51 protein-coding genes (2 of these 51 running past the window's edge) are annotated in these 57,201 nt (G+C 69.9%); 20 read left to right on the top strand and 31 right to left on the bottom strand.

Annotated features, from left to right (window positions below; all coding sequences use genetic code 11):
- Positions 1-351 carry the final stretch of an ABC transporter ATP-binding protein gene (locus AB663_RS02495; protein WP_232304610.1) on the top strand. 1,110 nt of this gene lie to the left of the window's left edge, so the window shows 351 of its 1,461 coding nt (coding positions 1,111-1,461); its start codon lies off the left edge, out of view; the stop codon is at positions 349-351.
- On the top strand, positions 348-1,145 hold the full coding sequence (locus tag AB663_RS02490) for an energy-coupling factor transporter transmembrane component T family protein (protein ID WP_067195469.1): 798 nt from the start codon (positions 348-350) through the stop codon (positions 1,143-1,145). Before AB663_RS02495 ends, AB663_RS02490 begins: the two co-directional genes overlap by 4 nt.
- Before the next feature lie 27 nt (positions 1,146-1,172).
- Here AB663_RS02490 and AB663_RS02485 read toward each other — a convergent pair whose 3' ends face one another.
- Positions 1,173-1,532: a DUF488 domain-containing protein gene (locus AB663_RS02485; RefSeq protein ID WP_067195466.1), complete on the bottom strand. Its 360-nt coding sequence runs from the start codon at positions 1,530-1,532 to the stop codon at positions 1,173-1,175.
- A 120-nt stretch (positions 1,533-1,652) separates the two neighbouring features.
- Between AB663_RS02485 and AB663_RS02480 the strand changes: the two genes are divergently transcribed.
- Both AB663_RS02480 and AB663_RS02475 read left to right on the top strand, forming a co-directional pair.
- Positions 1,653-2,414, top strand: a complete 762-nt coding sequence (locus AB663_RS02480; RefSeq protein WP_067195462.1) for an SDR family NAD(P)-dependent oxidoreductase — start codon at positions 1,653-1,655, stop codon at positions 2,412-2,414.
- A 108-nt stretch (positions 2,415-2,522) separates the two neighbouring features.
- Positions 2,523-3,353, top strand: a complete 831-nt coding sequence (locus AB663_RS02475) for an SDR family oxidoreductase (RefSeq protein WP_067195458.1) — start codon at positions 2,523-2,525, stop codon at positions 3,351-3,353.
- A 30-nt stretch (positions 3,354-3,383) separates the two neighbouring features.
- On the opposite strand, the gene AB663_RS02470 is transcribed toward AB663_RS02475, so the two are convergent.
- Positions 3,384-3,917, bottom strand: a complete 534-nt coding sequence (locus AB663_RS02470; protein ID WP_067195455.1) for a ribosomal protein L7/L12 — start codon at positions 3,915-3,917, stop codon at positions 3,384-3,386.
- A 72-nt stretch (positions 3,918-3,989) separates the two neighbouring features.
- Between AB663_RS02470 and rlmN the strand changes: the two genes are divergently transcribed.
- The gene (gene rlmN, locus AB663_RS02465; RefSeq protein WP_067195452.1) at positions 3,990-5,270 is read left to right on the top strand and encodes a 23S rRNA (adenine(2503)-C(2))-methyltransferase RlmN; all 1,281 of its coding nucleotides are present in this window, start codon (positions 3,990-3,992) and stop codon (positions 5,268-5,270) included.
- A gap of 125 nt (positions 5,271-5,395) precedes the next feature.
- On the opposite strand, the gene AB663_RS02460 is transcribed toward rlmN, so the two are convergent.
- Positions 5,396-5,878, bottom strand: a complete 483-nt coding sequence (locus tag AB663_RS02460) for a SixA phosphatase family protein (RefSeq protein WP_067195449.1) — start codon at positions 5,876-5,878, stop codon at positions 5,396-5,398.
- Between the two features lie 103 nt (positions 5,879-5,981).
- On the opposite strand from AB663_RS02460, the gene AB663_RS02455 reads away from it, so the two are divergent.
- Entirely contained in the window at positions 5,982-7,490 is a 1,509-nt protein-coding gene (locus AB663_RS02455) for a DUF4407 domain-containing protein (protein WP_067195446.1), read from the top strand.
- Positions 7,491-7,635: 145 nt separating this feature from the next.
- Positions 7,636-8,649: an aldo/keto reductase family protein gene (locus AB663_RS02450; RefSeq protein ID WP_067195444.1), complete on the top strand. Its 1,014-nt coding sequence runs from the start codon at positions 7,636-7,638 to the stop codon at positions 8,647-8,649.
- A 160-nt stretch (positions 8,650-8,809) separates the two neighbouring features.
- Here AB663_RS02450 and AB663_RS02445 read toward each other — a convergent pair whose 3' ends face one another.
- The 4 genes from AB663_RS02445 to AB663_RS02430 form a co-directional block, all read right to left on the bottom strand.
- A complete protein-coding gene (locus AB663_RS02445; protein ID WP_198147909.1) occupies positions 8,810-9,715 on the bottom strand; it encodes a carbohydrate ABC transporter permease in 906 nt (301 codons plus the stop codon).
- Positions 9,712-10,659, bottom strand: coding sequence for a carbohydrate ABC transporter permease (locus AB663_RS02440; protein ID WP_067195440.1), 948 nt, complete (start codon positions 10,657-10,659; stop codon positions 9,712-9,714). The genes AB663_RS02445 and AB663_RS02440 overlap by 4 nt, the downstream gene beginning before the upstream one ends.
- The gene (locus AB663_RS02435) at positions 10,656-11,966 is read right to left on the bottom strand and encodes an ABC transporter substrate-binding protein (protein ID WP_067195437.1); all 1,311 of its coding nucleotides are present in this window, start codon (positions 11,964-11,966) and stop codon (positions 10,656-10,658) included. Before AB663_RS02435 ends, AB663_RS02440 begins: the two co-directional genes overlap by 4 nt.
- A gap of 66 nt (positions 11,967-12,032) precedes the next feature.
- Positions 12,033-13,268: an aminotransferase class V-fold PLP-dependent enzyme gene (locus AB663_RS02430; RefSeq protein ID WP_067195434.1), complete on the bottom strand. Its 1,236-nt coding sequence runs from the start codon at positions 13,266-13,268 to the stop codon at positions 12,033-12,035.
- 173 nt (positions 13,269-13,441) lie between these two features.
- Here AB663_RS02430 and AB663_RS02425 point away from each other — a divergent pair, with 173 nt between their 5' ends.
- The gene (locus AB663_RS02425; RefSeq protein ID WP_067195431.1) at positions 13,442-14,167 is read left to right on the top strand and encodes a FadR/GntR family transcriptional regulator; all 726 of its coding nucleotides are present in this window, start codon (positions 13,442-13,444) and stop codon (positions 14,165-14,167) included.
- A gap of 1 nt (position 14,168) precedes the next feature.
- On the opposite strand, the gene AB663_RS02420 is transcribed toward AB663_RS02425, so the two are convergent.
- The 3 genes from AB663_RS02420 to AB663_RS02410 form a co-directional block, all read right to left on the bottom strand.
- Positions 14,169-14,681 (bottom strand): glycine cleavage system protein R, encoded by a 513-nt coding sequence (locus tag AB663_RS02420; protein WP_067195428.1) that lies wholly within the window; start codon positions 14,679-14,681, stop codon positions 14,169-14,171.
- 62 nt (positions 14,682-14,743) lie between these two features.
- Entirely contained in the window at positions 14,744-15,802 is a 1,059-nt protein-coding gene (locus AB663_RS02415) for a PLP-dependent cysteine synthase family protein (RefSeq protein WP_067195425.1), read from the bottom strand.
- A 31-nt stretch (positions 15,803-15,833) separates the two neighbouring features.
- Positions 15,834-16,511 (bottom strand): FadR/GntR family transcriptional regulator, encoded by a 678-nt coding sequence (locus AB663_RS02410; RefSeq protein WP_067195422.1) that lies wholly within the window; start codon positions 16,509-16,511, stop codon positions 15,834-15,836.
- 57 nt (positions 16,512-16,568) lie between these two features.
- Here AB663_RS02410 and AB663_RS02405 point away from each other — a divergent pair, with 57 nt between their 5' ends.
- The gene (locus AB663_RS02405) at positions 16,569-17,480 is read left to right on the top strand and encodes an amidohydrolase family protein (RefSeq protein WP_067195419.1); all 912 of its coding nucleotides are present in this window, start codon (positions 16,569-16,571) and stop codon (positions 17,478-17,480) included.
- 190 nt (positions 17,481-17,670) lie between these two features.
- Here AB663_RS02405 and AB663_RS02400 read toward each other — a convergent pair whose 3' ends face one another.
- The 3 genes from AB663_RS02400 to AB663_RS02390 all read right to left on the bottom strand — a co-directional run bounded on the left by AB663_RS02400 (position 17,671) and on the right by AB663_RS02390 (position 20,519).
- Positions 17,671-18,690 (bottom strand): hypothetical protein, encoded by a 1,020-nt coding sequence (locus AB663_RS02400; protein ID WP_157540827.1) that lies wholly within the window; start codon positions 18,688-18,690, stop codon positions 17,671-17,673.
- 189 nt (positions 18,691-18,879) lie between these two features.
- The gene (locus AB663_RS02395) at positions 18,880-19,677 is read right to left on the bottom strand and encodes an SDR family NAD(P)-dependent oxidoreductase (RefSeq protein ID WP_232304609.1); all 798 of its coding nucleotides are present in this window, start codon (positions 19,675-19,677) and stop codon (positions 18,880-18,882) included.
- Positions 19,659-20,519, bottom strand: coding sequence for a fumarylacetoacetate hydrolase family protein (locus tag AB663_RS02390; RefSeq protein WP_067195410.1), 861 nt, complete (start codon positions 20,517-20,519; stop codon positions 19,659-19,661). Before AB663_RS02390 ends, AB663_RS02395 begins: the two co-directional genes overlap by 19 nt.
- A 117-nt stretch (positions 20,520-20,636) precedes the next feature.
- Here AB663_RS02390 and AB663_RS02385 point away from each other — a divergent pair, with 117 nt between their 5' ends.
- From AB663_RS02385 to AB663_RS02370, 4 genes are all read left to right on the top strand, one after another.
- Positions 20,637-21,932, top strand: coding sequence for an L-fuconate dehydratase (locus AB663_RS02385; RefSeq protein WP_067195407.1), 1,296 nt, complete (start codon positions 20,637-20,639; stop codon positions 21,930-21,932).
- Positions 21,919-22,890, top strand: coding sequence for an aldo/keto reductase (locus tag AB663_RS02380; protein WP_067195403.1), 972 nt, complete (start codon positions 21,919-21,921; stop codon positions 22,888-22,890). Before AB663_RS02385 ends, AB663_RS02380 begins: the two co-directional genes overlap by 14 nt.
- Before the next feature lie 136 nt (positions 22,891-23,026).
- Positions 23,027-23,446, top strand: a complete 420-nt coding sequence (locus AB663_RS02375) for an RbsD/FucU family protein (protein WP_067195400.1) — start codon at positions 23,027-23,029, stop codon at positions 23,444-23,446.
- 159 nt (positions 23,447-23,605) lie between these two features.
- Positions 23,606-23,968 (top strand): VOC family protein, encoded by a 363-nt coding sequence (locus AB663_RS02370; RefSeq protein WP_067195397.1) that lies wholly within the window; start codon positions 23,606-23,608, stop codon positions 23,966-23,968.
- Between the two features lie 51 nt (positions 23,969-24,019).
- On the opposite strand, the gene AB663_RS02365 is transcribed toward AB663_RS02370, so the two are convergent.
- Positions 24,020-25,006, bottom strand: a complete 987-nt coding sequence (locus AB663_RS02365; RefSeq protein WP_067195394.1) for an acetylxylan esterase — start codon at positions 25,004-25,006, stop codon at positions 24,020-24,022.
- A gap of 115 nt (positions 25,007-25,121) precedes the next feature.
- Here AB663_RS02365 and AB663_RS02360 point away from each other — a divergent pair, with 115 nt between their 5' ends.
- Positions 25,122-25,892 carry a DeoR/GlpR family DNA-binding transcription regulator gene (locus tag AB663_RS02360; RefSeq protein WP_067195390.1) on the top strand — a complete coding sequence of 257 codons (771 nt, stop codon included), beginning with the start codon at positions 25,122-25,124 and terminating at the stop codon, positions 25,890-25,892.
- 5 nt (positions 25,893-25,897) lie between these two features.
- Here AB663_RS02360 and AB663_RS02355 read toward each other — a convergent pair whose 3' ends face one another.
- The 6 genes from AB663_RS02355 to AB663_RS02330 form a co-directional block, all read right to left on the bottom strand.
- Positions 25,898-26,785: a LacI family DNA-binding transcriptional regulator gene (locus AB663_RS02355; protein WP_232304608.1), complete on the bottom strand. Its 888-nt coding sequence runs from the start codon at positions 26,783-26,785 to the stop codon at positions 25,898-25,900.
- Positions 26,786-26,853: 68 nt separating this feature from the next.
- Positions 26,854-29,106: an FAD-dependent oxidoreductase gene (locus AB663_RS02350; RefSeq protein ID WP_067195387.1), complete on the bottom strand. Its 2,253-nt coding sequence runs from the start codon at positions 29,104-29,106 to the stop codon at positions 26,854-26,856.
- Between the two features lie 45 nt (positions 29,107-29,151).
- Positions 29,152-30,966 carry a BNR-4 repeat-containing protein gene (locus AB663_RS02345; protein WP_067195384.1) on the bottom strand — a complete coding sequence of 605 codons (1,815 nt, stop codon included), beginning with the start codon at positions 30,964-30,966 and terminating at the stop codon, positions 29,152-29,154.
- An 8-nt stretch (positions 30,967-30,974) separates the two neighbouring features.
- Entirely contained in the window at positions 30,975-32,300 is a 1,326-nt protein-coding gene (locus tag AB663_RS02340; RefSeq protein WP_067195381.1) for an extracellular solute-binding protein, read from the bottom strand.
- Positions 32,301-32,356: 56 nt separating this feature from the next.
- Positions 32,357-33,262, bottom strand: a complete 906-nt coding sequence (locus AB663_RS02335; RefSeq protein ID WP_083511063.1) for a carbohydrate ABC transporter permease — start codon at positions 33,260-33,262, stop codon at positions 32,357-32,359.
- On the bottom strand, positions 33,259-34,113 hold the full coding sequence (locus AB663_RS02330) for a carbohydrate ABC transporter permease (RefSeq protein WP_232304607.1): 855 nt from the start codon (positions 34,111-34,113) through the stop codon (positions 33,259-33,261). The genes AB663_RS02335 and AB663_RS02330 overlap by 4 nt, the downstream gene beginning before the upstream one ends.
- A gap of 331 nt (positions 34,114-34,444) precedes the next feature.
- Here AB663_RS02330 and AB663_RS02325 point away from each other — a divergent pair, with 331 nt between their 5' ends.
- Genes AB663_RS02325 through AB663_RS02315 form a run of 3 tightly spaced genes read left to right on the top strand, consistent with a single transcriptional unit; the run spans position 34,445 to position 39,786 of the window.
- A complete protein-coding gene (locus tag AB663_RS02325) occupies positions 34,445-38,521 on the top strand; it encodes an Ig-like domain-containing protein (protein ID WP_067195376.1) in 4,077 nt (1,358 codons plus the stop codon).
- Positions 38,512-39,117, top strand: a complete 606-nt coding sequence (locus AB663_RS02320) for an SGNH/GDSL hydrolase family protein (RefSeq protein WP_067195372.1) — start codon at positions 38,512-38,514, stop codon at positions 39,115-39,117. The genes AB663_RS02325 and AB663_RS02320 overlap by 10 nt, the downstream gene beginning before the upstream one ends.
- 18 nt (positions 39,118-39,135) lie before the next feature.
- Complete coding sequence (locus AB663_RS02315) at positions 39,136-39,786, top strand: GntR family transcriptional regulator (RefSeq protein ID WP_083511062.1); 651 nt, start codon at positions 39,136-39,138, stop codon at positions 39,784-39,786.
- 119 nt (positions 39,787-39,905) lie between these two features.
- Here AB663_RS02315 and AB663_RS02310 read toward each other — a convergent pair whose 3' ends face one another.
- The 11 genes from AB663_RS02310 to AB663_RS02260 form a co-directional block, all read right to left on the bottom strand.
- Positions 39,906-40,667: an amidohydrolase family protein gene (locus tag AB663_RS02310; protein WP_067195369.1), complete on the bottom strand. Its 762-nt coding sequence runs from the start codon at positions 40,665-40,667 to the stop codon at positions 39,906-39,908.
- Between the two features lie 23 nt (positions 40,668-40,690).
- Entirely contained in the window at positions 40,691-41,644 is a 954-nt protein-coding gene (locus AB663_RS02305) for an aldo/keto reductase (protein ID WP_067195365.1), read from the bottom strand.
- Positions 41,614-42,396 carry a dimethylmenaquinone methyltransferase gene (locus tag AB663_RS02300; RefSeq protein WP_067195363.1) on the bottom strand — a complete coding sequence of 261 codons (783 nt, stop codon included), beginning with the start codon at positions 42,394-42,396 and terminating at the stop codon, positions 41,614-41,616. Before AB663_RS02300 ends, AB663_RS02305 begins: the two co-directional genes overlap by 31 nt.
- Positions 42,393-44,303: a hypothetical protein gene (locus tag AB663_RS02295; RefSeq protein ID WP_067195360.1), complete on the bottom strand. Its 1,911-nt coding sequence runs from the start codon at positions 44,301-44,303 to the stop codon at positions 42,393-42,395. The genes AB663_RS02300 and AB663_RS02295 overlap by 4 nt, the downstream gene beginning before the upstream one ends.
- A gap of 1 nt (position 44,304) precedes the next feature.
- Positions 44,305-45,159 (bottom strand): carbohydrate ABC transporter permease, encoded by an 855-nt coding sequence (locus AB663_RS02290; RefSeq protein ID WP_067195356.1) that lies wholly within the window; start codon positions 45,157-45,159, stop codon positions 44,305-44,307.
- Positions 45,159-46,073 (bottom strand): carbohydrate ABC transporter permease, encoded by a 915-nt coding sequence (locus tag AB663_RS02285; RefSeq protein WP_067195353.1) that lies wholly within the window; start codon positions 46,071-46,073, stop codon positions 45,159-45,161. Before AB663_RS02285 ends, AB663_RS02290 begins: the two co-directional genes overlap by 1 nt.
- A 72-nt stretch (positions 46,074-46,145) precedes the next feature.
- On the bottom strand, positions 46,146-47,417 hold the full coding sequence (locus AB663_RS02280) for an ABC transporter substrate-binding protein (protein ID WP_067195350.1): 1,272 nt from the start codon (positions 47,415-47,417) through the stop codon (positions 46,146-46,148).
- Positions 47,418-47,559: 142 nt separating this feature from the next.
- The gene (locus AB663_RS02275) at positions 47,560-48,033 is read right to left on the bottom strand and encodes a GbsR/MarR family transcriptional regulator (RefSeq protein ID WP_067195347.1); all 474 of its coding nucleotides are present in this window, start codon (positions 48,031-48,033) and stop codon (positions 47,560-47,562) included.
- An 11-nt stretch (positions 48,034-48,044) separates the two neighbouring features.
- Positions 48,045-49,655: an ABC transporter permease gene (locus AB663_RS02270; protein ID WP_067195344.1), complete on the bottom strand. Its 1,611-nt coding sequence runs from the start codon at positions 49,653-49,655 to the stop codon at positions 48,045-48,047.
- Positions 49,652-50,572, bottom strand: coding sequence for an ABC transporter ATP-binding protein (locus AB663_RS02265; RefSeq protein ID WP_198147908.1), 921 nt, complete (start codon positions 50,570-50,572; stop codon positions 49,652-49,654). The genes AB663_RS02270 and AB663_RS02265 overlap by 4 nt, the downstream gene beginning before the upstream one ends.
- Positions 50,573-50,684: 112 nt before the next feature.
- Complete coding sequence (locus tag AB663_RS02260; protein ID WP_067195342.1) at positions 50,685-53,882, bottom strand: chitobiase/beta-hexosaminidase C-terminal domain-containing protein; 3,198 nt, start codon at positions 53,880-53,882, stop codon at positions 50,685-50,687.
- 243 nt (positions 53,883-54,125) lie between these two features.
- On the opposite strand from AB663_RS02260, the gene AB663_RS02255 reads away from it, so the two are divergent.
- The 3 genes in view from AB663_RS02255 to AB663_RS17290 are tightly spaced (at most 42 nt apart) and all read left to right on the top strand, a layout consistent with a single transcriptional unit that may run on beyond the window.
- Positions 54,126-55,826 carry an ABC transporter substrate-binding protein gene (locus tag AB663_RS02255; protein ID WP_083511060.1) on the top strand — a complete coding sequence of 567 codons (1,701 nt, stop codon included), beginning with the start codon at positions 54,126-54,128 and terminating at the stop codon, positions 55,824-55,826.
- 42 nt (positions 55,827-55,868) lie between these two features.
- A complete protein-coding gene (locus AB663_RS02250; protein WP_067195336.1) occupies positions 55,869-56,858 on the top strand; it encodes an ABC transporter permease in 990 nt (329 codons plus the stop codon).
- A gap of 3 nt (positions 56,859-56,861) precedes the next feature.
- Positions 56,862-57,201, top strand: the 5' portion of a protein-coding gene (locus AB663_RS17290; RefSeq protein ID WP_198147907.1) for an ABC transporter permease. It continues 569 nt past the right edge of the window; only the first 340 of its 909 coding nucleotides appear in the window; it begins with the start codon at positions 56,862-56,864; its stop codon lies off the right edge, out of view.

Below are 57,201 nucleotides of genomic sequence, written 5' to 3'. Positions count from 1 at the left end.
CGCGGCGAACTCGCCGTCGGGCCTCGCGCCCTCGCGCTCCCCGACAGCGAGATCGCGGCGCGCACCGACGAGCTGCTGCATCGCCTGCGGCTGACCGAGCTCGCGGAAGCGAACCCGTACACGCTCTCCGGCGGCGAGAAGAGGCGCCTCACCGTCGCGGCCGCCCTCGCGACGCGCCCTCGCGTGCTCGTGCTCGACGAGCCCACCTTCGGGCAGGATGCGACGACCTGGGCCGAGCTGGTCGCCCTCATCGCCCGGTTGCGTGACGACGGGGCGGCCATCGTCGCGATCACACACGACGACGCCGTGCTGCAGGCGCTCCACGCCCGCACGATCGAGGTGGGGTCATGATCGATCCGCTCACGGCGCGCATCGAGCGCAGCGGTCCGATCGCCCCGCGGTCGGCGCTCGCGAAACTCGCCGCGGCACTGCTCATCGCCCTCCCGCTCGTGCTGACGATCGACGTGGTGTCGGCATCCGTCGCGCTGCTCCTCGAGATCCCGCTGCTCGTGCTCGCCGGGCTCGGTCCGCGAGAATTCTGGACACGCACCGCCGTGCTGTGGATCGCCGCGCCGCTGAGCGCCGTCACCATCGCCCTCTACGGCGCACAGAGCGGAGAGGTGCATGTCGAGTGGCTGTTCCTGCGGGTGAGCGACGGATCGCTGTCGCTCGCGGCCGCCACGGCCGTGCGCGTGCTCGCGATCGGCCTGCCGTCGGTGGTGCTGTTCGTGACCGTCGACCCCACCGATCTCGCCGACGATCTCGGACAGCGCCTCAGGCTGCCCGCGCGATTCGTGATCGGCGCCCTCGCAGGGATGCGGATGCTGGGGCTGCTGGCAGACGACTGGCGCGCCCTCGCCCTCGCCCGTCGCGCACGCGGCGTCGCCGACCAGGGGCGCGTGCGGCGCGCGCTCGGCATGGCCTTCGCCCTCTTCGTGCTCGCCATCCGCCGAGGCTCGTCGCTGGCGACGGCGATGGAGGCCCGCGGGTTCGGCGGCTCGACGGCGCGCACCTGGGCGCGGCCGTCGCGGTGGACGCGCAAGGACACGGCCTTGGTGCTCCTCGCCGCGCTCATCCCGGTCGTGTCGATCACGGCGGCGATCGTCACCGGGGCATGGCACTTCACCCTCGGTGGCGGGAGCTAGGCGGCACGCCGTTGCTGGCCGGGGTGGTCAGAGGAGCTTGCGCAGCTCCTCGTCGAGGACCGTGGCGTGGTTGTGCTCGGGGTCGTGCGCGGCATACACGAGGGTCACCACCGGGTGCGTGCGGAGCTGGTCGGCGAGCTCGTGCAGAGCATCCGCCGACTCATGCGTCAGCTGCGCGCGGTAGCGCTCGGCGAAGGTGCTCCATTCGCTCTCGGGGGCCGCGTGCCACTCCCGGCGCAATTCAGGTGACGGTGCCGTGTCCTTGGCCCAGAGATCGATGCGAGCGTGCTCCTTCGAGACTCCGCGGGGCCAGAGCCGATCGACCAGCACGCGGAAGCCGTCATCCGCCGAGGGCGTGTCGTAGGCTCGCTTTCGACGCAGTTCCATACGCTCAGCCAACACCCGAACGCCGGCGTTCGCCAGCCCCACTGCCGACGATGCACGTTTGAGACCAAGAATCACTTAGGCTGACACTCAGTCGCACAACGACGTTCGAAGGAGAAAGTCATGCAGATCACCGGGCAGGGTGCGCTCATCACCGGCGGAGCCTCGGGCCTCGGGCTCGCCACGGCCCGCCGCCTCGCCGCCGCCGGCGCTCAGGTCACGATCGTCGACCTCGCGTCGTCGAAGGGTGCAGAGCTCGCGGAGGAGCTCGGCGGCCGCTTCGCCGCCGCCGACGTCACGAGCGTCGATGACGTGCAGGCCGCTGTGTCGGCGGCACAGGCTGCGGCGCCTCTTCGCGTCGTCGTCAACTGCGCCGGCATCGCGCCGCCCGCGAAAGTGCTCGATCGCGACGGCAACCCCGCCGTGCTCGCCGACTTCGAGCGCATCATCCGGATCAACCTCGTCGGCACGTTCAACGTGTTGTCGCAGGCATCCGCGGTGATCGCGAAGAACGATCCGACCGAGTCCGGCGACCGCGGTGTCATCATCAACACCGCGAGCGTCGCGGCGTTCGACGGACAGATCGGCCAGCCGGCGTACTCGGCATCGAAGGGTGGCGTGCACGCCATGACGCTTCCCGTCGCCCGCGAGCTCGCGCGCCACGGCATCCGCGTGTGCACGATCGCCCCCGGCATCATGGAGACGCCGATGCTCATGGGACTGCCGCAGGCCGCGCAGGACTCGCTCGGGCAGCAGGTGCCGTACCCGTCGCGGCTCGGCAAGCCCGAGGAGTACGCGGCCCTGGCACTGCACATCATCGAGAACGGCTACCTCAACGGCGAGACGATCCGCCTCGACGGCGCGATCCGGATGGCGCCGAGGTAACCCACCCCGCGCTTTGCTCCCGTATGAGTTGTGGTCGGGAAATGAGCGAAAAACCAACCACAACTCATACCGGAGCCTGGCGACGGGGTCACGGAGGAAGGAAGAGGGATGTCACTGGCAGGAAAGACGATCCTCATGTCGGGCGGCAGCCGCGGCATCGGGCTCGCGATCGCACTTCGGGCGGCACGCGACGGGGCGAACATCGCCATGCTGGCGAAGACCGACACACCGCACCCGAAGCTCGAGGGCACGATCCACACCGCGGCGGAGCAGATCCGGGCCGCAGGCGGGCAGGCCCTGCCGATCGTCGGAGACGTGCGCGACGACGATGACATCACGAGTGCCGTGCTGAAGACCCAGGGCGAGTTCGGCGGCATCGACATCGTCATCAACAACGCCAGCGTCATCGATCTGTCGCGGTCGCTAGACCTCTCGGCGAAGAAGTACGACCTCATGCAGGACGTGAACGTCCGCGGGACCTTCATGCTGTCGCGCGCGGCAGTGCCGATCCTGAAGGAGGCCGAGAACCCGCACATCCTCTCCCTCTCGCCGCCCCTCAACCCCACTCCCAAGTGGCTCGGCGCGCACACCGGCTACACGCTCGCGAAGTTCGGCATGACCATGGTCACGCTCGGCCTGGCGGCGGAGTTCGCGGATGCCGGCATCGCCGCCAACACGCTCTGGCCACGCACCACCATCGCGACGGCGGCGGTGCAGAACCTGCTCGGCGGCGACCGAGTCATGGCAGCCAGTCGTACGGCGGATATCTACGCGGATGCCGCGTACTCCGTGCTCACGAAGCCGGCACGGTCGTACACGGGGCAGTCGCTCATCGTGGAGGACGTGCTCGAGGCCGACGGCGTCACCGACTTCTCGCGGTATGCGGCGGTTCCGGGTACCCCCGACGACCGGTTGTTCCCGGACATCTTCCTCGACTGAGGTCAGGGGGAGGTTTCGGCTGAGCCGGCGCTAGCGCGGCCCGCGCCCCCACGTCTCGACCAGGTGCTTCGACTCCTTGAGTCCGTATCCGGTGTGGTCGCGGAGCAGCTTGATGGCGGCGACGGGCTGCTCTGTCACCACGAGCCGGTCGATCTCCTCAGCGACGGACGGCGAAAGCGTGGCGCGCACCTCACTCGCGGAGCGCATCCCCGACAGAGTGGCTGCGGTGTCGATCGGCCCGCCAGGAGGAGACAGCTGTTGCGCTGCATCGCCGCCGGGAACCCAGCGATCGACGCGGTCCTTCGCCTCCTGCAGCGATACGCCCGTCGCGTCGCGCAGCACCTTGATCGCCGCGATCTTCTGTTCTGCGCGCACCAGACGATCGACCTCGGCCGCAGTCGCGGGAGACAGGGCACGCGGAACGCTCGTGCGGATCACCGGGATCGCCGTTGTCGGCGCTGCGGGAGTCGGCACCTTCGGTCTCATCGACCGGAGAGCGGCACGAACCACGAAGACGACGACGAGGAGGGCGGCGACGCCGAGGGCGATCCAGAGCAGGTCCATGCCAGCCAGTCTAGGAAGGGCATCCGACATCGCCCCAGCCGTCTCCCACCTGCCAGCCCGTACCCTGGAGATATGACCGACACTCCCCGCACGCGCCAGACGCGGCCGGCATCCGCGTCCCCGCAGGGGGAGATCCGCACGACGGGCGGTACGCAGGTGCGCCCCCGCACCGAAGGCTGGACCCAGCAGAAGGATGCCGAAGGCCGTCCTCTCCTGCAGTTTGCGAGCCCTAAGCGCGGCAAGCCGCCCGTGCACCTCGCCGACCTCACACCGGCCGAGCGCATCGAGAAGGTGAAGGAGCTGGGGCTCCCCGGCTTCCGTGCCAAGCAACTCGCCACCCACTACTTCGCGCACTACACGTCCGACCCCGCGGAGATGACCGACCTCCCCGCCGGCATCCGCGACGACCTCGTCGCCGGCATGCTCCCGCCGCTCCTCACGGAGGTGCGCCGCCTGGAGACCGACCGCGGCGACACCATCAAGTTCCTGTGGCGCCTGCACGACGGTGCCCTCGTCGAGTCCGTGCTCATGCGCTATCCCGGCCGGATCACGCTGTGCGTATCGAGCCAGGCCGGCTGCGGCATGAACTGCCCCTTCTGCGCCACGGGCCAGGCGGGTCTCACCCGCAACATGTCGACCGCCGAGATCATCGAGCAGATCGTGCGGGCCAACCGCGCCATCGCGAACGGCGAGCTCGGCGGCAAGCGCCGTGACGACCACTCGATGGAGCGCGTCAGCAACATCGTCTTCATGGGCATGGGTGAGCCGTTGGCCAACTACAAGCGTGTGATGGACGCCGTCCGCGTCATGGTGGCGCAGCAGCCCGAGGGTCTGGGCATGAGCGCCCGCGGCATCACGGTCTCGACCGTCGGACTCGTGCCGGCGATCAAGAAGCTCGCCGACGAGAACATCCCCGTGACCTTCGCGCTCTCCCTCCACGCGCCCGACGACCACCTGCGCGACGAGCTCATCCCGGTGAACTCCCGGTGGAAGGTCGACGAGGCCCTCGACGCCGCCTACGAGTACTTCCAGAAGACCGGTCGCCGCGTGTCGATCGAGTACGCGCTCATCAAGGACATGAACGACCACGCCTGGCGCGCCGACCTGCTCGCCGAGAAGCTCAACGCCCGCGGCCGTGGCTGGGTGCACGTGAACCCCATCCCGCTGAACCCGACGCCGGGGTCGATCTGGACCTCATCGGAGAAGGACGTGCAGGACGAGTTCGTGCGGCGCCTCAACGATGCCGGCATCCCGACGACCCTCCGCGACACCCGCGGCAAGGAGATCGACGGCGCGTGCGGACAGCTCGTCGCGACCACGGAGGACGAGGCCGCCGCGGCCGCGATGGCCTGAGCCGCGCCGGCGTCGGGTGTCGCCCGGCGTCGGGCCGTGCTCGGCGCCGTGTGCCGCCCGGCGTCGTCAGCGATCCGCGGGTGAGCGAGGGGGAGGGGGCGACAGGACGGAGCGGAGGACGGCGGCTACTCGCCATCGCGGGGCGTGCGGAGGCGCAGCATCCGCCCAGACCCCTCGATGAGCTCGGCCCAGGAGCCGATGTCGACCGCGCACTCTGCGACGGCGCACGTGGGCATCCCCACGCTCGATCCGGTGAGCTCGAGCACCGCATCGCTCATGCCGGGGTTGTGCCCCACGAGCATCGCGACCTCGCTCTCGTCGGGCAGCGCAGCTGCGATCGCGAGGATCGAGCGAGCGGATGCCGCGTACAGCAGCGGCTCCTCGACGACGGAGAGCCGGAACGCGGCGGCATACGCCTCTGCCGTGCTGCGCGCGCGGGTCGCACTGCTCGAGACCAGGTGGTCCAGCGCGAGCCCGTCGTCGACGAGCCGCGTCGCCATGACGGGCGCGTCGCGGCGTCCGCGCCTGTTGAGAGGACGCTCGTGGTCGCCCACGCCGGAGAGGCTCCAGTCGGACTTCGCGTGCCGCGCGAGAAGCAGCGTCTTCATGTTCCCAGCCTGTCACCGCCCGCGAGAAGGCGCACCCCGAACCTGGGAAGCCGTGCAGGGATCGTCCGGGGTATCCACAGGCGGCCTTTCCTACCCTCGAAGGATGGACTACTCCGCGCATCGCCCGGGCCGGATGGACTCCCAGGGTCGGATCACGTTCGAGACCGACGGTCCCGAAGGCTCGGTCACCGACGACGACCTCGACTTCCTCCGCGCGTACGAGCCGACCGGCAGCGCGCCGGCCTCTGACGACGGCGGCGCCGACACGACGACGCACCCGACCGCGGTCATCGACCCCGCGGACCACGACGGCACCGATGCCGAGACGGCATCCGCCCGCCCGACGAAGGCACCGCGCCCCCGCCGGGAGAAGAAGTCGCGCGTTCCCGGCTCCCGACTGCGCACTCTCGCGATCCTCGGCGGCGCGGAGGGGGAGATCCTCGACCGCGTGCCCGGAGAGACGCCGCGCTTCGTGCAGATGTTCTTCGTGCTCGCCGGCACCGCGCTCGTCTCGGCGATCTCCATGCTGTTCGCCCTCACGACCGGCGTGCAGGCCGCGATCTGGCTGGCGGTGCCGCTCGCGCTCGTGTGGGCGCTCATCATCTTCAACCTCGACCGCTTCCTGACCTCGACCATGTCGTCGACGAAGAACGTGTGGCGGCTCATCGGCCTCGCCATCCCGCGTGTCATCATGGCCGCGATCATCGGCTTCGTCGTCGCCGAGCCCCTCGTGCTGCAGATCTTCCACAACGACATCGCCCGCGAGGTCGCGTCCACGAACATCACCCAGGCGCAGTCCGACCAGGATGCACTGGAGAACGGCCCCGAGAAGAAGGCGCTGGACGCGGCATCCGATCGGCTCGCGGAACTGCAGAACCAGGCGGCGACGGGCATCGTCGCCGGCACGGACTCGGCGTCGGCGAGCGAGGCGGCCGCGCAGGCCACCGTCGACGACCTCACCGCCAAGATGACGGCCCAGCAGACGGTGATCGACCAGGCGCGAGCTCTCTACCAGTGCGAGCTCACCGGCGAGGGGGCGGGCACGGTGCCAGGATGCACGGGCGTGAACGGCCAGGGCGCGAGCTCCGACGCAGCCAAGACCCAGCTCGCCGAGGCGCAGCAGACCTACGACGCACTCGCGGCGCAGCTGCGCACAGCCAACGACGAGCTGGCGGCGGCGAGCACGTCGGCCAAGGAGAACACCGCCTCGTCGGAGAAGCAGAATCGCGAGGAGGCGCAGGCTCAGCTGCCCGCTGCGCAGAAGACCTACGAGTCCGCGCTCGCCGCATACAACGCGAGGACGGATGCCGTGGCGCAGGGCAATGCCGGAGCGGTCGGGCTCCTCAGCCAGATCAGCGGACTGAACCGGCTCAGTGAGAAGGAGCCGACGATCCTGTGGGCCCACTGGCTGATCGCGGCGCTGTTCTTCATGATCGAGTTGCTGCCCGTGCTCGTGAAGGTGCTGACGTCGTACGGCGAGCCCACGCTCTATGAGCGCGCGGCGGCGATCCGCAAGCAGGTCGACCTCGACAAGGTCACGGCCGAGGGCTTCCGTGACCGCGCCGACATCGTCACCGCGTCATCGGCATCCGCCACTGCTCAGCCGGTCTGACGCGGGTCCTCGCGCTGGTCGGGGGCGCTGGCGCGGCGACCCTGTACTGTGTCGTCGACCCGGTACGGGACGTGCGCGCGCATCGCACCGGGTCGGCGGTATCGCACCGGGTCGGCGGATGCGCGGGCGGGAGTAGCGTGGACGCATGGTCAACTATCGCTATCTCGGCAACAGCGGTCTCAAGGTCTCGGAGATCACCTACGGCAACTGGGTCACGCACGCGTCGCAGGTCGACGACGACGCCGCGGTCAAGACGGTCCACGCCGCGCTCGACGCCGGCATCACCACGTTCGACACCGCCGACACCTACGCCAACACGGCAGCGGAGGTCGTGCTCGGCAAGGCCCTCGAAGGGCAGCGCCGCGAGAGCCTCGAGATCTTCACGAAGGTCTACTTCCCGACCGGCCCCAAGGGCCCCAACGACACCGGCCTCAGCCGCAAGCACATCATGGAGTCCATCAACGGCTCGCTCAAGCGCCTCGGCACCGACTACGTCGACCTCTACCAGGCGCACCGCTTCGACTATGAGACGCCGCTGGAGGAGACGTTCCAGGCCTTCGCGGATGTCGTCCGGCAGGGCAAGGCGCTCTACATCGGCGTCTCGGAGTGGACCGCCGAGCAACTGCGCGAGGGGCACGCGCTCGCGAAGCAGCTCGGCATCCAGCTCATCTCCAACCAGCCGCAGTACTCCATGCTGTGGCGGGTGATCGAGGGCAAGGTCGTGCCGGCATCCGAGGAGCTCGGCATCTCGCAGATCGTGTGGTCGCCGATGGCGCAGGGCGTGCTCAGCGGCAAGTACATCCCCGGCCAGCCGGTGCCGGAGGGCTCGCGGGCGACCGACCCGCACTCCGGATCGCACTTCATCAAGGACTTCCTGCGCGACGAGATTCTCACCGCGGTGCAGAAGCTCAAGCCGGTCGCGGAGCAGGCGGGGCTCACGATGCCGCAGCTCGCGATCGCATGGGTGCTGCAGAACCCGAACGTCGCAGCCGCCCTGGTCGGCGCCTCACGTCCGGAGCAGCTCGCCGACACGGTCAAGGCGTCCGGCGTGAAGCTGGATGCCGACACCATGGCGGCGATCGACACGGCACTGGGCGACGTCGTCAACCGGGATGCCGAGAACACCTACTCCGTGTCGCCGAAGAGCCGGCTCGTCTGAGTCGGCGGACTCGTCTGATGCACCGGCTCGTCCGAGCATCCGGACTCGTCTGAGCAGACCAGAAGACCCCCGCGGCCTCGGCACGCGGGGGTCTTCTGCATCTGGGGGAGGAGCGCTCCGGCCGAGGTCTCGACGAGGCCGCCCGGTGCGCCCGGAACGGCTACTCCTTCACGGCTCCCGCGGTCAGCCCCTGCACGATCCAGCGGCTCGCCAGGGCGAACATCGCCATGGTCGGCAGGATGGTCAGCACGGCCGCGGCCGACATCGAACCCCAGTCGATGTTGAACGTCGAGATGAAGCCGTTCAGCGCCGACGGGACCGTGCGGTTCGCGTCGGTGTTCATCAGCACCACCGAGAGGAACAGCTCGTTCCAGCAGTTGACGAAGTTGAAGATGAACGCCGCGATGATGCCGGGCGTCATCACCGGGACCAGCACCCGGAACAGGGCTCCGAGGCGCGAGCATCCGTCGATCATGGCGGCCTCTTCGAGCGCGTCGGGGACGTTCTCGAAGAACCCGCGGAGCATGACCGTCGAGAAGGGGATGCAGATGGCGATGTACACGAGGATCAGACCGGGCTTGGTGTCGACGAGGCCGAGGTCGGTCATCATCGAGTACAGCGGGCCGAGCGCGATGAACGCCGGGATCATCTGCGTGAGGAGGAACGCGATGAGGATCGCGCCCTTCCCCCGGAACTCGAAACGCGCCAGCACGTACGCGCTGAGCAGCGCGATGAGCGTCGCGACCCCTCCGCCGATCACCGCCACGAGTGCCGAGTTGCCGAGGAAGACGCCGAAGGAGCTCTTCTCGAACAGGCTGATGTAGTTCTGCAGCGACGGCTCGCTCGGCCAGTACTCGATCGGGAACGCGTTGATCGTGCCCGGTGACTTGAACGACGTCAGCGCGATCCAGTACAGCGGGAACAGGGTGATCACGAGCCACAGGCCGAGCCCGACGACGCGCACGATCCCGCCGACGCTGACCCGCGCCTTGGGGCGAGGGGCGGATGCCGGGTCGGGAACGGTGATCCTGCGGGTCGCCGTCATGGTGGTTCCGGTGATCGTCATCGCTGGACCCTCCGCATCGCCATCAGGTAGAACGCGCAGAACACGAACAGGAACGCGACGACGATCAGGCCGATGGCGCTCGCGATGCCGTAGTTGCCCTGCTGCGTGTAGTTGATCATCCAGGTCGTGATGATGTGCGTCTGGTTCGCCGGTCCGCCGTTCGTCATCGCGTAGATGATGTCGGGGAAGTTGAAGATCCAGATGACCCGGAGGAGGACAGTGAGGAGCAGCGTCATCGAGATGTAGGGGATGATGATCGAGAACAGCTGCCGGACCTTGCCCGCACCGTCGAGGCTGGCCGCCTCGAGCACCTCGTCGGGAACCGACTGCAGCGCCGCGAGGATCATGATCGCGAAGAACGTCACGCCGTACCAGATGTTGGCGACGATCACCGCGAACATCGCGAGCTTCGGGTCGGCCAGCCACGGCAGCGGCGCGTCGATGATGCCCGCCTTCATGAGCAGGTCGTTCACGACGCCGAACTCGGCGTTGAACATCCAGCGGAACAGCATCCCGATGAGGAATCCGGAGACCGCCCACGGGAAGAAGACCAGCGCCTGGTAGAGACCGCGGAAGCGGAACCTCTTGCGCAGTGCGAGCGCGATGAGGAAGCCGATGACGAGCTGCGGCACGAGCGAGCCCACCACCCACAGCACCGAGTTGGCCGCCACCGTTGGGAAGGCCGGGTCGCGGAACACGGCGAGGAAGTTGTCGAAGCCGACGAACGGCGTCGACGTGAGGTCCCACAGGTTCCAGTCGTGGAACGCCATGCGGGCACCCTGCAGCATCGGCCAGTAGGTGAACCAGCACACGAACACGATCGCCGGGAGCATGAACCCGAGGAGCGTGAGCGCGTGTCGGCCGCGGAACGGACGGCGGCGGGAGGAGGCGCCGCCGGCGGTGCCGACGGTGCCTCCCCTCGTGCGGGCGGATGCCACGGTCATCCCTTCTCCGCGGCGTACTTCTCCGTCCAGAAGGCGTCCCACGACTCGAGGAGCTCGGTCGTGGTCATGTTGCCCAGCAGCACGTTCTGCACGTCCTGGTCGGACTTCTGGATCCATTCGGTCCACCAGCTCACGCCGCGCGGCTGGCGCACGTTGACGTAGGTGTCGGGGTCTTCGGTCATCGTGACGTAGCTCGTCCACGGGCCGGACGAGTAGAACTCGTCGTCGGCGGCGGAGGCGATGATCGGCACGAGGCTGTTGGCCTGGGCAAACTCGGTCGCCGGCTCCTCCGACGACAGGAACTCGACGAGCTTCACGGCCGCGTCGGCGTGCTCACTCGCCTCGGCGACGCCCCAGCCGGCGACCGCGAGGGGCTGCGCGGCCTTGCCGGTCGGGCCGACGAGGAGCGGAGCCGTGTCCCACTGGTCTTCGGAGAGCGACGAGTCCTGCACCGTGGCGATGACCTCGGGATCCTGCAGGAGGAACGCGGTCGTGCCGTTCGTGAAGCCGGCGACCATCTCGGGGTAGCCCCACGACACGGCAGACGGCGGCGACGCCTTCTCGAACAGGGCGAAGTAGTCGTCGACGGCCTCCTGGGCCTCCGGTGCGGCGAAGATCGTCGAGCCGTCTTCCATGCGGAAGGCGTCGTCGACGTCGAGGCCGTCGATCGTGTAGGCCTCGATGGCGGCGACGACGTTGCTGTTGGCGTTCTGCCCGCCCCGGAAGGCGTAGCCGTAGATGTTGTTCGACGGGTCCTGGATCGCGGTCGCCTGCTCGAGCAGCTCCTTCCAGCTGTGCGGAGGTCCGTCGAACCCGGCGGCCTCGACGAGGTCGGTGCGGTAGAACAGCGACAGCCCGTAGAAGCCGTAGGGCACGAAGTAGCGGTTGCCGTCGGCGGCCACGGACGCCGACTTCGCGTTGTCGGTGAGAGCGTCCCATCCGTCCCACTTCTCGAGGTCGGAGGACAGGTCGCGCAGCCAGCCGTTGTTCGTGAAGGGACCGACGGTGATGTCGCGCACCTCGAGCACGTCGACGCCCTTGCCGGACTGCAGCATCTGCTGGATCTTCTGGTCGGCCTGCTCCGTTGGCGGGGAGACGAGGTTGACGGTGATCTTCGGGTTCTCGGCCTCGAACTTGTCGAGCAGTCCGCGGATCAGCTCGGTGCGAGCGGGGTTGGTCAGGCTCTCGACCATCTGCAGCGTGACGGTGCCGTCGGCGGGCGCCGCGCCGCCGGCCGAGCAGCCGGTGAGCGCCAGAAGGGCGACGGTGCCGGCTCCTGCCACGGTCGTCAAGATCTTGTTCTTCACGATGTGCCTCTCAGTCTGTGGGGGTTCGGGTGGGGATCGGGGGGGGTGCGGGACGGGATGCCGTGCTCAGGGGAGGACGACGGGTGCGGCCGGGCGGATGCCGGCGCGCTGGAGGATCTGCGGGATGCAGCGCTCCACGAAGGCGTCGATGTCTGACGCCTCGGTGTACAGGTGGACCGAGAGCCGGAAGTAGCCGACTCCGCGGAAGCTCGTGAAGGCGGTCTCGACCGCGGTCTCGTCGAGGAGCTCCATGCGCAGCGCATCGGCCTCCTCCCGCGTCGCGCCGAGGCCGAGCGGCAGCCGGATCAGTCGCATCGACGGCACGGGCGCTGGCGACGGCGTGGCCGGGTCGTCATCGCTGTACGCGCCCAGCGCCAGCGCGATCGCCGCCGCCCCGGCATCCGCCATGTCGGTCATGGCCTCGCGGGCACGCGCCCAGCCGAAACCGTTCTCGACGAAGTCGATCGCGGCGGGTGTGCTGAGGTACGTCGTGGCGTCGATCGTGCCCTGCGTGTCGAACCTGGTGGGGTACGGCTCCTGCGCGGCCCAGGAATCGATGAGGGGCCACAACTCGTCGCGATCCGGGGCGGTCGTGACCAGCAGGGCCGATCCGCGCGGTGCGCAGGGCCACTTGTGGAGGTTGCCGAACCACCAGTCGCCGCCCGCGGCGGCTGCGGCATCCGTGATGAGGCCCGGCGCATGCGCACCGTCGACGAGGGTGCGCACTCCCCGTGCCGCCGCGATATCGGCGATGCGGCGGGTGGGCAGCACGCGCGCCGTGGGCGATGTGATCTGGTCGACCACGATGAGGCGCGTTCGAGGGGTGAGCGCGTCTGCGAAGCGGGTGACGACCTCGTCGTCGGATGCCAGCAGGGGAAGCGCCACCGTGCGCACCGATGCGCCGAACCGGCGGGCCAGCCGCTGCGCACCCATCGTCACCGCGCCGTAGCCGTGGTCGGTCACGAGGATCTCGTCGCCCGCGCTCAGCTGCAGCGCGTTGTAGACCACGGACGCCGCGGCGGAGGCGTTCGGCACGAAGGCGCTGTCCTCCGCGCGTGCGCCGACGAACGGCGCCGTGCGCTCGCGCGCCGCCTGCACGCGCTCGGCGAGCCGGGGGAACCACTCCACAGGGCTGAGGTCCGCCCTCCGCCGCAGGGCGTCCTGGTGGGCGACGACCTCGGTGGGCACCGCGCCGAAGGACCCGTGGTTGAGGTGGACCACGGCGGGATCCAGCGGCCAGGCATCGCGTGCGCGAGCGCCGGAGGTCAGCGTGAGCGGTGCGGGGAACGGAGCAGCGGGCATCGGTCCTCTTCGGGGAGCAGGGGGCCTGGTGGGGCGAGTTGTTGCACAACTGTGCCATACGACGCCCATTTGCGCTACGAAAGTGCGAGAATTGGCCAAAGTTGTTATACGAGTTTGTCGAGACGCGGCTGTCCGACAGACTCACTGAAGACGGTCGACCCGGGAGGACGACGATGAGCGCACTCGACACGGCGCTGCACGGCCTGCGGGCCTTGATCGCCGATGGGGCGCTGCGCCCCGGCGATCGGCTGCCCAGCGAGGGAGAGCTGTGCGAGCGGCTCGGCGTGTCACGGGGATCGCTGCGTGAGGCGATCAGGATGCTGGCGGCGCTCGGCGTGCTCGAGACCCGCCACGGCTCGGGCAGCTACGTCAGCGAACTGCGCGCGGCCGACCTCATCGGAAGCCTCTCGCTCACCGTGGGCCTGCTGCCGATGGCCGGGGTGCTCGAACTCACCGAGCTCCGCCGGGTGCTCGAGCCGCATGCCGCCGCGCTCGCCGCGGCCCGCATCGACCCCGAGACGGTCGCCGAACTCGGTCGCGTGCTCGACGAGATCGAGGCCAGCGACGACGTCGAAGACCACTCGCGGCTCGATCACCGGTTCCACATGACCATCTCGAAGGTCGCGGGCAACGAGGCGCTGACGAGCCTCATCGACGTGCTGCGGTCGCGGTCGCGGGCCTACCGCATCCCCGATCCGCATGACGCCGCGCAGCTCAAGCTCCACTCCGACGAAGGACACAGGGCGATCCTGCGTGGCCTGGCGGCGGGCGATCCGGTCGCGGCCGCGGCCGCGGCATCCGCTCACGTCGCCAACACGGAGTACTGGGTGCGCCGGTACACCGACCTCGGGCCGGAGCGCGAGGCCGCCGACGCGCCGTCGACGACGCCGGGCGGCTGATTCAGCCGACGGTGATGTCGACCTGGATCTCGGTCGCGAGACGCTCGAGATCAGCCCGCAGGGCGGCCACGTCGACCGACGCCGGAACCTTCGCCGACACCGAGGCCTCGAACAGCCGTCCGCCCGCCATCGCCGCATCGCGGGTCTCGGTCGTCAGCTCCTCGATGCTCAGCGCGTGGGCGCTCAGCACTCCGGACACCTCGCGGACGATGCCGGGGCGGTCGTTGCCGAGCACGCTGATGCCGAGCAGCCGTTCGTCGTCGGCCGGTGCCTCCGGCGCCGTTCCGGTGCGGACCGCCACGGTCAGCAGACCGTCGAGCGCGCTCAGCGCCCGCTCCAACTCGCCGGCGCGGTCAGCCGACACCGAGACCTCGATGACACCGGCGAAGGTGCCGGCGAGCTCGGCCAGGCGGCTGTTCTCCCAGTTGCCGTCGTGCGCGTCGACGACGTCGGCGACCGCGGCGACCAGCCCCGGCTTGTCGGCCCCGGCGACGGTGAGGATCAGAGTAGTCATGGCGACAGCGTAGGCGCGTCGCCCTCACTCCATCCAGTCGCCTTCACTCCATCCAGTCGCCCTCACTCCATCCAGTCGCCGGTCTCCAGGAAGCGCTCGAGCCGCGCGTGGTGCGGGGCCAGGTCCCACCCTTGGGCGGCGACCCACTCGTCGGAGTAGTAGGTGCCGGCGTAACGGACGCCACTGTCGCAGATCAGCGTCACGACGCTCCCCTTCTCGCCCGCCGCGCGCATCCGCGCGATGAGCTGGAACGCACCGTACAGGTTCGTGCCCGTGGAGCCGCCAGCCCAGTGCAGCGTGCGCTCCCTCAGCATGCGGATGGCCGCGATCGACCCGGCATCCGGCACTCGGATCATCTCGTCGATCACGGTCGGCACGAACGACGGCTCGACCCGCGGCCGCCCGATGCCCTCGATGCGGCTCGGCCGGCCTTCCGGAGCGTCGGGCGTGCCCGCCCATCCGTCGTAGAACGCCGAACCCTCGGGGTCGACGACCGCGATCTGCGTCTCGTGCCGGCGATAGCGCACGTAGCGGCCGAACGTCGCGCTCGTGCCGCCCGTGCCCGCCCCGACCACGATCCACCGGGGGATCGGATGCCGCTCCTGCGCGAGCTGGCTGAACACGCTCTCGGCGATGTTGTTGTTGCCGCGCCAGTCGGTCGCCCGCTCGGCGAACGTGAACTGGTCGAGGTAGTGGCCGCCGCACTCCGAGGCCAGCCGCCTGGCCTCGGAGGAGATCTCGGACGCGTGCTCCACGAGGTGGCACCGTCCGCCGTAGAACTCGATGAGGTCGATCTTCTCCTGGCTCGTCGACCGCGGCACCACCGTGATGAACGTCAGTCCGAGCATCCGCGCGAAATAGGCCTCGGACACGGCGGTCGAGCCGCTCGACGATTCGACGAGCACCGTGTCGTGCCGGATATGCCCGTTGACCAGGCCGTACAGGATGAGCGACCGCGCCAGGCGGTGCTTGAGCGAGCCGGTGGGGTGCACCGACTCGTCTTTCAGGTACAGGTCGATGCCCCACTCCGCCGGCAGCGGGAAGAGATGCAGGTGCGTGTCGGCGCTGCGGTTCGCGTCGGCTTCCAGCAGGGCGATCGCGGTGCTGGTCCAGTCGCTCATGCTTCGAGGGTACCGGCCGGGTCCGACACGATCAGGCGGATGCCGCCTGGCGCAGCCACCTCTCCACACCGGCGATGTGCGCCGTCGTGAGGGAGGTCGCGAGGGCGGGGTCGTGCTGAGCGATCGCATCGGCGATGGCACGGTGCTCGGAGAGGGTGCGCTCCACCGCCCCGCCCTCCGTGAGGCCGCGCCACACGCGAGCCCGCACCGTCTGGCTGCTGAGGTGCTCGACGAGGCTGGCGAGATAGGCGTTGCCCGCCATGCGGACGATCTCGCGGTGGAAACGGATGTCGTGCTCCACGAGCTCCTCGATGCCCACCGACGCGTCGATGCCGTCGACCTCCTGCACGAGGGCGGCGATCTCCTCGTCGGTGGCGAGCGTGGCCGCGAGGCCGGTGGCCTGGGACTCCAGCATCCGCCGTACCGCGAAGATCTCCAGCATCGAGTCGTCGTCGTGCATGTCGACGACGAAGGCGATGGCCTCCAGCAGCAGGTGCGGCTCCAGGCTGGTGACGTACGTGCCGTCGCCGCGGCGCACGTCGAGCACGCGGATGACCTCGAGCGCCTTGACGGCCTCGCGCATCGAACTGCGGCTGAGTCCGAGTCGTTCCGCCAGCTCCTTCTCCGGCGGGAGCCGGTCGCCCGGGGACAGCTCGCCCGACACGATCATCGCCTTGATCTTCTCGATCGCCTCGTCCGTGACAGCCATGGCGTCATCCTCGCATATTCATCGGATGTCTGGCGTGGAGTGAGGCAGGATGGGGTCATGCGCGCACTCGATTCGCACCTGCACCTGTGGTCGCCGGACGTCCTGGAGTACACGTGGCTCGAGGGGCCGCTCGCCTACGAGTTCGAGACGCTCGAGCTGCAGCACGCCCGCATCGACGGGGTCTCGGTCGAGGAAGCGGTGTTCGTGCAGGCCGAATGCGTGGAGGAGCAGTTCCTCGACGAGGTGGCACGGGTGAGCGGGCTGGCGCGAGAGGCCGGCGTCGTCGGCATCGTCGCCGGCATCCGCCTCGATCGCGGAGACGAGACGCTGCGGGCGCTGGACGCGCTCGCCGGGTACGACCTCGTCGTCGGGGTGCGGCACCTGCTGCAGGGAGAGCCGGACGGACTCGCCGCATCGCCCGCGTTCATCGCCGGGGCGCGGGCGCTGGCCTCCCGTGGTCTCGCGTTCGACGCATGCGTGCGCGCGCGGCAGCTGTCCGACGTCGCCGCGCTCGCCGCAGCCGTGCCCGACCTGCGCGTCGTGCTCGATCACGTCGGCAAGCCCGAGGTGGGGCGGGCTGCGGCGCCCGAGGCCCCCGCCGCGGAGTGGGTGTCGGACCTGCGTGCGGTGGCGCGGCATCCGCTGGTCTCGTGCAAGCTCTCGGGTCTGCCCGCCGAGGCCGGGGGCGACTGGACCGCGGCGCAGCTCGAGCCTTTCCTCGATGAGGCGCTCGCGGCGTTCGGGCCGGAGCGGCTGATGTGGGGGAGCGACTGGCCCGTGTCGGTCGTCGGGCCCGCGGAGGACGGCGATCCGTATGCGCCGGCCGACGGCTCCGACGCCTACCAGCCGACCGCGCGGACGCGGTGGTTCCGGACGGTCGCCGACTGGGGTGTGCGGCGAGGCCTCGACCCCGACGCCCTGTTCTGGACGAACGCGCGCCGCTTCTATCGCATCCCCGGCGGGCGCTGAGGCTCCGGGGTTCCGGGCGCCGGGCGCTGGGGTGCCGGGCGCTGGGCGCCGGGCGCTGGGGTGCCGGGCGCTGGGGTCGCCGGGGTCGCCGGGTGCTGGGGTCGCCGGGGTCGCCGGGTGCCGGGCGCTGGGGTCGCCGCCGCTCAGGTATCAGTTGTGGTCGGAAATCGGGCCAAAAACCGACCACAACTCATACCTGAGCGTGGGGAGCGTGGGGAGCGTGGGGCGTGCGGACGCGGCGGGAGCAGAGGGCGTCGCGGACGCGGGAGACCAGGCGGTCGGGTGACGCGAAGAGCGCGCTTGTCACCTCGATCACGATCCAGCCGGCCGCCCGCAGCGCCGCGATGCGCTCGACGTCGGCGGCGTACGTCGCGCTGTGCTGCCGCCCCTGGTACTCGATCGCGATCTTCCACTCGGGGTACGCCAGATCGACGCAGCCGAGGAAGCGCCCCTGCTCGTCGTGCACGTCGACGTTGAGCTCCGGTTCCGGCAGTCCGGCGAACACGAGATGACAGCGAACGGCCGATTCGCGCGGCGACCACGAATCGAGCCGGATGAGGTCGATCGCCTCGCGGAGCCGACGGATGCCGGTGCGCCGGCCCGCGTCGATCGCGCGCTGCAGCTCCGCAGGTGTGGCGAGCGGCGGTGTCCCGGCATCCGGTCGTCCGACACCCGTGCGCCAGACCCGGCAGAAGTAGTCGCCGAGGGCGATCAGGTCGATGAGCGGCAGAGATCCCAGGCTGGCCCACGTCGTCGCCGGATCCGCGACCCGGATGCCGACGATGAGCACGAGCCGTGACGTCTCGATGCGTGCGCGATGAGCCCGGACACCGGAGGCGCGGACGAGATGCCCGCGGCCGAACGTGCTGATGTGCACGGGGAGGTCTTCGGGGGCGACCAGGCGCTCATCCTCGTCGAACGCGAGGGGCAGCGGCGCGTGCCACAGGGCCGCGGCCGACTCGTGACTGACGAACTGCAGCCGTTCGAGCTTGGGGGCGTACGCGCGCACGGCGCGTCGTCGTGCGTCGGCTTGCTGGACGTAGGGCGAGTCGGACGCAGCATCCTCGGCCGGGATCACGCTCCGCACTCCGCGGTACGGCGCGTGCAGGTCGGGCTTGCGGAGGCGGCTTCGGGCCACGCCGGCCGCGCGGGCTTGGCGCACGGTGAACGCGGGGCCGAGTTCCGGTGGCAACGGTCGTGGTGCTGGCATGCGGTTCAGGCTGGCACGCCCAGCATCCGCTTCGGGAGTTATCCACACCCCGGTCTGCCGTCTCGCCGCGCCCCGGAACGCTCAGGTATGAGTTGTGGTCGGAAATCGGGCCGAAAACCGACCACAACTCATACCTGAGCGAGGTGAGCGAGGTGCGAGGTGAGCGAGGTGGGCGGGGCGACCAGGGGGTCAGGCGGGGCGGAGGCGGAGGCGGGCCATGCCGCCGTCGACCTCGATGCACGTGCCGGTCGTCGAGCCCGACGCCGGGCTGACGAGGTACGCGACCGCACCGGCGACCTCGTCGGCCGAGACCAGACGGCCGTGCGGCTGCCTCGCCTCCAGAGCCGCGCGCTCGGCCTCAGGGTCGGCGGCAGAGTCGAGCAGGCGCTGCACCCACGGAGTGTCGGCCGTGCCGGGGTTCACTGCGTTCACGCGGATACCCTCGCGCAGGTGATCCGCCGCCATCGCGCGCGTCAGCGCCGACACGGCCCCCTTCGACGCGGAGTACAGCGCGCGCTGCGGGAGTCCGGTTGTCGAGGCGATGGATGCCGTGTTGCACACCGCCGCAGCGGGCGACTCTCGCAGCCACGGCAGGGCGGCCGAGGTGACGCGCGCGATGCCGGTCACGTTGATCGACAGCACCCGCGCCCACTCGTCGTCGTCGTTCGCGGTGATGTCGCCCTGCGCGCCGATGCCTGCGTTGTTGACGACGATGTCGATGCGCCCGAACCGCTCGGCGACCGCGGCGATCGCGGCATCCACCGACGCCCGGTCGGACACGTCCGCCGTGAACGCCGCGACGTCGGCATCCGCCCCGGCCGTGTGGAGGTCGAGGACCGCGACCTGCGCGCCGTCCGCGACCAGGCGGCGTGCGATCGCGGCCCCGATGCCGGATGCTCCGCCGGTGACGACCGCGACCAGGCCGGCGAGCCCTTCGTCTCGCTTCGCTCGCTCAGGAACCGTGCTGCTCACTTCTGTGCCTCCCATGCCACGAACTCCTGCCGCTGGTGGCCGAGTCCCTCGATCTCGATGTCCACGACGTCCCCGGGCTGCAGATACGGGAACTTCCCGCCGAACGCGACGCCCTGCGGAGTTCCGGTGAGGATGAGGTCGCCGGGCTCGAGCGTGACGTACTGCGACAGGTGATGCACGATCGTCCGCACGTCGAAGATCATGTCGTTCGTGTTCGAGTCCTGCCGCGGTTCGCCGTTGACCCAGCTGCGCAGCCGGAGGTTCTGCACGTCGACCTCATCGGGCGTGACGAGCCACGGGCCGGTCGGGTTGAAGCCGAAGGCGATCTTGCCCTTCGACCACTGCCCGCCGGACACCTCCATCTGGAACGTCCGCTCCGACACGTCGTTGGCGACGACGTATCCCGCGATGTGGGCGTCGGCCTCGTCGGGGGAGTCGAGGTACGCGGCACTCGCGCCGATCACGACGCCGAGCTCGACCTCCCAGTCGGTCTTCTCGCTGCCGCGGGGGATCGTCACGGTGTCGTTCGGCCCGACGACGGTGTTCGGCGTCTTCAGGAACATGATCGGCACGGTCGGCGGCTCTGCGCCGGACTCGCGGGCGTGCGCGGCGTAGTTCTGTCCGATGCAGATCACTGCACCGGGCCGTGCGATGGGGGAGCCGACACGGAGCGATACGGCGTCGGGGAGCTCGGCGAGCGTGCCGGCCGCGAGCGCGTCGGCGACGCGGGCGCGGAAGTCCGAGGCGAGGAAGTCACCGTCCACATCGGATGTCAAAGGTCGGAGGTCGAAGGTGCGCTCATCCTGGACGAGAACGGGGATCTCGGATCCAGGGGCGCCAAGCCGGGCGAACTTCATGGTTCTCCTGTGTCGGTCGATCGGTCGCCGCGCGGCGGCCGCTGTCGTTGACAGTATAGACATCGGATGTTTACACTCCAAGAGGTCGGCGCACCGAGCCGATCCGAGAGGAATCCCGTGAGCCGAATCGTCGCCCTCGACACCACCGACATCCGCTTCCCCACGTCGCTGAGCCTCGACGGCTCCGACGCGATGAACCCCGACCCCGACTATTCCGCGGCCTACCTCGTCATCCGCACGGATGCCGCCGACGGCGTCGAGGGGCACGCGTTCGTGTTCACGATCGGACGCGGCAACGACGTGCAGGTCGCCGCCATCGACGCGCTGGCCGGGCACCTCGTCGGCCGCGAACTGGAGCCGCTGCTCGACGACATGGGCGGCACGTTCCGCGAGCTCATCGGCGACTCGCAGCTGCGCTGGCTCGGCCCCGAGAAGGGCGTCATGCACATGGCGATCGGCGCCGTCGTCAACGCGCTGTGGGACCTCAAGGCCAAGCGCGCAGGCCTCCCCCTCTGGCAGCTGCTCGCGCGGATGACGCCGGAGGAGCTCGTCGATCTCGTCGACTTCCGCTACCTCACCAACGCCCTGACGCGCGACGAGGCGCTGGAGATCCTCCGCGCCGCCGAACCGGGGCGCGCAGAGCGCGAGGCCGAGCTGCTCGCCACCGGCTACCCGGGCTACACCACGAGCCCCGGCTGGCTCGGCTACTCCGACGAGAAGCTCGAGCGCCTCGCCCGCGAGGCCATGGCAGCGGGCTTCACCCAGATCAAGCTCAAGGTCGGCGCAGACCTCGACGACGACATCCGCCGTTTCCGCAAGGCGCGCGAGGTGTGCGGGCCCGACTTCCCCATCGCGATCGACGCGAACCAGCGCTGGGAGGTGTCGGAGGCGATCGAGTGGGTGAACGCCCTCGCGGAGTTCCGGCCGGCCTGGATCGAGGAGCCCACCAGCCCCGACGACATCCTCGGGCACGCCGAGATCGCGCGCGGCGTCGCCCCGATCCGCGTCGCCACCGGTGAGCATGCCCAGAATCGGATGATCTTCAAGCAGCTGCTGCAGGCCGAGGCGATCGAGGTGATGCAGATCGACGCCGTGCGCGTCGCCGGGGTCAACGAGAACATCGCGAACCTGCTGCTCGCGGCGAAGTTCGGCGTTCCTGTGTGCCCGCACGCCGGCGGCGTGGGACTGTGCGAGGCCGTGCAGCACCTGTCGATGTTCGACTTCGTGGCCGTCAGCGGCACGCGCGAGGGCCGCATGATCGAGTTCGTCGACCATCTCCACGAGCACTTCGTCACGCCGACCGACATCCGCGGAGGATCGTACATGGCGCCCACCGCACCGGGTGCCGGCATGGAGATGAAGGCAGACAGCATCCGCGCCTACACGTGGAAGGGCGCACATGTCGTCGCCTGAGCTCCCGGCTGTTCCGCGCCTGGGCTACGGCGCCGCGAACCTCGGCAATCTCTTCCGGCCGCTCACCGACGACGAGGCCTGGGCCGTGCTCGAGGCGGCGTGGGATGCCGGCATCCGTCATTACGACACCGCGCCGCACTACGGGCTCGGGCTCTCGGAGCGCCGACTCGGCGCCTTCCTCCGCACGAAGCCGCGCGACGAGTACTTCCTCTCCACCAAGGTCGGGCGACTGCTGCGCCCGAACCCCGACCACGAGCCGGGCGGACTCGACACCGCGAACGACTTCCACGTGCCTGACGACCTCCGTCGCGTGTGGGACTTCTCGGATGCCGGCATCCGCGCCTCGCTCGACGAGTCCCGCGAGCGGCTGGGCATCGACCGCATCGACCTGGTGTACCTGCACGACCCGGAGCGGCACGACCTCGACCTCGCGCTGGCAGAGGCGCTGCCCGCACTCGAGGGCTTGCGCGCGGACGGGGAGGTGGGGCGGATCGGCATCGGCTCGATGGTGACGGATGCCCTCGCCGCGGGCGTGCGATCGGCCGATCTCGACCTCGTGATGGTCGCAGGGCGGTACACGCTGCTCGAGCAGCCGGCCGCCGCCGAGGTGCTGCCGGCCTGTCGGGAGACGGGGACCGGGATCGTCGCGGCATCCGTCTTCAACTCCGGGCTGCTCGCGCAGGACGAGCCGCGCCGGGACGGGCGGTACGAGTACGGGCAGCTGCCGGATGCGCTGTGGGATCGCCTCGTGCGCATCCACGCGGTGTGCACGGACCACGGGGTGCCGCTGCCGGCCGCGGCCGTGCAGTTCCCGCTGCAGTCGGATGCCGTGCGCGCGGTGGTCGTCGGCGGAAGCCGGCCGGCGCAGCTCAGGCAGAACGCCGAGCTCGCGGCGCTGGAGATCCCGGCCGCGCTCTGGCAGGAGCTCGCCGCCGAGGCCCTGATCCCCGCCCCCTGACCCCCGCCCCGCCCCCGCACCCCACCCACCCCACCTCGCTCAGGTATGAGTTGTGGTCGGAAAATCCCCCGAAAACCGACCACAACTCATACCTGAGCGAGGAGGGGGCGGCGATACGACGATAAGGAGAGAGAAAGTGCTGGAAGGAATCCACCCGCTGCTCACGGGCGAGCTGCTGCTGCACCTCGACCGCATGGGACACAGCGACGCCGTCGTCGTCGCCGACGCCCACTTCCCGGCGTGGGCGCTCGGCTCGAGGGTCATCGACCTGCCCGGCACCACCACGCCCGAGGTCGTCGCCGCCATCCGCACCGTGCTGCCACTCGACGACGCGCCCGGCATCGACCTCATGACGTCAGCCGACGGCGCGGTGCTCGACGTGCAGCGCGAGCTCATGGCCGCGGCTGGCACCGAGCTCGAGACGACGCGCTTCATCGACCGGTTCGCGTACTACGACATCGCGCGCGGCGCCTACCTGCTCGTGCGCACCGGGGAGACCCGCACCTACGGCAACGCCCTGCTGCGGAAGGGCGTCGTCGGCCGCACCGCAGCCTGAGCCGGCGCGCATGAGCCGCGCCACGTGAGCGGCCGCCCCGCCGCGCAGCCTGAGCCGGCGCGCATGAGCCGCGCCACACTACCGGGCTCTGCGCAACCCCTTGCAGTGCGCACCCGGTGCGCGCAGACTTGCCCCGTCCACACGAGCGGAAGGACGATCATGACGCACGGAGACATCACGCACATCGACATCCCGGTGAGCGATATGAAGGCCGCGGCGGAGTTCTATTCGACGCTGTTCGGCTGGCAGATCGCGGAGATCCCCGGCTTCGAGGGCTACCCGATGTGGCAGGCCCCCAACGGCATCTCCGGCGGCGGGCTGGCCCCGCGCGGCGAAGGGTTCACGCAACCGCGGTCGTACGTCGAGGTCGACTCCATCGACGAGACGATCGCGCGAGCGCAGGATGCCGGAGCGAGCGTCGCACAGCCCAAGCAGCAGATCACTGACACCAGCTGGTGGGCGGTCATCGTCGATCCCGACGGCAACCACATCGGGCTCTTCGAGGGCGTCGTCGGCGGCTGAGTCGGCTGAGCGGCTGAGTCTGCTGAGTCTGCCGAACCCGGCTGAGTCTGCTCAGTCGCCCCGCGACGCCAGGCACCGGTCGAGGTGGGCGAGGCCGCCGGCGACGGCGCGCGCCGTGACGTCCTCCCACCCCGGATACTCGGCGTGGCCTGCGGGCAGCACTTCGGGTTCGAGCATCCGTGCGGCGGATGCCACGGCGAACTGCCCCTGCGGCGGCACGGACTGGTCCCACAGGGCGGCCTCGACGCGCACCGGCACGTCGGCGAACTGCAGGCTCGTCGACGCGTCGATCCACCGCAGCACTTCGCGCGCCTCGGGATGCGCTGCCACGTGGCGCCGCACGTCCTCGCCGCTGCCGAGGCACTCGACGGCGAGCCGCTCGTCATACTGCCCGAAGCTGGGCACGATGAGCGTCGCGCCGACGTACCGGTCGTCCCACGGCACGGCGAGCGCGCCCACGCCTCCGCCGAAGCTCTCGCCCACGTAGTACAGCGGAAGCTCGCCGACCAGCCGCGTGAGCGCGTCCGCCGCGAGCCACAGGTCGCGCGCGCACAGCCCGATCACCGCGGTTTCGGGATCGGCGAGTCCGGCCACGACGTGCTCCGACTTCGGCTCCGGCGCGCCGACACCCGCGTTCAGCGCGCCGAGCCCGCGCGCGACGGGGAAGATCGCAGCCGCGTCCGCGGGGACGCGTGCGAGGTCGACGGCGTCGCGGCCTCCGTACCCGTGCCCGTGCACGACGCCGACCCGGGCTCGCCGTCCCTCCTCGGGCGACACCACCCATGACCGAAGGCGGATGCCGTCGGCGCCGGCGTGCTCGACGATCGACACCTCGCGGCCGCGGCTGCGGGTCGACGACAGCACCGCCGGGGCCACGTCGATGCGGGCGGCCTCGGCGCGCCAGCGGCGCCATCCGCTCTCGAAACCGTCGAACGGCGGCACCGGCGGCACGCGCCGGAGCGAGGCGAGCGTGTGTCCGTAGCTGCCGTCGAACGCGGCGTCGGGGAACCAGGTGTCGAAGGGTGAAGGGTAGGTCATACGCGGGGGAACCAGGTGTCGAAGTGTGAAGGGCGGGTCATGAGGGGAGCGTCCGGGCTGAGGGGCAGGGGCGGGGGTGCGTGGCAGACTGGAGGCTCCACCGGAAGGAGAGCGCGTGCTGGTCACCGAGCGACGCGAGCGGATCCTCGCGCTGACCCGCGCGAACGGCACGGCGTCGATCGCCGACCTGGCGGCGCAGCTGCGCGTGAGCGAGATGACCGTGCGCCGCGACATCGACCTGCTGGCCGACGAGGGCGTGGTCGAGCGCGTGCGAGGAGGCGTGCGCATGCGCAGCGCCGCGCGCACCGTGGCTGCGCCGGTCGTGAGCCCTGAGCGCCGCGCGATCGCAGAGGCCGCAGCCGCGCTGGTCGAGCCGGGCATGGCCATCGGCATCTCGGGAGGGCCCGCGGCGCTGGCCCTCGCGCGAGAGCTCGTGCAGGTGCCCGAGCTCACGGTGGTCACGAACGCCCTTCCCGTCTCGGACCTGTTCTCTCCGCCGGAGCGCGCCGACGCGCCGTACACGCAGACCGTCGTGCTCACGGGCGGGGTGCGCACGCCGTCTGACGCGCTCGTCGGTCCTGTCGCCGTGCGGGCGCTCGAGCATCTGCACTGCGACCTCGTGTTCCTCGACGTGCACGGCCTCGACGTGCAGGCCGGCATCACCACCATGAACCTGCTCGAGGCCGAGACGAACCGTGCGCTCATGGCGGCGGGGCGCGAGGTGGTCGTGCTCGCCGATCACAGCCGCTGGGGCGTCGTCGGCCTCACCACGGTCGCCGATCTCGGCGACATCGACCGTCTGATCGCCGACGAGGGCCTCGATGACGACGCCCGCACGCAGCTCGCCGCGCACGTGGGGACGCTGCAGATCGCGCCGCTCGACTGAGGCCGTCACCGCGCCGTGCTCGCGCGCGGCACGAGTCGTGCGCCCACGGTCACGTGCCGCACGGGCAGGTCGGCGCCGGGCGGCGAGGTGAGCTGCCGCTCCAGCTCGGTGAACGCGGCATCCACGAGCCGGTCGTGGTCGGGGGCGATCGTGCTCAGAGCCGGCACGGCGAAGCGTGACGCGCGGATGTCGTCGATGCCGATCACTGCCACGTCATCCGGGACCCGGCGTCCCGCCGCGTGCAGGGCGGCGAGCGCGCCGAGGGCGAGCGAGTCGTTCGAGCACACGACGCCGTCGACGTCGGCAGCGGATGCCGCGATCGCCGCGGTGGCGCGGTGGCCCTCCTCGGCGCTGAACGCGTCGACCTGCGCCGTCAGCGACCGGTCGACGGGCAGACGAGCGGCCTCGAGGGCTTCGACGTAGCCCGCATGGCGGCGGTCGGCGGCATCGGAGGGGCGCGAGTCACGGCGGCCGACGAACGCGATGCGGCGGCATCCGACCGACAGCAGGTGCTCTGTGGCGGTGCGGGCCGCCGCCCTGTTGTCGATCGTGATGTGGGTGAAGGGGCTCACCTGGATGTGCTCGCCGAGGAGCACGAGCGGACCCGGCGACGTGCGCCGGGTGAGGTCGGCGACGGTGAGCGAGCGGGGGATGTGGATGAGTCCGTCGATCGGGGGCAGCCCCACCCCGTTGGCGACGTCGATCTCGCGCGCGTGGTCGCCCTCGGTCTGCACGATGAGCACGGCGAGGCCCCGGTCGTCGGCCCCGCGCACGAGTCGCGAGCCCAGTTCGGCGAAGTAGGGCTCTTCGAGGTGCGGCACGGCGAGCGCGATGAGTCCGGTGCGGGTCGCCCGCGCGACGGGCACGGCACGGCCTGTCGACGCGGTGGTCACCTGCGGCCTCCTGGAAGAACGACGATCGCCGGCGGTGCGGCGGATGCCCTTCACGTTAGCGCCCTCGGTCACGATTGCACCCGGAACGCGACGACGCGCGCCTCGCGCGCTCCGTTCGTGCGCTCGATGACGACGCGAGCGGCGGTGAACGCGCCCGACTCGGCCGGCAGGGCGTGCACGCGCAGGCGGTGGCGGTTGTCGCGCACCTCGGCGACGGTGCGCCACGACGCGGAGCCGACCGGCAGCACCTCGACGCGGTAATCCCGCGCGAGGGTCGGCATCACCTCGTCGGGCGTGCGGTGGTGATGCAGCGTGTTCAGCTCGATGTCGACGTCGTCGTCGAACACGAGCCGCACCTCGGATGCCGTGACGGGGCGCTCCCAGTCGAGGCGGAGCCACTGCTCGCCGTCGGCCGACGGGTCGGAGGCCCACATGTTCGGGCCGCCGTAGGGGCGGTTGTACCCTCCGGTCGCTCGTTCGGGAGCCAGCGCCTCCGATTCCGGCTGTGCGCGGAAGACGAGGGTCTTGCCGCGCAGCGGCTTCGTCGGCCACTGCACGAGCAGTCCGTCGCGGTCGACCTCGACGTTGCGGTCGTCGTTGTCGACGCGGTGAACGAGCGTCAGCACGCCCGGGGGCAGCGGTGTCGTCGTGTGCACGCGCACGAGCGGGTTGGCGCGCACCACCACGACGGCGTTCTGCGGCTCACCGGGTGCGAACCGCGTGCCGGCCTGCACCCACACGCGCTCGCCGGCCGGCACCTCGACCGTCGTCGTGTGCTCGAGGTGCTGCGGCACGACGTTCTGCCGCAGGCCGGTCGACCACGTCTCCACCGTGAGCGTGGTGGGCTGATCCGCCGACACCAGCAGGTCGACGGTGTCGAGGCGCGGATGCACGGGGACGACGATGCCGAGGTCGTCGACGAGCGGGAGCGGCTCGGCATCCCCCTCGGGCGCTTCGATCGTGCGCAGCGTGCTCGATGCGGTCGCCGTCGCTCCGCGGGCGAGATCGGCGGGGTCGGCGTTGGCGACGCCGATGAGCGAGGCGTCGGCGCGCAGCAGCGTCTGACGCAGGTCCTCCCTGTGCTGCTCATACAGGCCGCGAGGCGTGACGTCGTGCTCGAGGCACAGCGCCGCCGCGGTGCCGGCCGCCTCGCCCATCGCGGCGCACGTGGCCATGACGCGCGCGGCGCCGAAGGCGATGTGGGTGGCCGAGACGTTGCGCCCGGCCATGAGCAGGTTCTCGACATTCGCGGAGTACAGCGAACGGTACGGGATCTCGAAGAGCCCATCGGAGAACCGCTGCACGGCGCCGGCGCCCGTCGCGTACATGCCCTCGGCCGGATGCAGGTCGATCGACCAGCCCCCGAACGCCACGCCGTCGTCGAAGGCGGTCTGCTCGAGCACGTCCTGCTGCCGCAGCGTGTAGTCGCCGATGAACCGGCGGTACTCGCGCTTGCCGGGGAGGTTGCCGATCCACTCGAGGGTCAGGTTGTCGGCGTCGAACTCGCCGGAGTTCTTGATGTGGTCCCAGATGCCGAGGATGACCGAGCGCAGCTCGTCGCGGATGCGCTCGTTGTCGTCGACGATGTCGAGCTGCCCGCCCCATTCGATCCACCAGTAGTGCGCGCCGCTGTCGCCGCTGCGGATGATGCGCGTCGCGGGGATGGGGGTGGTGGAGATGTCCTTCGCGCTCTCCGGAGCCACGTACTTCACGGGGCGCCCGATGTCCTTCGTGTAGAACAGCAGCGTCGACCCGAGGAACTCGCGCACCGGCTGCTCCGGCGCCCACTCCTCGCCGAACTCCGCACGGCTCTCCTTGCCCAGCCGGTGCCGGGCGCCCACCAGCCGGCCGATGAGGCCGTCGCCGGTGCAGTCGAGGAACAGCGGCGCGCGGAACACCGTGCGGATCTCGGAGCCCATCGTCCAGCCGGTCACGGAGAGCACGCGGCGAGCGTCGTCGGGTCCGGTGGCCTCGGCCTCGAGCACCTCGGTGTTGAGGAACAGCGTGAGGTTCGGTTCGCGGCGCACCGTGTCGAGCACGACGTCGTCCCAGTACACCGGGTTGCCCTCGGGGTTGCGGAACTGGTTCTCGCGGTACATCTCGCCGATGATGCCGGTCTCGCGCGCCCACCGCTGGTTGCCGTGGGCGGTCGCCCCGCACACCCACACCCGCACCTCCGAGGAGGAGTTGCCACCCAGCACCGGCCGGTTGTTGATCAGCACGGTACGTCGGCCGAGGCGAGCCGCGGCGACGGCCGCGCTCACTCCGGCGAGGCCGCCGCCGACGACGATGATGTCGGCTTCGACGGTCTGGGTGCGCATGGGATTCCTTTCAGAGGGCGGGTGCGGGGGTGTGTGCGGGGCGGGTCAGGGTGCCGCGATCGCTTCGATCTCGTACACGCGGGCGACGTCGGTGGCCGACGCCGAGGGGTCGGTGATGAGCAGGCGCACGGCATCCGCCGAGAGCCCCTGCGCATCGGCGACGACCGTCGGGAGGATGTTGTCGTCATACGTGCCGATCGTGACCCAGCCCGACGCGGTGCGCAGCTGCACGCTGAAGTCGCGCAGCACCGACGACTCCACCGGGCCGACCGAGTAGCCGCTGCGCACGCGCACGACGTCGAGGGGAGCCGCGGCATCCCACTCCACCGTGATCGTCGGCTGGGTGTCGGATGCCGCCGAGATCCAGCGGCTCGCATCGGTGCAGCCGCCGTCGATCGCGCGCTCCGGACCCGTGTCGGCGCGCAGCTGCGACGACGCCGTGGCCGTGCCGGTGCGCGCGAGGTTCACGCCGCCGGAGTCTCCGCGCAGCGCCGCGACGATGTCCGTGAGCGAGCCTCCGCTGCGCTTCTGCCCCGACCGCGGCACCTCGGCGTAGCGCAGCGTGCCTCCTCCGGGCGTCGCGGGAGCGCTGAGATAGAGCACATCCGTGCCGGCATCCGTCGTGGCGGCCCGCAGACGCTGCTGACCGATCACGGCGTCGCCGATGGCCTCGACGGCCCAGCCGGTGCGGCCGGCGGCCGACTCGAACATCACGACCTGGCTGCGCACGACGCCGCAGTCCTGCACGGCGATCACGCCGTACACGCGGGTCTTCGAGCCGGCGGCGGTGGTGTCGAGCGCCGCGATCGTCGAGACCCCGCCGCCGAGGGCCGAGGCGTCGGCGAGGGTCTCGGTCTGCCACGACGAGCCGTCCCACGTCGTCCAGAGCAGGTCGAAGTCGTTCTCGGCGCCGGGCGCGTAGCGATAGGCGATGCCCTGGAGCTGCCCGTCGAGGAGCGACATCTTCGCCGTCTGCACGGCGGGCACGGCGCTGCCGATGTCCTCGCCCTCAGCGTAGGGGCGCCACACCACGGCACCGGGGGTGTCGGGTCGGACGGGTGTGGGGAGCGCGGCTCCCGTCACGTCACGGAAGGAGTGCGCGGCCGGGTCGTAGACGGCGTACGAGCCGAGGTGGCGGTACGGGTCGGCCGGCCACGGACCCCACTCCCACAGCACGTGCACGAGACCGGTGGCATCGACCTCCAGGTCGTCGGGGTAGAAGGAGTGGCCGACCGCGGCGCCGATCACGGTCTCGCGCGTCCAGGTCTCCGACGCGAGGTCGTAGTGGTAGAGCACGCCGTCGCGGCGTCCCTGCGCGTCGGCGCCGACCCGCACCATGAGCCAGACGTCGCCGTCGGCACCGGGAGCGGTGACGGGATAGGAGATCGCGGCACCGGCATCCGGCATCTCCGACGACACGTCGACGAGCGAGGTGACGTCGCCCGGCGTGGCCGAACGGAAGTAGTTCCAGTCCTCGTGGTGCATCGACACGAACGCGTGGATCACGCCGTCGCCGTCGATCGCGATGGAGGGCTGGTTGTGGCCGTTGTCGTCGAGGAAGTCCGCGCATGCGCCGTCGGCGGTGCGCAGGCATCCCGACGTCCACGTGCCGTCGGCGGCCCGCGCGCCCAGGTGCACCTGATGGCGGTCGGATGCCGATCCCGGCACGTTGTAGGCGAAGTAGGTCACGCCGTCGACGACCGCCAACGGGTTCCACCAGCCGGACTGGTTGGAGCTGTCGACCGTGACAGGCACGGTCTCGACGGACGCAGGGTGCACGCCGGCGACGGCGGCCGATCCCGACGCGAGGACGGCGGCGACGGAGGCGGCCACCACGGCCGCGCTGCGGAGGAGGGACATGTCGCGCCTCAGCCGATCAGCTTCTGGGCGGCCTCGCCGGCCTGTGCCATGGCGTCCTTCGGGCTCTGCTGGCCGACCAGCACGGCCTGCACGCGCTCCGCGATCGTCGTCTCGATCTGCGCGTACTCGGGGAACTGCCAGAACGGGTTCGTGGTCGCGGTGGCCGTGATCTTCTCGGCGAACCGCGAGCCGAAGGCATCCGAGGCGACCGCCTTCGACGACAGCGCATCCTCGGTGACCGGCGGGAGCCCGCGGAGCTCGTAGTCGGCGAGCACGGCGTCGAGATCGCTCGTGGCCCACTGCGCGAAGTCCGCCGCGGTGCGCGTGCCGTCGCCGCCGCCGACGACGACGATCGCGCCGCCCCACACGAGAGCGCGCGGGGTGTCGCCCTTCTTCAGCACCGGCCGCGACTCCGCGACGAGCTTGGAGCCGAGATCGGGATCGGGCGAGTCCTTGGTGACGGCGCCTCGTCCGACGGGGGCGTCGTCGTACATGGCGGCGCGGCCCTGCGCGAACAGCGAGCGCGCGTCGAAGCGGTCGACGTCTGCGGCGATGAGGCCCTGGTCGTACAGCGACTTGTACCAGGCGACGGCCTCGACGCTGGCGTCGTCGCCGATCGTCACCTCGCCCTTCTTCACGAGGTCGCTGCCGAAGGTCTGCATCCAGATGAGGATGTCCTTCAGCTGGGCCGCCTTCGTCGACGCGGCGTAGGGGATGAGGCCGCCGCCGAGGCCCTTGAGCTTCTTCAGGGTGGCCTCGAAGTCGTCGATCGTGACGGGGAACTCCTCCACGCCGGCGCGCTGCATGATCTCCGAGTTGGTGACGAGCCCGATCGCGCCGATGGTCCACGGGAACGCGTACTGCGTGCCGTCGAACTGCGCGGCCTCGAGGGCGGATGCCGTGTACCCGCGGCCCTTCGTGAGCGCCGACACGTCTTCGAGCTTGCCGAGCGCGGCGAGGGAGGCGAGCCAGGCGACGTCGACGTGCGCGGCTCCGGTGAACTGGCCGCCGCGCACCTGCAGCATCAGCTGCTTGAAGTACTCGTTGTAGGGGAACGAGACCTCGGTGATCGTGACGTCGTTCTTCTTCGTGTAGCCGTCGAGGAGCGCCCGGATCGCGGGGGCGGCGGCCTCTTCGGTGAGCGACCAGCTGGAGAACGAGAAGTCGGTCGCGGTGAACGAGCCCGAGCTGAGGCCGGAGCCTCCGGCGCCGGAGGACGGCGATCCGGCGCCGGTGCCGCCGCTGGGCATGCAGCCCGCGAGCAGCAGGCCTGCGGCGCCGAGGCCGGCGAACTGCAGCAGCTGACGACGGGAGACGGTGGGGTTCTCTGACATGGGATGCTCTCTCTTCTTCGAGGGACGTGGAACGAGGGATGGGGTGGTGCAGGGGATCAGCCCTTGACCGCGCCGGCGGTGAGGCCGCCGACGAGGAAGCGCTGGAGGGCGATGAACGCGATGGCGACGGGGAGCGACACGACGAGCGAGGCGGCCATGAGCTCCGGCCACGCCGTCGACGCCTCGCCGATGAACGTGTTCACGAGACCCGGCGGCAGCGTCTGCTTGTCGGGACCGGCGAGCGTGAGCGCGAAGATGAAGTCGTTCCAGCCGCGCACGAAGGCGAACAGGCCGGCGGCGACGAGTCCGGGTGCCGCGAGGGGCATCACGATGGAGTGGATGATGCGCATGCGCGACGCGCCGTCGACGCGCGCGGCCTCGATGAGCTCGTCGGGGATGGTGTCGAAGAAGCCCTTGAGCATCCACACGCACAGCGGGAGCGTGAAGGTCGTGAACGACAGCACGAGCGCCGTGTAGGTGTTCAGCAGTCCGTAGGCCGCGAACACCGCGTACAGCGTGATGAGCAGCAGCGCCTGCGGGAACATCTGCGACGCGAGGACGAAGTACATCAGGCTGCGCCGCCCGCGGTAGCGGAACTTCGAGAAGGCGTAGCCCATGTAGGCCGACACGAGCACCGAGAGCACGGCGGTGATCACCGACACGAGGATGCTGTTGCGCAGGTAGCCGAACAGCGCGGGGTTGCCAGCCAGGGCGGCGTAGGCGTCGAGGGTGATCGAGGTGGGGAACAGCTTCGGCGGGTACGAGAACACCTCGGTCCTGGGCGTCAGCGACGTCGCCAGCAGCCAGTACACGGGCAGGAGGGCGAAGCCGCCGAAGACGACGACGGCCACCCAGGCGCTGACGGTCGCAGCGCGCTTGTCTGCACGTCCTCGGCGTCGGCGCGGCTGCTCGGGTGCGGCGGCCGGTGCGGACACCGTCTTCTCGTCGAGCACGGCGGTCATCGCTTCTCTCCCTTCTCGGACAGGCGCACGTACACGACGACGAGGCCCATCAGCAGCACCATCCACAGCAGGCCGAGGGCACCGGCGTGCCCGAGGTCGAAGCCGTCGAAGGCGGTCTGGTACACGGCGGTGGCGAACGTCTCGGTCGACCCGGCCGGCCCGCCGCCCGTGAGCACGTAGATGATGTCGAAGTGCTGGAAGTTCCAGATGAACTCCAGCAGGAGCACGAGGCCGATGATCCCCCGCATCTGCGGGACGGTGATCGAGAAGAACCGCCGGATCGTGCCTGCGCCGTCGATCTCGGCAGCCTCGTGGAGCTCGACGGGAACGGTCTGCAGGCCGGCCAGCAGCATCACCATCATCCAGGGGAACGACTGCCAGGTCTTGGCGACGATCACGGCCACCATGGCGGTGGTGGGATGCGCGAGCCACGCCTGCGGCTCGTCGATGAGCCCGACGGCCTCGAGCACGGCGTTGAGCACGCCGTAGTTGGCGTTGAAGATCCACATCCACAGGAACGACACCACGACGCCCGGGATGAGCCACGGGATGAGCATGAGGCCGCGCAGGACCTTGGCTCCGCGGATGCGGCTGTTGAGCGCGAGCGCGAGGGCGAAGCCGACGACGAACGGGGCGACCGTTGTGCCGATCGTGAAGACGAGCGTCTGCGACAGCAGCGGGAAGAACTCGCCGGTGAGGACGTCGACGATGTTCTGCAGGCCGACGAACTCGCGGCCCGGCTCGACGAGGCTCTGACGGAAGAAGGCGGTGATGAGCGCCGTCACCAGCGGATACACGACCACGGCGGCGAGGAGCGCGAGACCGGGTGCGGTGAGCAGGAGGGCGAACATCCCATCGGACAGGCGTCGTGGGCGCCGCCCTGTTCCTATTTGTGACGAAATGGTCTGTTCTGTCATCTAGGTCGTCCTTGGCCTCGGGGTGATCAGGAGCACTGTTCGGTGTGCTGGCGGGTTTTCTCAGTAAACAAGCCGACAGGCTCCGTCGTCAACACAAGAGAGCAATCGAGAGAAATTGTGAAAAAGTGTGTGGAATTGCCAGAACCGCCGGTCAGATCGATGCTTGATAGTCGATTATCGATTGGGTAAGGTCCTGAGTGGCCGCCGCGTGCGGCCGCGACGCACGAACCCCCGTCGTGCGCGCTCGCAGAACATCGGAGACGCAATGAAGCGTGTGCTGGCAACTCTCGCCCTGGCCGCCGTGTTCGGATCGGCGCTCGCCGCCGCGGACCCGTCCGCCGCGATCGCGGCCGACGGCGCGGCCCTCTACATCGCGCCGGGAGGTGACGACTCGGCATCCGGCGCGCAGGACGCGCCGCTGGCGACGCTGGAAGGCGCTCGCGACCGCATCCGTCAGCTGAAACAGCAGGGCGGCCTGCCCGACGGCGGGCTCACCGTGTATCTGCGTGAAGGTGAATACCAGCGATCGGCCTCCTTCGAGATCGGCGCTGAGGACTCGGGCACGGCCGACGCGCCCATCACCTACCGCTCCTACCCGGGCGAGACCGCGACCCTCACCGGTGGGCGCGACCTCCCGCGCGACGCGTTCGCCCCGGTCACCGACACCGCCGTGACCGGACGGATCGTGGAGGAGTCGGCCCGCGACCGCGTGCTCGGAGTCGACCTCGCCGCCCTCGGTCTCACCGATTACGGTCAGCTCAGCCGGCACGGCTACTGGCTCGCGAACGACGTCAGCACGACCCCGCCCATGGAGCTGTACATCGACGGCCAGGGTATGACCCTCGCGCGCTGGCCCAACGCCGACGCGGCGACGCCCACGGTGCAGATGGGCGACATCATCGATCCCGGCCCCACGCGCAAGGACCCCGACCTGCAGGAGCGCGGAGGCACCTTCACCTACGGCTACGACCGCCCGAAGTACTGGACGGCGGCCACGGACGTCTGGCTCGACGGCATCTTCGGCTACAGCTGGGAGTGGTCGTACAACAAGATCGAGAAGATCGACACCGAGGCCAAGACGATCACGCTGCGGTACGGCGAGATGTCGGGAATCATGAAGAGCTGGTTCCCCGACTTCCACTTCGCGCAGAACCTGCTCGAAGAGCTCGACGCCCCCGGTGAGTACTACATCGACCGAGCGGCGGGGAAGCTCTACCTCATCCCCAACGCCGCGTTCGCCGCGGGGCGCGGCGACGTCACGGTCACGACGCTCAGCGAGCCGATGCTGCGAGCGGACGGCGCTTCGTATGTGAACTTCGACGACCTCGTGCTCGAGTACGGACGAGCCACGGCCGCCGTGATCCTCGGCGGGTCGCACGTGACCATCTCGCACAGCGACATCCGCAACTTCAGCGACGGCGGCGTGCTCATCAACTCGCCCGGCCGCTACACCTACGACGGCATCCCCGTGAACCGCGGCGGCCGCGACCACGCCGTCACCGACAGCCGCATCCGGCACATCGGCGGCGTCGGGGTCGTGCTGCAGGGCGGCGACAAGACGACGCTCGAGCCCGGGCGCAACCGCGTCGAGAACTCCGAGATCGCCGACTTCGCGTACTACCACAAGGCCTACAACCCCGGCGTGATGTTCGACGGCGTCGGCAACGTCGCCCGAGGCAACGAGATCCACGATGCCCCGCATCCGGGCATCATCGTGCACGGCAACGACCATCTCTTCGAGAAGAACGAGGTCTACGACGTGTGCAAGATGTTCCACGACCTCGGCGCGATCTACATGAACTCGGGCAAGACGCCGCAGCAGCGCGGTCACGTGTTCCGCGAGAACTACTTCCACGACATCGGCGTCGGCATGAGCGGCGTCGAGGGGATCTACGCAGACAACTTCACGTGGGACCTGCAGATCGAGAAGAACATCTTCGTCAACATGGGCAACAGCGCCATCAAGAGCGGCTCGGCCGACTACATCGAGGCGCGCAACAACATCTTCGTCGACGCGTACGCTCCCTACGACAACTACGAGCAGTGGATGGGCGACCAGGAGGGCAACGTCGTCGACCGCGACTACATGCCCGCGTGGCGCCAGGTCTTCGAGGACAACAACGACTTCGTCGGCACCCCGTACCTCGAGAAGTACCCGGAGCTCGCGCACTTCTTCGAGGACAACCACTACTACCCGGACCACAGCACCTTCGCCCAGAACGTGGTGTGGAACCCCAACCGCACACCCATCGCCGGCATCAACGACCAGGGCGCGAAGGACGGCAAGAACCTCCTGAACTACGAGGACAACTGGGTCGCGACGGCAGACCCCGGATTCGTCGACGCCGCGGGAGGCGACTACACCCTGCGGCCGGACGCCGCGGTGTTCTCGCAGATCCCCGGCTTCGAGGCCATCGACTTCGCATCCATCGGCACGCACGGGCACCTGGGGCAGACTCAGCAGCCGCAGTCCGTGCCGCTCGAGGCGATCGCGTTCGAGAGCAGCACGCTCACGCTCGACGCGGGCGACGAGGTGCGGGTTCGTGCCGTGCCGCTGCCGTGGAACGCCGACGACGCCGCCGTGTCGTACACCTCCGCCGACCCGGCCGTCGCCACCGTGTCGGCGACCGGAGTCGTGCTGGGAGCAGGACCAGGCACGACGACGATCACGGCTGCGGCGAAGAGCGACGCGTCGAAGACCGCGACGATCGAGGTGATCGTCGAGGAGGGCGACGGCGTGCTGCACTTCACCGACTTCGAGTCGGGCGCGAACGGCTGGCCGACCGATCCCAACCGCAGCATCCAGGTCGCCGCGGACGGCGACCGGGTCTACCGCATCCTGAAGGGGGCGAACGCCCAGCTGCCGCGCGACTTCACCCAGTTCGTGCTCGACTTCGACGTCACGACGCCCGCGGGGGCGACCGTCGCGAACTCCGGCATGATCATCTACGACCGCAACGGCAAGGGCGGCGGCTACATCCGGTACCGCAACGCGGCCGCCGGTCCGACGTGGACCATCTTCGACGACGCCTGGAAGGTCGTCGCCGAGAAGGTGCTCCCCGCCGACCAGGGGCTCGCGGCGGGAGCCACCTCTCACGTGCGCATCGCCGTGCAGGACGGGCGCATCCGCATCGCGGTGAACGGCCAGATCGTGCTCGAAGGCGCAGACCCCGGCCCCGGCGCCGCCGGGCGGGTCGGGTTCTACGTCGAGAACTACCCGTCGCTCGACTTCGACGACATCGGGTTCTCGCTCTCCGGCGTCCCCGTCACGGGCGTCGTCGTCGACAGCGAGCAGGTCGCGCTGAACGTCGGCGAGCGCAGGACGGTCTCGGCATCCGTGACACCCGAGGATGCCAGCGACGCCCGGATCGCCTGGAGCACGGCCGACCCCGCCGTGGCGACCGTCGCAGACGGACGCATCGCGGGCGTCGCCGCCGGCACGACGACCGTGACCGCGACCTCGGTGGCCGATCCGTCGCTGAGCGCGAGTGTGACGGTAACCGTGACGGATGCCGAGTATCCGGTGACGCGTCTCGACGCGCAGCTGCGCGACGCGGCGAACTGGACGACCTCTGACGTGATCGCGGTGGACGACGCCGGCGTGCACATCTCGGGACAGGGGGTGCACGGCTACGAGGCCGAGCGCTTCGGCGACACGCTGCTGCAGGTGGAGGCGGACTTCGGCGCCTTCGACGGCGGCTGGTACGGCTTCCAGGTGCGTTCCGACCAGACCGGCCTGCCGGCCTGGCAGAACTCCAACACCGGGTACCTCGTCGTCATCAAGGAGGACACGATCGAGTTCCAGAGCTGGACGCCTGGTCAGACGATGCTCGATGTGATCCCGAACACGGTGATCGCCCCGAACAGCACGCACCGCATCGAGTTCGGCGCGGTGTCGGAGCCCGGCGGCACGAGGGTGGTGCTGCGGGTCGACGACCGCACGGTGTGGAACGTGCTGGACGCGAGGGAGAACCTCCGCATCGGCGCCGACGGATTCTTCAACGTCTATCACTACGGCAAGACGAACACCTTCACCGTGCGACCGACGCCGCCGCCTGCCACGGTCACCGGCATCTGCTGGGCCCCCGAGGCGGACCCCAAGACGAGGTACGTGCGCGGCGAGCAGCTCGACGTCTCGGGGATGCTGCTCGGCGTGCGGTGGAGCGACGGCAGCATGACGCGGCAGCAGGTCGAAGCCGATATGGTGAGCGGGTTCGACAGCCGCAAGGTGCACCCGCACCAGACGCTGACGGTGACCTACGAGGGCGCCACGGTCACGCTCGACATCTCGGTGCGCCCGAAGCTCAAGGACGATGAGGAGGACGTGCCGCGATGCGAGTGACGTTCATCGGAGATTCCATCACCGATGCGGGAAGGGACCGCAGCGACCCGCAGTCGCTCGGCGACGGCTACGTGTCGCTGCTCGCCCCCGACCTGATCGCGCGCGGTGACACGGTGCGCAACCTCGGGATCGCCGGAAACCGCGCGGTCGATCTCGCGGCACGGTGGGAGGCGGAGCTGCTTCCCACCGCGCCGGATCTGCTCACGGTGTACATCGGCGTGAACGACATGTGGCGGCGGTTCGACAGCGACGACCCGACCTCGGCCGAGGCCTTCGCGGACACTCTCCGGCCTCTGCTCGCGCGGGTCGTGGAGGAGCACGCGCCCCAGCTCGTGCTCATGGAGCCGTTCTTCCTGCCGACGACCGAGCAGCAGCGCTCGTGGCTCGACGACCTCGACGGCAAGCGCGAGGTCGTGCGGTCGCTCGCCGAGGAGTTCGGCGCCGCGTTCGTGCCGCTGCACACCGTGCTCACGGCCGCGGCAGCCGACCGTCCTGTCGCGGAGCTCGCGCCCGACGGCGTGCATCCCACGCCGGTCGGATCGCGGCTCATCGCGGATGCCTGGCTCGCCGCTGCCCGCATTAGCGATAGTCGATAATGGAAGTAGAATGAGATCATGACGGATGCTCTGGCCACGGCCGGTCTGCAGCGAGGACTGCTGTCGGACCAGATCTACGAGATGATCAAGGCGATGATCAAGGACTCCACGCTCGCCCCCGGCGAGCAGCTGGTGGAGTCGCAGCTCGCACGCCAGCTTCAGGTGAGCCAGGCCCCCGTGCGCGACGCCCTCAAGCGGCTCGCGCACGAGGGCCTGGTCTCGCACGTGCGGCACCAGGGCAACTTCGTCGCCAGCTACTCCGCCGAAGAGGCCGAGCACGCCAAGGTCGCGCGCGTCGAGCTGGAGGGGCTGGCGGGCCGGCTCGCCTCCGGTGCGCTGACACCCGAGCGGCGCGACGCGCTCTCGGCCATGATCGACCAGATGCACGATGCCGCGGAAGCGTCGGATCTGGCGCGGTTCCGTGAGCTCGACTTCGCGTTCCACCGCGCCGTGATCGAAGCGAGCGGCAACGCGTACCTGCCGAAGATGTGGGACCTGCTGGAGCCGAGCCTTCGCTCGATGCACGTGCTCGGAGACCCCACCTTCACGGGTGACTGGCACGAGGTCGCCGACTGGCACCGCGGTCTGCTCGACGTGCTGGAGCAGGGCGACCCCGAGGCCGCGTCGGACCTGTTCCGCAGCCACGCGGCGGGCACTCTGCTCGACTGAGGGCGGCTGGGGCGACCTGGCCGGGCAACCGGCGGCGCATGCTCCGGGGTACCGGCGGCGGCTGCTCCGGGGGGAGCGGGCGGCGGCGGACGGCGGCGCCTCCCCGCGGGCGAGCCGGATCAGTCGAGGCCGTACAGGCGCGAGGCGGTGCCGGCCCAGAACGCGTGAGCGTCGAGCGGGCGGGGGAGCGCGGCGCGCGTCGCGGAGAGCACATCGGCGTACGTCGCCGTGCGCACCGACATCGGCCAGTCGCTGCCGAACAGGAGCCGATCCGCGCCGAATGCCGAGAGGGCGTGCCCCAGCACGCTCCGGGACTCCTCGGGGCCGCGTGACAGCAGGGAGAGCCCGGACACCTTGGCGTGCAGCCCCGGCGCGGCGGCCGCCTCGGCGAGCGCGGCGTGCCACGACGCATCCGGGGCTCCCGCGCCGAGCCCGAGATGGCACACGACGATGGACGTCGACGGATGCCGGCGCGACAACGCTCCCGCGGCGGGCAGCTGCTCCGGCCGGAGGAGCAGCTCGAGCACGAGCCCGATGGCGCCCAGGTCGTCGGCGAGCCGGTCGAGCCCAGACACGTCGGAGAGATCGGCCGCGAACTGCGGAACGGCCGCGCGGATGCCGGCGACTGCGGGGGAAGGAGGAGCCACCGTCTCGCCGGGCCGGAACTGCAGCACCGCGCGCCGCACGTGCGCGTCGGTCTCGGCGAGCGACACGAGCCATGCCGCTTCCACGTCGGAGTCGGCGGCCTGCACGGCGATCGCCGCATCGACCCCCGCCGCGTCGAGCGCCGCCCCGAGATCGGCGGCGGAGGCGCGGCGTGGAAGGCCGAGGTCGTCGCGGAACCAGGGGAGCGGCATGGCGTCGACGTCCCACACGTGCACGTGGGCGTCGACGATCCGGCCGGTCAGGGCGTCTCCTGGCGCGTGTCGTGGAGCGCCTCCCAGAGCCCGGCAGGCAGCTCGGCGTCGAGGCCGTCGACGAACGCGTCGACCTCGGCGGGGGTGCGAGCGCCCACGACGACGGCATCCGCCCCGGCGCGCAGCGGGAACTGCACGGCGGCATCCGCCAGCCGCACCCCGTGCGCCGCGCACAGGTCGCGCAGGCGAAGCGCGGCGGCGCGGATGTCGTCGGGCGCGGGCTTGTACTCGTAGAACGGCGACGCCTCGGGGTCGACGAGGATGCCGGAGTTGAACACCCCCGCGGCGATGACGCCGATCCCGCGCGAGGCCGCGAGGGGGAGGAGCCGGTCCGCCGCCGTGCGATCCAGCAGGGTGAGGCGCCCTGCCTCCATGACCACGTCGAGCGGAGCGACGGCCGTGAGGCGCTCGAGCGGATCGAGCCGGCCGAGCCCCACGCTGATCGCCCGGACGACGCCCTGCTCGCGCAGCTCGACGAGCGCGGGCATCGCGCCGGCGAGCGCGGCGTCGACATCGAGCGGATCGTGCAGATGCAGCACGTCGACGCGGTCGACGCCGAGGCGCGCGAGGCTCCCCTCGAGGCTCCGAAACACGCCGTCGCGGCTGAGGTCGGCCACGGAGGAGTGCCCGCCGGCCGCGCCGCGCACGGGCGCGCCGTCTTCGTCGAGGAGCAGGCGACCGACCTTGGTCGCGATCACGTAGTCGTCGCGGGGGACGCCGCGCAGCGCCATCCCGAGCTTGCGCTCGCTCTCGCCGGAGCCGTAGAGGGGCGCGGTGTCGAAGAACCGCACGCCGCGGGCGAGCGCCGCCTCGACGGTCGCCACGGCGTCGGCATCCGTCACCGGGGAGAAGAGGTTGCCGATGGGCGCGCAGCCGAGCCCTGCGTCGTCGCGCGCGGCGACGGCGCCGTTCAGCGGACGGAGCTCTGCGCGGAACGCCATGCCTCGTACTCCTCGCGGCTGTCGGGGGTCAGCGGGTAGTAGTCGCTCAGCCGGGCCCCGCCGTCGAGACGGAGGCGGCTGAAGACCTCCCACTCCTCATGATCGCGCGCCGACTCCACGACGCGCGGAGCCATGGCCTGCGGCACGACGACGGGACCGTCGTCGTCGGCCACCACGAGGTCGCCCGGCATGCACAGCGCCCCGCCGACCGCGACAGGGACGTCGTACGCCCACGGCACGAGCTCGGACTGCGACGCGTAGTGCGGCGTGGTGCCCGTCGACCACACGGGGATGCCCAGCTCGCGGATGCGCCCGGCGTCGCGGATGCGGCCGTCGACCACGATGCCTGCCCCGCCCTTGCGGGCGAAGTACCGCGCGAGGATGTCGCCGATGCACCCCGAGAAGCGGCTGCCGTACGCCTGGATGACCAGCACGTCTCCCGGCTGCACGGCCTCGAGCACGTGCCACAGCGCCGTGTGGCGCTCGGCGTACTCCTGGCCGGCGCCCGACGCCATGTCCTCGCGCTGCGGCATGAACTGCAGGGTCAGGGCCGAGCCCACCACGCGCTGGCCGGGCGACAGGGGCTCAGGTCCGTCGATGTAGCTGCGGCGGATGCCGAGCTCGTGCAGCTTGGCGCACGCGGTGGCGGCGGAGATCGCATCGAACGCTCCGACGACCTCCGACGACGGGCGCTCGTAGGCGGCGCCGCGAACGGGCAGCGCGAAGTCGGGACGGATCAGGGTGTCGCTCATGCGGCTCCTCCAGGGGTGAGGTGGCGCGGCGAACCGGTCGCGCGCGCGATGGTCAGGTCGAGGTCGGCGCCGTGCGCCGGAGGCAGAGTGACGACGAGGTCGTCGTCGCACTCCCACATGAGGGTGCGGGGCGGACCTACGGGCGCGGCGTACGTGCCTGACGGCCCGGGGTAGGCGCCCGGCTCCTCGAACGTCGCGGTGGCGCGGATGATGCGGTCGAGACCGAAGCGCCCTCCGCGCAGCCGCACGGTGCGCGTGTGCACGACCGAGGTGTTGACGAGCTGTACGCCGACGCCCGTGTCGTCGAGGCGGTGCACGAGCGCCGCCACGTCGGGCGGGAGGCCCGGTCGCGACCGCTCGACGTCCTCGTACCGCAGGGCCGTGAACCCGAGCCCGCCGTTGTAGAGCACCTGCGGCGCCCCGGCGACGAGCTGCGTGAGCACCTCGGTCACGACCGGGTTGACCCGCTGCCAGAAGTGCAGGTGCGCGGCATCCGGATCGCGATCGTCGGCGAGCATCATGGCCGTGCGCCTGGCGACTTGCCCGAGCGCCATCTCCAGGGCCCGCACCGGGTAGTCGGGCAGCGCGCCGCTGAGGAACCGGTACCAGCCGGCCTCGTGCCCTGCCTCCTCCTTGTCGCGGAACGGGGCGACGAGGTCGGCGTCGGCCGGGAGCCCGGCGATCGCGCGCTCCAGCCGGTCGCGGTCGGCGTCCGATCGGGACCACCACCACAGCCACAGCGGGAGGTCGAGCTGCAGGGGTCCGAAGTCGAACCAGCCGTCGACGCCGAAGCGGTACGGCACGAGCGTGGCCTCCTCGGATGCCGCAGCGCCCAGCCGCGCCATCCAGCCGCCTCGCAGGCTGTAGTCCGATCCGACGACCGTCCCGGCTCGGCCCTGGGCCATGACGGTGTCGAGCATGGTGCGGACGAGGTCGAGCGCGCTGTCGTCGCGCGTGACGAGCGCGTGGTTGAGGGCGCCGATGAGCGCGCTCATGCCCACGGAGTGCAGGCCGTGCGGCCACGCCCATCCGTAGTGCCCGCCCCACCAGCGGCCTTCCTGCAACGACCCCGTCACGCCGTCGGGTCCGACGCTGTCGGGCAGCATCCCGCCGTCCGCCCTGGCGATCCAGCCGTCGACGTACCGGCGCACCCATGCGGCCGCCGTCTCGTCGCCGTCGTACAGCCAGCGGTTCGCGGCCAGCGAGGTGGCGGCGAGGTTCACGGCCACGTCGCCGTCGGCGCGGCGGTGCATCTCCTCCGCCATGCGCAGCGCGTTCTCCGGCAGGGCGAGATCGTCCCAGGTGCGGATGCCGTCGAGACCCTGCACCGGCAGGCCGTAGGGCCGCATCTCGGCCCGGTCGGCCGAGTACGGCACGACCGTGTCGTCGAGCCCGCGGCGCGCACCGAGAGCCCCGTTGTGCGGCGCGCGGATGATGTTGTGCTCGGGGTCGTAGTTGCCGCGGGCCGGGTCGGTGAACAGGGCGGAGAACCGGGCGGCCCGCTCGGCGAACGCGGTGTCGGCCGGGTCGGCGGCGCAGATGCCCGCGAGGAACAGCAGCGACTCGCCCTGGTGGAACCAGTCGTATCCGTTGTCGTACTCGTCGGTGAGCATTCCGGCATCCGACAGCTGGGCGGTCACTCCCTCCCAGTGCCGCTTGGCGTCGTCGAGGACCTCGTCCGGCCCGCCGAGCAGGTAGAAGGCCGGCCAGTTGAAGAACGGCTCGTAGAGGTCGTCGACCCCGTCGCGGTCGACGAACTCGGCCACGCCGCGCAGGCGCCCGTCCGGCAGCGTGTACCGGTCGCGGAAGACGCGCCGCGCCTCCTCGATCTCGCCGAACAGCCGGCGCTGCAGCACCGCCCACGCCGGTATCGTGCGCAGCGGCGAGGTGAACGTGTGGTCGGTCATGTCAGCCCTTCGTCGCACCGGCGACGAGCCCGCCGATGATGTGCCGCTGCATGACGATGAAGAACACCATCGCTGGCAGCACGGCCAGGAGCAGCGTCGGGAAGACCTGCGTGTAATCGGTGGAGAACTGGCCGACCGCGGCGTAGACGCCCGTCGTCACCGTGTAGATCCCGGAGCTGGGGCCGAGGATGATCTGCGGGCTCACGAAGTCGTTCCACACGCCGATCGAGTTCAGCACCACGATCGTCGCCACGACCGGCCTCATGATCGGGAAGATGCACGACCAGAACGCCCGGATCGGGCCTGCGCCGTCGAGCGCCGCCGCCTCGTCGATGTCGCGCGGGACGCTGCGCAGATAGGCGGTGAAGAGGAAGATCGTCACGGGCAGCGTCGCCGCCGTCTCGAAGAGGATGAACCCGGGGATGGTGTTGATGAGCCCGAGCATCCTCAGCACGAACACGACAGGGATGAGCGTGACCTGGCCGGGGATGAACAGCCCCGACACGAACAGCAGCAGCAGTCCGAGGTGCCACTTCGAGCGCCCGCGGGCGATCACGTAGGCGACGGGAGCCGCCAGGGCGATGCAGCACACGTTCACCAGCACCACGAACAGCAGCGTGATGCCGTACGCGGCGATCACGTTGAACTTGCTGCTCGTGATGGCGGCCCACAGGTAGTCGAGCGTGAAGCTCTGGGGCGTGATGAGCAGCGGGTTCTCGATGATCTCGGCCTGCGGCTTGAACGCGTTGATGAGCATCGTGTACATCGGGATGAGCATCGTGACGGCGACGACGCCGAGCACGATCCACCGGACGATGCTGACGACCAGAGCGGGGCGGTTGCGGGTCTGCTTCATCACTCTGTCGCCTTCTGCTCGGCGCGGCGGCGCACGACGGTCACGGCGAGTCCGATCACGGCCGTGACGAGGAGGAGCACGATCGACTGCGCCGCGCCGAAGCCCAGCGAGGAGTTCGCGAACGAGTCCTTGAGGATCTGGTAGACGATGGTCTGCGTGGAGCCTGCCGGGCCGCCGTCGGTGAGCGACAGCACCACGTCGTACGCCTTGAGCAGCCCGACCAGCGTGAGGACGAGGTTGACCGTGAAGACGGGGGCGATCAGCGGCAGCGTGATCGAACGGAACTGCTGCCACCGCGAGGCGCCGTCGACGGTCGCCGCCTCGTAGTACTCCGCGGGGACCGACTTGATGCCGGCGAGGAACAGGATCATGTTGAAGCCGAAGTGCGACCACACGATCGTGAAGATCACGCTGGCCTTCGCGAAGCCGGGCTCGGTGAGGAACGGCAGAGCGGGCAGGCCGATCGTGGTGAGCACGCCGTTCACCGCGCCGTTCGGCGACAGCATCGCCGACCAGATGAACCCGATGATGAGCGCGCTGATCACATAGGGGTAGAAGAAGATCGTGCGCAGGATCGTGTTGGCGCGCCCCTGGCCCGAGATCAGAGCCGCGATCGCGAGCCCCACGGCGTTGCAGAGGATCGTGCCGACGACGGCGATGACACCGGTGAACACCGCGGCCTGCACCGAACGGGGGCTGCGGAAGGCCTTGGTGTAGTTCTCCCAGCCGATGAAGTCGAAGCTGAGGCTGTAGCCGTTCCAGTCGGTGAAGCTGAGGACGGCTGCGAGGATCATGGGGATCACGAACATGGCGATGAAGACCGCCACGGCGGGTCCGCCCATGAGGATGCCGGGAAGGCGATGCCGCCAGCGCTGCAGCGCGGTGCGCCGGCGCGGGGCGATGGTCGAGCTCATTCGTCGACGCTCCTGTCGTTCCGAGTCGGGATGCGCGCCCGGGACGGATGCCGTCCCGGGCGCGCTGACGGGTCAGCCGGCGTTCGCGGCGAACCAGTCGTCCATGGCCTTGATCACGTCGGCGGCCGGTGTGCCGCCGATCAGGGCCTGCGTCTGCGTGTTGATCTCGCCCGAGTATCCGTCGGGCAGCGTGCGCTCGCCGTAGCCGCCGCCGGTGGGCGTGTACGCGTCGGCCGGCGTGTCGGCGACGATCTGCAGCAGCTCCTCGCCGAGCGGTGTCATGTCGTACTCGTAGCCGTCGCGGAAGTTGCCGTCGACCTCGAGCTGCGAAGTCACGGCGTCCTTGTCGGTGACGAGGAACTCAACGAGCTTCGCCGCGGCATCCTGGTTCTTGCTGGCCTTGAGGATGGAGTACGGGCTGGCGATGTTGGCGCCCATGGCCGGCTGGTCCTTCGCGTCGACCGCCGGCGCCCGGAACACGCCGATGTCGGCGGACTCCGCGGCCTTGGCCTGCGTGCCGGCGAACCAGCTGCCCATGGCGTAGACGGCGGTCTTGCCCGAGAGGAACGCCTGCTCGGCGTCGGGGTACTTGATGCCGAGGGCATCCGTGGGGATGTAGCCCGCGGCCACCCAGTCGGCGTAGGTCTCGACGGCGTCGCCGTAGGTCTCGCCGAACGTGACCTCGCCCGACGAGATGTCCTGGAACCACGTCGGGTCCTCGGCGATCACGGTCGGCAGGGCGAGGGTCTGCAGCGTGTGGCTGGTCATCCAGTCGCCGCCGGTCTGGATGGGCGTCCAGCCGGCGTCCTTCAGCTTGCCGAGGGCCTCGGTGAGCTCGTCGACGGTCGTCGGGAGCTCGTCGATGCCGGCCTCCTGGAACGCGGTCTTGTTGTAGAAGAACAGGCTCTGCAGCTGCACGCCTATGCCTGCCATGTAGTACTTGCCGTCGATCGAGTACTGCTCGGCCAGCGGGCCGTCGGTGGCCCAGTCGTACTCCGACAGGTCGACGAGCTCGGGGGCGAGCTTGGTGGTCGGCGCGATCGACTGCACCACGTCGGGCGCGTCGCCCGCGGCGAGGAGGCGGGGGACGGCGGCGGCGACGCCCTCGGCTCCCGGGTTCTGGATCACGACGTCGATGTCGGGGTTGGCCTTCTCGAACGGCTCGACGAGCTCGTTCCAGAAGTCCTCGGTGAGGTTGGGGGTGACGTTGACGAGCATGCGCAGGGTGACCTGCCCATCGGCGGACGAGCCGTCGCCGCCCGCGGGGGCGGTGGAGCATCCGGTGACGGCGATGGCCGTCGCGGCGGCGATGCCTGCGGCGGCGAAGAGCCGAATTCTGATCATCTTCGATCCTTTCCTGGTGCACGGGAGGGGCACTGGGGACATTACACTAATCGATAATCGTTTGTGAAGAGATCCGATGAATGCCGGTGTGGAAGAAGCAGGGGAGTCGGCTGTCCGGAACGGCGCCCTCGGCGCGAACCGGCTACGCGCGGGGAGGTGAGTCGTCGCCGCGTGCGGCAGCCCACTCCGACACGAGCTGCGGCATCCGCTCGGCCATGAGGCGCAGGAAGCCGGACATCTCGGCCGTGCGTGCGGCCGCGGCCTCGTCGTCGGCGGTCTCCGCGCCGATGCGCTCGACGTGCTCGGCCAGGCGCAGGTACACCGAGATGTTCCCGAGGATCACGGAGGGGAAGCCGTCGGGGGCGAGGTCGTACCGGTCGCGCCGGTGACCGGGCATGGGGAGGCGGCGCACGAAGTGGGCGTCCTGCAGGTATCGCACGGCACCGGACACGGCGGCGGCAGAGACGCCGAGGCGCTCGGCGAGCTGAGCCGCCGTGTACCCGCCGGAGGGAGCGGCGACGAGCGCCATCATGACGCGGGCGGGCATGCGAGGCATGCCCGCCGTCGTCATCATCGCCGCCGCCTGCTCGGCGGCCTCCTGCGCGCGGTGTTCCATAGGACGCCAGATTATCCGCCGGATGCGAGTTCGCGTCGGCGCATGAGGGTCAGGGCCGCAGCGTACGACCCCGCGGCGACCGCGACGAGCCACCACACGCCCCGCAGGTCGGCCTCGCCGTTCGCGACCACCGGGGTCACGGCGAACGGCGAGGCGTGGGTGGCCCATTCGGGCATCCCGAACAACGGGCCGAACAGGCCGAGCACCGTGGCGACGCCGACGAACGCCCATCCCGCGCCGATCGTCGCCCGAGGGAGGAGCGCGAACACGGCGGCCGTGATGCCGGTGAACACGGACGCCGCCACGAACTGGCCGAGCGCGGTCACGATCGTCACGCGGTACAGCTCGGGGTCGGCATCCGTCGACGCGAGGCCGGCGAAGGCCGCGAGCACGGCGGCCGCGGTCACGAGCACGACCGCACAGGTCGCGACGACGACGTAGTCGGCCAGCCACCGCACCCGCCCGACCGCGGCGGCGCGCACGAGCTCGGCTGTGCCATGCGCCTCGTCCTGCCGCGCCCGAGCGATCGTCTGCACGGCCGCGCACGCGGCGAGGATGCCGAGCACCGTGAAGAAGACCGTGATCACGGTCTCGTCGATCCCGCCCGCTGTGGCGATCTTCTCGAGGATCTCCTGCACCGCCGGGTTCTGCCCGGAGATCTCGCCGGCCAGTCCGCTCAGCGTCGTGGCGAGGATGCCGGTGATGCCGCCGCCCACGATCCACCCGACGATCGCTCCCCACGACAAGCGCCACACGAGAGCGAAGGGAGAGGTGAGCAAAGGGCCGGCGTTCGCCCTCCCCCGGCGCTCGGGGACGAATCCGGCGCCGATGTCCCTCGCGGACTGCAGCGCGAACGATGCGCCGGCCAGGAGCAGGCCGACGCCCACGGCCAGCAGCACGGGCCAGACGGCATCCTCGTCGTAGGGGCGCGCCTGCTCGGCCCATCCGAACGGCGAGAGCCACGCGACCCAGGAGCTGTCGATGCGGGCGAGATCGTCGGACGGCGTGCCTGCGACGTTCCCGATCCCGCGTATGAGGAAGGCCGCGACCAGCACCCACACCGACAGCGCGTTCGCCCCGCGCGAGGTGCGGGCGAGCTGGGCCGCGACGAGTCCGACGCCGAGGAACGCGATGCCGGCTCCCGCTGTCGCGGCACCCGTCACGAGCGAACCGGCCGCGTCGAATCCGGTCGGCAGCAGTGCTCCGGCGACGAGAGCGCCGAGCACGACGTCGGCGGCGAGTCCGTGCACGATGGTCGCCAGCAGCGGCACCGCGCGACCGGCCGGCGTCGCCGCGAGCAGTTCGCCGCGACCGGCCTCCTCATCTCCTCTGGTGTGCCGCACGGCCAGGAAGGTGCTCATCAGGCCGGCGAGCATGGCCAGCCACGGGAGGTCCTCGAAGGCGAAGAACGCCCCCTCCGAGGTGCCGGAGGGGAGGCCGCGGAAGAGCAGGATCACCAGGTTCGCCATGACGGCGGTCAGCACCTCCTGGCGATCCGCGACGGTCGCGTACGACTGGGTCACGCCGCCGTAGCCGGCGACCGCGAGAAGCACGGCGCCCAGGAACCAGAGCAGCAGCTGCATTCCGTCTCGGCGGAGGCGCTGACGCAGCAGGGCGATCATGACCGCTCGACCCCTTCGGCGGTCACGTCTCCGTAGTGGCGGAGGAACAGCTCCTCCAGCGACGGCGGTTCGACCCGCAGGCCCGTCACGCCTCGGTCGGCCAGGGCAGGGAGGACGGATGCCACGGTGTCGCTGTCGACCGTGAAGCGGGCGCGTCCGTCGGCGTAGGCGGGGTCGTGCGCGCCGGGGATGCCGTCGAGCGCGGCGGCGTCCGTCGCCTCGAACGAGACCTCCGTGCGCGTGAGGTGCCGCAGTTCGGGGAGCGTGCCGGACTCGACGATGCGGCCGGCACGGATGATCGACACCCTGTCGCAGAGCAGCTCGACCTCCGAGAGGATGTGGCTCGACAGGAGCACGGTGGCACCGGCATCCTTCACGCGGGCGACCTCGTCGCGGAACACGACCTCCATGAGCGGGTCGAGGCCGCTGGTCGGCTCATCGAGGATGTAGAGGTCGGCGGGCACGGCGAACGCGGCGATGAGGGCGACCTTCTGGCGGTTGCCCTTCGAGTAGGTGCGGCCCTTCTTGCGGGGGTCGAACTGGAACGCCGCCTCGAGCCGTTCGCGCGCCGCGCGGTACTCGGGGCTCTTCGTGTGTGCGCCGCGGAGGCGGGCGAGGAGGTCGATCGACTCCCCGCCGGAGAGGTTGGGCCAGATGCTGACGTCGCCGGGGACGTAGGCGATGCGGCGGTGGATCTCGGCCGCGTCGGCCCAGGGGTCGCGATCGAAGACGGATGCGTCGCCGGAGGTCTTGCGGGCGAGCCCGAGGAGGATGCGGATGGTGGTGGTCTTGCCCGCGCCGTTGGGGCCGAGGAACCCGTGCACCTGTCCGGCGTCGACCTGGAGATCGAGACCGTCGAGTGCACGCGCGCGCCCGTAGCGCTTGGTGAGGCCGCTCGTGCGGATCACAGTGTTCATGTCGTCGGGCATTACGCCGAGTTCATGAATGTGTGAAGAGAGTGAAGATGGTCGAACGCGATGTCGCCGCGCCCGCAAGCGGACGCGGCGACATCGGCTCGTGCCCGACGGGTTACCGGAGAACGAAGTCCACCGTCTTGGAGTTGCCGGCGAGGTCGTACACGACCAGCCTGTTCGCTCCGGCGACGGCGCCGAAGACGCCCGGCTTCACGAAGTTGAGATCCGACCAGGCGTTGTCGCTCAGATCCTTGGTGACCCCGTTCAGCGTGAGCTTGTCGATCTTCCCTGCGTCGTAGAGCTTGAAGCTGACCTGGTCGTACGCGTCACCGGCGGAGGTTGTGAACGTGTCGCCCTCCTTCGGCGTGACCGTCGGCGGAGTCGCATCGACCGTGACGGCGAACGTCTTCGTCTGCGAGATGTTCCCGGCCGTGTCGCGTGCGTTGTACCGGATGGTGTACGCGCCGTCGGGGACGGCGACCGTCGCGGTGTGGGTGCCCGTGGTCGCACCGCCGACAGCCGTCTGCGTGCTCTTGACGAGGATCCCGTCGCGATAGATGTTCGCGACGATTCGGTCGAGTCCGCGGTCATCGGTCGCGTCGACCTGCAGTGCCAACGCGGCATGCGGGCCGGCCGACGTCGGGGTGACGAGAGTGGTAGACGGCTTCACCTGATCCGGTGTCTCCTCATCGATCTTGACGACCTTCACGTCGTCGATGAACCCCGTGTTGTCGCCGGTCGTGGTCGTCGCGACGAACGAGATCGTGTGCTCTCCCGCCGTCAGATCGATGGCATCCGACTCGTAGAATTCGTACGTTCCGCCGGCGGGAGCGTAGTGCCCCAGGACGGTGTCGTCGATGAGGACATCCCACTCCTGCTTGCCGCCGAAGTCGGTCCGCACCGCGCCGTAGAACGTCAGCGCATACCTGCCCTCCGGGAAGACGACCGTCTGATCGATGCGGCTGCCAAGACCCGAATCCGTCTTGAGGTACGCCGTGCGCTCACCTTGCGGGGCGGGAGACGCCGGCCGGAACACGCTGTTGTTGTGCTGGATCCCTGAGCGGGCGCTGAAGGTCCAGCCGTTCACCATGGGGCCGTTCGCCGTGCCTCCTGTCGCCGGGCTCTCGAACCCGGCGTTGTAGATCGTCACCACGGGAGGTGTCTCCGGGATGTCGGTGCTGAAGAAGCACCGGTTGTCGTCCGAGCCCGGGTTCGGATTCTCCGGGAAGGATGCCGCGGAGCAGTCGACCCCGTCCGTGAACGTGCCATAACTGAACAGGCCGTCCGAGCCGAAGGCGACGCTCGCCTCACCCTCGAAGGCGCACTCGCCCTCGCCCTCGTACTGGCAGAACACGTAGCCGTCGGGGGCGTTCTGGATGCCGCGCACCTTGTACAACCGCGACGTCACACCGGAATCGTGAAGGCCATCCGAGATGGCGATGGCCCGGAGATACACGGTCTGGAGGGGATTCAGCAGGATCTGGCCCGTGTAGAGCGTCGAGCTGGCCGTCGGCACGCTGCCGTCGGTGGTGTACCGGATCTCGGCTCCAGCCGTGCCGCTCGTGATGCGCACCGCCTCCACGGAGTCGTAGACGCCTGGCGCGAGGCTGAACACGGGAGCGTCGACCACTCCGGCGCGCGACGCCGGGAGGACGAGGACCTGCGCGACGCCGTAGACGCCGTCTCCCACGGTGGCGCGGATGGCCACGGTGCGCTCGGTCTCGACCTCGGGCGCGGTGAACACGCCGTCGGCGGAGATCGAGCCGTTGCCCTCACCCACGACCGACCAGGTGACCTCGGCATCTGCGGGGCCGTCGATGATCTCGGCGTGCAGAGTCGTCTGCTCGCCGCCGGTGACATCCGACTGCACGGGATCGACCGCCACCTGGGTCGCGGGCTCCGCCGTCGTGTAGATGGCGAAGGTGTTCTCCTCGCCGATGGCGTCGTCGGTGAACGCGTTGCCCGACGCGGTGAGCGTGCCGGTGGATGCCGGCAGCAGCGCGTTCGCGTCGATGTGCACCTGCGAGTCGCTGAATGCGAAGCGGTGGAAGTCGCCCGAGACCTCGCCCCCGGTGAACTCGACACGCACGTCCTTGGCCGACCCGTCCTGCGTCTCGACGAGCACGGTGAGCTCGCCGTCGGCGTCGCGGAACGCCGTCGCCCGGATGTCGTCGTCGGACACCGTCGTGCCGAGGACCGTGCTGTGCTCGGGCACGTAGCGCATCAGGAGTCCTGCCTCGTAGAACGCGGCGGTCGGCTCGAGGCCGAGCACGAGCGAATCCCACAGGTTGTAAGAGCCGTTGGTGTCGCCGGCGGGGTCGTCGGTCATGACGCCGTTGAGCTGCCAGATGAGGTTGGAGTGCACGTCGTTGTTCGCGCTGCGGATGATGTAGTTCGCGTACCCGGTCTCCCAGACGCTGGTGCCGGGGTTGGTCCAGCCCATCTCAGAGAGGTTGAGAGGCGCGTCACCGATGTATCCGCGGCGCTGATCGATCGCCTGCGCCATCAGGTCGTAGGACTCGCCGTACAGGTGGAACGAGTACTGGTCGAAGACGTCCGCGGCGTTCTGGGCCATGTACTGCGTCCAGTCCGGTGCGTTCACCTCTTCGGGACCCCAGATCTCGACGTCGTCGCGCAGGCCGTCCTCGATGAGCTGCTCGTGCACCTGGCGGGCCATCGCGGCGTAATAGGCCTTCTGGTCGACAGGGCCTTCGAAGTCCCAGCTGCCATTGGGCTCGTTGTAGAAGGTCAGGTAGTCGACGTTGTCGTAGCCGCGGACGTTGATGAGCTCGTTCAGCAGTGCCGAAGCCGAGCGACCGTACGCGACGAGATCGCCCGGGGCGCTCTCATAGGGTTTGGCGACCCCGGGGTAGAGGAACCAGTCGTGAACGCTCTGGCCGACCTTCCATCCGAAGTTCAGCTCGACTTCGGTGCCGGCCTGTTTGAAGGCGTCGAGGTACCGGTAGAACGCCTTCATCCGATCGGAGTCGAAGTCGTAGACGCCCTTCTCCTGCTCCATCCAGTCGATCTGGAACCACAGGCGAACGACCTTCGGCTGCAGCGTGAGGATGCGTTCGACGTCGACCTCCCAGTCGGCGTCGTCGTAGCCCCTGGTCGTGGTTCCCGGCATGAGGCTCCACGGGATCACGTTGACGCCGATGCCCAGGTAATCCTCCTGCAGCACCTCGTCGAGGTCGACGGTGACCGTGCGCTGCTCGGAGGCTGCGGTGGCGGCCGCGGGTGCGACAGGGGCGAGGGCGCCTGCCATGACGGCGGCGGTCGCCGCGACGGCGGCGCCGATTCTTCGTTTCACGGAGGGATCTCCTATCTCCATCGATAGAGCGCAGCCGGGACCGACCGGGAGAGGAAATCCGGTAGTACGACTACGAACTTGTGTCGTGAAGGACCGTACCGGAGCCGCATACGCGCTGACAAGACCCGTTCTCGAACCCATTTCTGTAGTGGGGCTACCCAATTCGACTAATTTCAGGTACTTTACTTTTCGCCGGGCGCCCCGCCCGACGTCGCCACATCGACGTGTCGGAAAGGAACGACGATGATCCTCCGTACTCCCTGGTCCCGTAGTCGCTGGTCCCGTAGTCGCTGGTCCCGCGGCGCGGTGCCGCTCGCCGCCGGCGCCGTTGCTCTCATCCTCGTCACCGGCTGCGCTCCGCAGGGTGGTGACGACCGCGGCATCTCGATCTCGACGGGCGCCATCGGCGACATCACGAAGAACTTCAATCCGTTCTCGCCGAATGTCCTGCAGCCCACGCTGGGAGCCATCTACGAGCCGCTCTTCTTCTACAACAACCTGTCGGTGGGCGAGCCGAAGCCGATGCTCGGCACGGAGTACTCCTGGAACGACGAGGCGACCGAGCTGACCATCCAGGTGCGCGACGGCGTGACCTGGTCGGACGGCGAGGCGCTCACCGCAGACGACGTCGCCTTCACCTTCGACCTCATCGCCGCCACCCCCGAGATCAACACGATCGGCTACTCCGGCTCGGCAGAAGCGGTCGACGACGACACCGTCGTCGTCACCTTCGACGAGCCGTCGCTGCCGATCGGACCGGAGCTCATCGGACGCACCGCGATCGTTCCGGAGCACATCTGGTCCGAGTTCGACGACGTCGCCAACTTCGTCAACGAGGAGCCCGTCGGAACGGGACCGTTCACGCTGTCATCGTTCACGCCGCAGAGCTACGTGCTGAAGAAGAACCCGTCGTACTGGCAGGAGGGCAAGCCCGCCCTCGAGACGCTGCGCTACGTCTCCTTCGCGAGCGGCGATGCGGCCACCACCGCGATGGTCAACGGCCAGCTCGACTGGAACACCGGTCTCGTCCCGGACTTCAGCGACGAAGTGGAGTCGAACCCGACGCTGAACCAGATCAACACGCCCATCAATCAGACGGCGTGGATCGCGTGTGCCGACGTCTCGCTCGGCTGCACGGGGCCGCAGACCGACCCGGCCGTCCGACGGGCGATCAGCCTGGGCATCGACCGCCAGGAGATCATCGACATCGCCTTCGAAGGGCTGGGCGGCGCGGTCTCTCCGGCGATGCTGCTGCCCGAGCGCGACGCCGACTACATCGCTCCCGACCTCGAGGACACGACGGGGCCCCACGCCGATCCGGCCGCGGCCGCAGCGGTGCTCGAGGAAGCGGGATGGACCCGTGGCGCCGACGGCGTGTACGAGAAGGACGGCGAGCGTCTGAGCGTCACCGTGCAGATGCCGCAGGAGTGGACCTCGTATGTCACCGCCGTCGAGGTCGCCTCGCAGCAGCTCGCCGACATCGGCATCGATCTCAAGCCCGAAGCGCTTCCGGGCGCGCAGTGGAACGAGAACCGGTTCTCCGGCGAGTTCTCGTTCACCATGGACGGCGTCTACCAGGGCCCGTCGGCAGACCCGTACTACATCTACGCGAACTACTACACGACGGCGGCGACCGCGCCCGTCGGCGAACAGGCTCCCACGAGTTACTCGCGCTACACCGACCCCGAGGTGGACGCTCTGGTCGATCAGGCCCGAGTCGAGGTCGACCCGGAGCGCCGTCGTGAGCTGTACTTCGATATCCAGCGGATCATCGCGCCCTCCATGCCCTACATCCCCGTGCTCGTCGTGCCGACGGTGACCTACTACAACACCGACGATGCCACGGGCTGGCCCACCGAGGACGACCTCTACGCGTTCCCCGCGGCGTGGTCCATCTGGAACCTCGGCGTCGTCGCGGCCAACCTGCAGCCGGCCGGCGAGTGAACCGGTGAGGATGCGGCGTCGAGTCCCGGAGGAGACACGGGGATGAAGTACTACGGAAAGAAGCTGGCGTTCTACGGCATCGCGCTCTGGGCCGCAGTGACCCTGAACTTCTTCATTCCGCGCCTGCTGCCGGGCAATCCGGTCGACATCATGCTCGCGAAGCTCGCGCAGAAGGGCCCGGTGAGCCCGAGCGCGCGGGCGAGCCTGGAGCTGCTGCTGGGCACCGACGCCGATGTTCCCGTGTGGGAGGCGTACCTCGGCTATCTCCGCAACGTGCTCTCCTTCGATTTCGGCCCCTCGATCACGTACTACCCGACGCCGGTCGTCGACGTGATCTCGCAAGCGCTGCCCTGGACGATCGTGCTGGTGGGGGTGTCGACCGTGCTCTCGTTCGTGTTCGGCATCACCCTCGGCACGATCGCCGGGTGGCGTCGCGGCGGCTGGCTCGACAACCTCATCCCCGTCACGACGATGCTGCAGGCGGTGCCGTACTTCTGGATGGCGATCATCCTGGTCTACCTGCTGGCCGTCATCGTGCCGATCTTCCCGGCTTTCGGCGGGTACGACATCTACCGCACCGTGCCGGGATGGTCCCCCGATTTCATCGGCAGTGCCGTGTTCTACGCATGCTTGCCCGCGCTCACGATCGTCATCAGCTCCTTCGGAGGGTGGATGCTGGGCATGCGCAACATGATGGTCGCGACGCTGTCGGAGGACTACATCACGACGGCCGAGGCGAAGGGACTCTCGCCCGTGCGGGTTCGGCAGCGATACGCCGCCCGCAACGCGATCCTCCCCTCCGTCGCAGGCTTCGCGCTGTCGCTCGGATTCGTCGTGTCGGGCTCCCTGGTGACGGAGCAGGTGTTCTCCTATCCCGGCATCGGATACGCCCTGCTGCAGTCGGTGAACAACAACGACTACGCGCTCATGCAGGGACTGTTCCTCGTGATCACGCTCGCCGTGCTCGCCGCCAACCTCATCGTCGACCTCTTCTACGGAGTGATCGACCCGCGCACCCGGATCCGGAGGTAAGGGATGTCGTCGCAATCGGTCACGGCCACCCTCGCGCAGCTCTCGCCGCGTCGTCGTCGCCGGCGTCCCGTGAGCGCCAAGCTCGTCATCGGGCTCGCGATCACGGGCGCCATCGTGCTGTTCGGCCTCATCGCGCCGCCGTTCGTGGGTGATCCCTTCCGAATCCGCCCGATCGGAACGACGGCCCCGAGCGCGGAGTTCTGGCTCGGCACCACGCAGAAGGGGCAGGACATCTTCGCCCAGCTGGCCGTGTCGACGACGAACTCGCTGCTCATCGGCGTGGTCGTGGGCGTGCTGAGCCTGGTGCTGTCGGCGTTCTTCGGCATCCTCGGCGCGTACCTCG

The organism is Microbacterium sp. XT11 (genome assembly GCF_001513675.1).
In the GTDB taxonomy this organism is placed as follows: Bacteria; Actinomycetota; Actinomycetes; order Actinomycetales; family Microbacteriaceae; genus Microbacterium.
This window is presented reverse-complemented; position numbering and strand designations above follow the sequence as displayed.

Coding starts and splice junctions, on each gene's coding strand:
- AB663_RS02490 (WP_067195469.1), top strand. CDS start 348: ATGATCGATCCGCTCACGGCGCGCATCGAGCGCAGCGGTCCGATCGCC.
- AB663_RS02485 (WP_067195466.1), bottom strand. CDS start 1,532: ATGGAACTGCGTCGAAAGCGAGCCTACGACACGCCCTCGGCGGATGAC.
- AB663_RS02480 (WP_067195462.1), top strand. CDS start 1,653: ATGCAGATCACCGGGCAGGGTGCGCTCATCACCGGCGGAGCCTCGGGC.
- AB663_RS02475 (WP_067195458.1), top strand. CDS start 2,523: ATGTCACTGGCAGGAAAGACGATCCTCATGTCGGGCGGCAGCCGCGGC.
- AB663_RS02470 (WP_067195455.1), bottom strand. CDS start 3,917: ATGGACCTGCTCTGGATCGCCCTCGGCGTCGCCGCCCTCCTCGTCGTC.
- rlmN (WP_067195452.1), top strand. CDS start 3,990: ATGACCGACACTCCCCGCACGCGCCAGACGCGGCCGGCATCCGCGTCC.
- AB663_RS02460 (WP_067195449.1), bottom strand. CDS start 5,878: ATGAAGACGCTGCTTCTCGCGCGGCACGCGAAGTCCGACTGGAGCCTC.
- AB663_RS02455 (WP_067195446.1), top strand. CDS start 5,982: ATGGACTACTCCGCGCATCGCCCGGGCCGGATGGACTCCCAGGGTCGG.
- AB663_RS02450 (WP_067195444.1), top strand. CDS start 7,636: ATGGTCAACTATCGCTATCTCGGCAACAGCGGTCTCAAGGTCTCGGAG.
- AB663_RS02445 (WP_198147909.1), bottom strand. CDS start 9,715: ATGACGATCACCGGAACCACCATGACGGCGACCCGCAGGATCACCGTT.
- AB663_RS02440 (WP_067195440.1), bottom strand. CDS start 10,659: ATGACCGTGGCATCCGCCCGCACGAGGGGAGGCACCGTCGGCACCGCC.
- AB663_RS02430 (WP_067195434.1), bottom strand. CDS start 13,268: ATGCCCGCTGCTCCGTTCCCCGCACCGCTCACGCTGACCTCCGGCGCT.
- AB663_RS02425 (WP_067195431.1), top strand. CDS start 13,442: ATGAGCGCACTCGACACGGCGCTGCACGGCCTGCGGGCCTTGATCGCC.
- AB663_RS02420 (WP_067195428.1), bottom strand. CDS start 14,681: ATGACTACTCTGATCCTCACCGTCGCCGGGGCCGACAAGCCGGGGCTG.
- AB663_RS02415 (WP_067195425.1), bottom strand. CDS start 15,802: ATGAGCGACTGGACCAGCACCGCGATCGCCCTGCTGGAAGCCGACGCG.
- AB663_RS02410 (WP_067195422.1), bottom strand. CDS start 16,511: ATGGCTGTCACGGACGAGGCGATCGAGAAGATCAAGGCGATGATCGTG.
- AB663_RS02405 (WP_067195419.1), top strand. CDS start 16,569: ATGCGCGCACTCGATTCGCACCTGCACCTGTGGTCGCCGGACGTCCTG.
- AB663_RS02400 (WP_157540827.1), bottom strand. CDS start 18,690: ATGCCAGCACCACGACCGTTGCCACCGGAACTCGGCCCCGCGTTCACC.
- AB663_RS02395 (WP_232304609.1), bottom strand. CDS start 19,677: ATGGGAGGCACAGAAGTGAGCAGCACGGTTCCTGAGCGAGCGAAGCGA.
- AB663_RS02390 (WP_067195410.1), bottom strand. CDS start 20,519: ATGAAGTTCGCCCGGCTTGGCGCCCCTGGATCCGAGATCCCCGTTCTC.
- AB663_RS02380 (WP_067195403.1), top strand. CDS start 21,919: ATGTCGTCGCCTGAGCTCCCGGCTGTTCCGCGCCTGGGCTACGGCGCC.
- AB663_RS02370 (WP_067195397.1), top strand. CDS start 23,606: ATGACGCACGGAGACATCACGCACATCGACATCCCGGTGAGCGATATG.
- AB663_RS02365 (WP_067195394.1), bottom strand. CDS start 25,006: ATGACCTACCCTTCACCCTTCGACACCTGGTTCCCCGACGCCGCGTTC.
- AB663_RS02350 (WP_067195387.1), bottom strand. CDS start 29,106: ATGCGCACCCAGACCGTCGAAGCCGACATCATCGTCGTCGGCGGCGGC.
- AB663_RS02345 (WP_067195384.1), bottom strand. CDS start 30,966: ATGTCCCTCCTCCGCAGCGCGGCCGTGGTGGCCGCCTCCGTCGCCGCC.
- AB663_RS02340 (WP_067195381.1), bottom strand. CDS start 32,300: ATGTCAGAGAACCCCACCGTCTCCCGTCGTCAGCTGCTGCAGTTCGCC.
- AB663_RS02335 (WP_083511063.1), bottom strand. CDS start 33,262: ATGACCGCCGTGCTCGACGAGAAGACGGTGTCCGCACCGGCCGCCGCA.
- AB663_RS02330 (WP_232304607.1), bottom strand. CDS start 34,113: ATGTTCGCCCTCCTGCTCACCGCACCCGGTCTCGCGCTCCTCGCCGCC.
- AB663_RS02325 (WP_067195376.1), top strand. CDS start 34,445: ATGAAGCGTGTGCTGGCAACTCTCGCCCTGGCCGCCGTGTTCGGATCG.
- AB663_RS02320 (WP_067195372.1), top strand. CDS start 38,512: ATGCGAGTGACGTTCATCGGAGATTCCATCACCGATGCGGGAAGGGAC.
- AB663_RS02315 (WP_083511062.1), top strand. CDS start 39,136: ATGACGGATGCTCTGGCCACGGCCGGTCTGCAGCGAGGACTGCTGTCG.
- AB663_RS02305 (WP_067195365.1), bottom strand. CDS start 41,644: ATGGCGTTCCGCGCAGAGCTCCGTCCGCTGAACGGCGCCGTCGCCGCG.
- AB663_RS02300 (WP_067195363.1), bottom strand. CDS start 42,396: ATGAGCGACACCCTGATCCGTCCCGACTTCGCGCTGCCCGTTCGCGGC.
- AB663_RS02295 (WP_067195360.1), bottom strand. CDS start 44,303: ATGACCGACCACACGTTCACCTCGCCGCTGCGCACGATACCGGCGTGG.
- AB663_RS02290 (WP_067195356.1), bottom strand. CDS start 45,159: ATGAAGCAGACCCGCAACCGCCCCGCTCTGGTCGTCAGCATCGTCCGG.
- AB663_RS02285 (WP_067195353.1), bottom strand. CDS start 46,073: ATGAGCTCGACCATCGCCCCGCGCCGGCGCACCGCGCTGCAGCGCTGG.
- AB663_RS02280 (WP_067195350.1), bottom strand. CDS start 47,417: ATGATCAGAATTCGGCTCTTCGCCGCCGCAGGCATCGCCGCCGCGACG.
- AB663_RS02275 (WP_067195347.1), bottom strand. CDS start 48,033: ATGGAACACCGCGCGCAGGAGGCCGCCGAGCAGGCGGCGGCGATGATG.
- AB663_RS02270 (WP_067195344.1), bottom strand. CDS start 49,655: ATGATCGCCCTGCTGCGTCAGCGCCTCCGCCGAGACGGAATGCAGCTG.
- AB663_RS02265 (WP_198147908.1), bottom strand. CDS start 50,572: ATGAACACTGTGATCCGCACGAGCGGCCTCACCAAGCGCTACGGGCGC.
- AB663_RS02255 (WP_083511060.1), top strand. CDS start 54,126: ATGATCCTCCGTACTCCCTGGTCCCGTAGTCGCTGGTCCCGTAGTCGC.
- AB663_RS02250 (WP_067195336.1), top strand. CDS start 55,869: ATGAAGTACTACGGAAAGAAGCTGGCGTTCTACGGCATCGCGCTCTGG.